Source organism: Pseudomonas sp. Mn2068 (assembly GCF_049319725.1).
Classification (GTDB): domain Bacteria; phylum Pseudomonadota; class Gammaproteobacteria; order Pseudomonadales; family Pseudomonadaceae; genus Aquipseudomonas; species Aquipseudomonas gingeri.
In genome coordinates, this window is record NZ_JBMOUG010000004.1 from 115344 (window position 1) to 172518 (window position 57175).

Genomic DNA, 57175 nt, shown 5'->3' on the forward strand with positions numbered 1-57175 from the left:
TTTTCGCGCCATGCTCACCTCACCGTACATTATGCCTACTACCTCGGTTTCCTCCAGGCAACTCACCGCCTGAACGAACTTGTCCATTTGCAAAAGTAGCCTTTAAAGGCTACTTTCAAAAATGTAGCCTTCAGAGGCTACTCTCTTATCCCTTCTGCACAGAGATACTCCATGGCGATCAAGGCGGTATTGACGGGCGACCTGATCCACTCCCAGGCAGCGGATAGCACGCGGGCCTATATCGACGGCCTGAAGGCGGTGCTCGACGAACTCGGCAAGCACTATGACTTCCAGGTGGAAATCTTTCGTGGTGATGGTTTCCAGTTGGTCCCCGTATCACCGGAACAGGCTTTTCATTGTGCATTAGCCCTACGCGCCGGTCTGATCGCCAAAAGCCCGCCAGGGGAGCGATGGGATGCCCGGATCGCCGTCGGGGTCGGTTCGGCAAACTCAAACCCAGGATATGGCGAAGCCTATGTGTTGTCCGGCCAAGGCTTGGACAGCATGAAGAGGACGACGCTCATGTTGTTCAGCCATGACCTGAACCTGCAAGAGCGCACCGAGTTGTTGACGGAATTTGTCGGTACGACCCTCGATGAATGGACAATCGTGGAGGCCCGGACCTATTTCCTCCACATGACCGAAAACCTTGATCAACAAGGCACCGCACGCATGCTCGGCAAGTCCAGGGTCACTGTGAACAAAGCACTGCAACGCGCACATGCACGCTTGCTGGATCGTTATCTCGATTGCACCGGTGAATGGATCAAGGGATTGAACCATGCTTGATTCAACGGTTTTTTTACTGATCCTGCTGCTTGCTTACGTCACCGTCGAATTCATGCTGTTACCGCACAATGTCGAAAACACGCCTAACAAGGGCCTGGAACTGACCATAGAAATGCTGCTCCATGCCCTCCTCCTGGGGACGCTGCTGTACTTTCTGCGCGATAACGTCGAATTGGCCCTCGGGGGCTCGGCGATGACGCTCCTGGTGCGGCTGTTGGCCGGTACGGTATTACCCCGCCTAGGGCTGACATCGACATTCCTGTTTATTACTCGACAGGGGATGTTCCTTGCCCTGTTGATCGGGGTATGGCTCATCAGCGAGCAGTTTCTTTCCAGGATTTGCGACTACCTGTCCACTCAAGCCAATACGCGTAATCTGCTCGTCATACTGGCCTATCTGCTGGTACTTTCCCCGGCATCAGTCCTGATTGGCTCAATACTCAGTCCCATGCTGAAAGATATTGCCATCGGTGGGTCATTGAAGAATGCGGGGAGGCTTATCGGTTATCTGGAAAGGTCATTGATTCTAACCTTCGTCTTACTCGGTCAATGGGAGGCGGTAGGTTTCCTGCTCACGGCCAAAAGCATCTTACGCTTCAATGAAATACAAGGCGCCGAACACAGGCCCCTCAGCGAGTACGTACTGGTAGGCACTTTGCTGAGCTTTTCCATCAGCATTGGCATAGGTCTGATCGTCGTCCTGATACTGGATCTCTGACAGATACCCTCGCACAACACGCGTATCCTCCAGAAGCTACTTGTTGAAATGTAGCCCCTATAGGCTACTTCAGACAGACCGCATACTGGCTTCACTGCCACAACCTCAACCTGTACAGTATCACCGCGCCATAGGACATCGTGCCCTGTTGTTGGCCTGCAAAGCCCAAGATCAACAACGCCAAGGGAGTGAGCGATGATGGCCAATGCACCCAAGAACGGCCCCTGGAATATCAATCTCAGCGATATCAGTGAAGAAGTGGTGCACGCGATCCTCGAGCTGATCAGCGATGGCATCTGGGACTGGAATGCCAATACCGGTTTCGTCTACCGCAATCCCGGCTGGTACGAAATGCTCGGCTACACGCCCCATGCACTGCCCAACACTGTCTTTACCTGGGAAAACCTGGTCCACCCCGACGACTACCCCCAGGTCATGACCCACTTCGACAACCATATCCACGGTCATACCCAGGGTTACCTGGCCGAGTATCGCCTCAAGAACCGTCATGGCGACTACATCCTCATCGAGGATCGTGGCTACGTGATCTCCCGCAATGACGACGGCTCCGTGGCCCGCATGATCGGCGCGCACCGCAGTATCGAAGACAAGCGACGCCTGCTCGAACAACTCGAAGTGCGCACCCATTCCCTTGAAGCCCTGATCAACGAGCGGACCGCCGAGTTGTCGCGGGTCAATCATCAGTTGCAATTGCAGCTCGAGGAAAACCGCAAGCTGGCGCACAGCGACTCATTGACCGGCGTCGCCAATCGCTACCGGCTGGAACAGGTGCTGCGCAAGGAATGTGAGCGCGCCCAGCGCTTTCGCCAACCCTTGGCGCTGATCGCCATGGATATCGACGACTTCAAGCTGATCAACGACCAGCATGGCCATCTCGGCGGCGATGCGGTGCTGATGGAAGTCGCCCGGGGTATCCAGAGCTGCCTGCGCGATGTCGACGTATTGGCGCGCTGGGGTGGCGACGAATTCATGGTGGTTGTCCCCCACGGCACCCGGGCGACCTCGACGACCCTGGCCGGGCGGATACGCCGGATGATCCTGAAACTGCGGCCCAGGGGCACGATTTCCCTGAGCATGAGTTTTGGCGTGGTCGAACGCCTCGACGGTGAACAGATGGCGGCCCTGATGGGACGGGCCGACCAGGCGTTGTACCGGTCCAAGGCCGCAGGCAAGAACATGATCTCGGGTTGATCGCCGCGGCATTCCGCTATTTCCGCGCGCACAAAAAAACCCGCCGAAGCGGGTTTTTCCTTTGACCTTCCGACATCCTGTCAGCGGCCATCCTGGCCAGGTCGATCGTCCCTGATCCTGTACGCATCCTTGCGCAGCAGAAGTAGGTTCAGATTAGGCCAGTCGCCGTGGCCGACCAAGACGTGATCACCGGCATGTCGTGTAAGCCTTTAGCCATAGGCCAAGGCTTTTTCCACCGGCGCGCCAGCCAGTACACCGCAGACGGCTGCCACGATCATCTCCACCTCGGCCTCGTCAATCGTCAATGGCGGCAGCAGCCGGATGGTCTTGCCCCGCGTGACATTGATCAGCACGCCATGGTCACGGGCAGCGATCAATGCCAGGTCGCGGACCGGCTGCCTGAGTTCGATGCCGATCATCAACCCGCGGCCACGAATCTCCACGACCTGCGGATGCCCGCCCAGCTCGCTACGCAAACGCGCCAGCAGGCGCTCGCCCTGTTTCCGGGCGTTACCGACCAGGTCCTGTTCCTCGATGATATCGAGCACCGTGCAACCCACCCGACAGGCCAGCGGATTACCTCCGAAGGTACTGCCGTGGCTACCCGGCGTGAACAGTTCCGCCGCCCTGCCCCGCGCCAGGCAGGCGCCGATGGGAATGCCGTTGCCCAGGCCCTTGGCCAGGGTCATCACGTCCGGGACGATGCCTTCATGCTGGAAGGCGAACCACTGGCCGGTGCGGCCGATACCGGTCTGGATTTCGTCGAGCATCAGCAACCAGGAGCGGCGCTTGCACAAGTCCCCTACGGCTTTGAGATAGCCCGGCGGTGGCAGTTGCACGCCGCTTTCGCCCTGGATCGGCTCCATCAATACCGCGCAGATACGCTGGCCATGGCTGCGGGCGAGGCTGTGCAACAGCGGCAGGTCGCCGAACGGCACCTTGACGAAGTCCCCCGGCAGCGCGTGATAGCCCAGGCGCACTGCCGGACCGTCGCTGGCCGACAGGGTACCCAGGGTGCGCCCGTGAAAGGCGTTCTCCATGACCACCACCAGCGGCTGCTCGATGCCTTTGTGCCAGGCATGCAGGCGCGCCAGCTTCAACGCGCTTTCATTGGCCTCGGCCCCCGAATTGTTGAAGAACACCCGGTCCATGCCGGACAACTGGGTCAACTGCCGCGCCAGCCGTTGTTGCCAGTCGATGCTGTAGAGGTTCGAGGTGTGCAGCAGCAGGCCTGCCTGCTCGCTGATCGCACTGACCAGCCGTGGATGGGAATGGCCGACATTGGTCACCGCCACGCCCGCCACGGCATCCAGGTACTCGCGGCCGCCCTGGTCCCAGAGTCGCGTGCCCAAGCCTTTGACAAATCCCAGATCGAGCGGTTGATAGGTGGTCATCAGGCAGGCGGCGGTCATGGCATCGAGCTCCAGGCATCAGGGTGGTGCTGGCAGTATCGTTAGCCACCTGAGCTGGATAAACTCTTCACCACTTCAATAATTTTAAACCAGGGATTGATAATGGATCTGTTCCAGGCGATGCAGGTGTATGTGAAGGTGGTGGAGAGCGGCAGCATGACCGCGGCCGCCCTGGAGTGCGGTATTTCCACCACCATGGTCGGCAATCACCTGCGCGCGCTGGAGCAACGCCTCGGGGTCAGCCTGCTCAGCCGCACGACCCGGCGCCAGCGCCTGACCGAGTTCGGCGCGACCTACTACCAGCGCTGCCTCGAGGTACTCGGGCTGCTGGCCGATTCCGAGCGGTTGGCGGAACAGGTCCAGGGCGAGCCGAGCGGCACCCTGCGGATCACCGCGCCGCTGACCTTCGGCTCCGAACGCCTGGCGCCGGCCCTCAGCGAATTCGTGGCGCGGTATCCGCGGATCAAGCTCGACGTGATGCTCAGCAACCAGCGCGAGGACCTGATCGACAGCGGTTTCGACGTGGCGATCCGCCTGGGCGTGCCCGAGCCTTCGGCACTGATTGCCCGGCCCCTGGAAAACTACGCGCTGACGGTCTGTGCGGCGCCGGCGTACCTGCAAAGGCGCGGGACACCGCTGATCCCCCAGGATCTCGAACATCACGATTGCCTGGCCTTCACCTACCCGGCGGGAGACGACTGGCGGACGGTGGAAAAACAATGGAGCCTGAGTGGCCCGGAAGGAGAAATCCTGGTGCCGGTCAGTGGCCCGATGACCGTCAACAGCTCGTCGGCGCTGTATCAGGCGGCGCTCGCCGGCATGGGTATCGTGATGCTGCCGGATGCGCTGTTGCGCGACGACCTGCGCGAGGGTCGGCTGGTGCCGATCCTGGGAACCTACAAACTGCCCTGTCGGCCGATGAACCTGCTCTATGCGCAGGACCGCTACCGGCTGCCCAAGCTGCGCAGTTTCGTGGAGTTCGCGCTGGAGAAGTGGGCCAAGCCCTGAGAGAGGTCGTGGCGAGCGAATACACCCGCTCGCCACCCGCGGCCGCTTACTGGGCAGTGGCCTTGGCCGCATCCTCGATGATCGCCGCGACCTTGTCCGGATGGGACACCATCACCACATGGGACGCGCCCTTGATATCCACGGTTTCCTTGGAGCCGGCACGATCGGCCATGAACTTCAGGGCAGCCTCGGGAATGTTCTTGTCCGCCGAACCGTAGATGAACCAGGACGGCAGGTTTTTCCATGCCGGATCACCCGACGGCTCCTTCAGCGCCGCCTCGGCGATCGGACGCTGGGTCGCGGCCATCAGCGCGGCCTCTTTGGCCGGGACGTCAGCGGCAAACTGGGCGGGGAATTTGTCCTGCTGGATAAACAGGTCGACGGTGCCGTTTTTCAGTTGGACCGGCGGTGCCAGGGTCGGGCCGAGGGTACCACCCGGGTAGCGACCGGAGAGCTCGACGGCGGTCTCGCCTTTTTCCGGGGCGAAGGCCGCGACATAGACCAGGGCCTTGACGTTGGACTGGCCATGGACCGCGTTGGAAATCACCGAACCACCGTAGGAATGGCCGACCAGGATCACCGGGCCCGCTGTGTGTTCGACGATATCGGCCACGTAGTCCGAATCGCTCTTCACACTGTGCAGCGGGTTGGCGACAGCGATGACCGGATACCCCTTGGCCTGCAGGCGGGCAATCACCCCGTTCCAGCTGGACGACTCGGCAAAGGCGCCGTGCACCAGGACCACGGTGGCTTTCTTGCCGGGTTCCGTGGCAGCCGAGGCTGAAGCCGCCCAGCCCAGCGACAGGGCGCCGGCAGCGATGGCAACAGCGGCGAACAGTTTCGAGACAGCAGAGAGACGGGACGTTTGCATCGGTGTTTCCTCGTGCTTGAAGTGGATGATCCGCCGGAAGCGGCGGCGTCCAGGTCGCTGAACGTGGTGCCATGATGGGCAAAACCGATTTACGAATGGCGCCTTTTTGTCGATGATATGCGCCAGATCGTCTAAACCTGTCTTGAAAGAGATTGAATCCATGGATCGCCTGTCGACCTTGCTCACCCACTTCGGCATCGCCGCCGACACCTTTCACAGCGGCTTCCTGCGGGGCAAGGCCGAGCTCGACGGCGCACAACCGCGCGGGCATGTGCATTTGCTCAAAAGCGGACGCGTCAGCCTGGAGGCCGGAGGCAAGGTGCTGCGGATCGAAGAGCCCAGCCTGATCCTGATTCCCCGTCCACTGCCTCATCGCCTGATCGCCAGCGAGGCCGATGCCGCCGAGCTGGTGTGCGCCTCGTTGCGTTTCGACGGCGGTATCGACAATCCCTTGTCCGTGGCCTTGTCCGACACCATCGTGATGCCGCTCGCGGCGGTGCCCATGCTCGAAGGCACGCTGGAGTGGCTGTTCGACGAGGCCTTCGCCGAGCACTGTGGCCGGGAAGCGGTGATGAACCGCCTGTTCGAGCTGATGGTGATCCAGTTCCTGCGGCACATGATGGCCTACCACAGCATGACCACCGGGATGATGTCGGGCCTGGCCGACCTGCGCCTGGCACGAGCCATGACCATGATGCACAACCGGCCCGAGCGGCCCTGGACCGTGGCCGAACTGGCGCTGGAGTCGAACATGTCACGGGCCAGTTTCGCCGCGCATTTTCACAAGGTGGTCGGTCAGACTCCGGCGGACTATGTCCTGAGCTGGCGCGTGAGCCTGGCGCAGAAGCGCCTGCGCGAAGGCCGGCCGATTGCGCTGATCGCCGATGAGGTCGGTTACGAAAGCCCGTCGGCGCTGGCCCGGGCGTTTCGTCGCAAGATCGGCGAAAGCCCGCGGGAATGGCTGGCACGTCAGTCAGCCTGAATAAAAACCGCCGCCAGGGCATTCCGGCAGGCACTTTCGCCCACCTGGTCGATCAGACCCAACAGGCGCCTCGCCCCCGGCAAGGCAAACCAGCGACCGCGACAAGGATCAACAGCCGCCCATGTTCGAACACATCGACTTCACCTACCTGCTCGCCACCTACGGCTACTGGGCCATCTTCATCGGTTGCCTGCTGGAGGGTGAAAGCATCCTGATCCTCGGTGGCATGGCGGCCCATCAACAGGTATTGCAGCTGATGCCGGTGATCTTCTGGGCCAGCCTGGGCGGCATGCTCGGCGATCAGTTGCTGTTCTGGACCGGGCGTTATTTCGGCGCCCGCCTGTTGCCGCACCTGCATCGCCAGCAGGCGGCAATCGACCGGGTCACCGGGCTGATCGCGCGCTACCCGCTGGCCTCGGTGTTTTCCGTGCGTTTCCTGTATGGCATGCGCCTGGTGGGCCCGCTGGTGATCGGCGCCAGCGGCCTGTCGCCGCTGCGCTTCAGTCTGATCAACCTGCTCGGCGCGGTGGTCTGGGCCAGCCTCTTCGCCTCCGGCGGCTACTGGGCCGGCGAATTCCTGGAACAGATGCTCGGCAACCTCAAGCCCTACCGCCTGCCCATCGTCATCGGCGTGGTGCTGCTGATGGCGGGCATCGCGCTGATCCGGCACCTGCGGAGCCAGCGCAAGGCCCGCCAGTCAGACGCGAAACTGCCCCACCATCCCCCGCAGTGAATTGGCCAACTGCGACAGCTCGTGGCTGGAGGCGCTGGTCTGGTCGGCGCCGGTAGCCGAACGCAGCGACAGGTCGCGGATATTCACCAGGTTGCGGTCCACTTCACGGGCGACCTGGGCCTGCTCCTCGGCGGCACTGGCGATCACCAGGTTGCGCTCATGGATCTGGTGCACCGAGCTGGTAATGGTCTGCAAGGCGTCACCCGCCCGTTCGGCCAGGGCCTGGGTACTGGCGGCGCGGCGGGAACTGGCCTGCATCGAATCCAGGGCCTGGGTCGAGCCGTTGCGCATCCCCTGGACCATCTGCTCGATTTCCTGGGTCGATTGCTGGGTGCGATGGGCCAGGGCACGCACCTCGTCCGCCACCACGGCAAAGCCGCGTCCGCTCTCGCCGGCACGGGCGGCCTCGATGGCGGCGTTGAGCGCCAGCAGGTTGGTCTGTTCGGCAATCGCCCGGATCACATCGAGCACCTTGCCGATGTCCTGGGACCGTGCGGCCAGTGACTGCACCAGTTCCCCGGTATGCGCCACTTCACCGGCCAGGGCGTTGATCGCCTCGACCGTTTCGCTGACCCGCTCCTGGCCCAGCCGCGCCGAGTCGCTGGACTCACGGGTGGCCTCGGAAGTGGACACGGCGTTGCGCGCGACCTCCTCCACGGCGGTGGTCATTTCGGTGACGGCGGTGGCCGCCTGCTCGATTTCGTTGTTCTGCTGCTGCATATCGCGGGTGCTGCCGAGGGTCACCGCGTTCAACTCGTCTGCCGCCGTCGCCAGTTGCGCCGCGGAACCGCTGATACCCTGCAAGGTGTTGCGCAGGGTCTGTTGCATGGTCGCCAGGGCTTCGAGCAGGCGGCTCACTTCATCGTTGCCACGGGCTTCGATGGTCTGGGTCAGGTCGCCGCGCGCCACGTTCTGCGCGGCACTCAGGGCTTCGCCCAACGGCTTGACGATACTGCGGGTCAGCAGCATCGCCAGGACCACGGTGGCCAGGGCCGCCAGCACGATAAACAGGCTGACGATCATCCGCGACCCCGTGTAATACGCCTCGGATTTCAGGCTCTCGGCCGCAACCTGCTTGCTGAACAGGTCTGCCAGGTCGGTGAGCTGCTTGCCCGAACCATCGACCACGGTTTTCATGTCCACCAGCAGCAGCTTGATCAACTCATCCCGTCGCCCCTGTTCCGCCAGGGTGAACGACTGGGCGATACCGGAACGGTAAGCGGCGAAGGTCGACTTGAACTGGTCATACAACACCTTGGCTTCCGGCGTGGTGACCAGCTTGTCGTAGGCATTGATCTTGTCGCTCAGTTCCTTGTCCCGCGTGTCCATCTGGCCGCGGTACACGGCAACGTTCTTCGGGTCCGGATCAAGGGCCATGCGCAGGGAGATGGTGCGGATGCGCAGCATGATCTCGCGAATCTCGTCACCGCCTCGAATACTCGGCAGCCATTGGGTTTCAACCGCCACTTCGCTGTCGCGGATACTCGACATCTTCTCCAGAGCGAACACCCCGAGCAAGGCCACCAGCAAGGCAATCAGGGCAAACCCGAGCGCTGCGCGGGGCGCGATATTCAATTGACGAAGAAACATGACGGCAGCCTTTTCTTGTAGGGATCCGAAGAGGAACGGCGTCGGCACAGGCACCGACGACTGGCAGGCTATCGGCAAGTTGTATGACAACTTGAACACACTGTCGGGAAAAACAAGGCCGTGTGCCATCAATGAGCTATTGTGCTGCAAAGCCAACTCGATCTTGGGGCCAGGCTCTTGAGACCAGGGTGCGCGGGGATTAAGTGAAACATTGCTTTTCCATCGGCCACAAAAAACCCGCCGAAGCGGGTTTTTTGTTGACCATTACGACATCCTGTCGTCGACCGTCCTGGCCTGGGCCAATCTTCCATGACTCTGTGCACATCCTTGCGCAGCAGCGATGGGTAAAGATTAAGCCCCGCGGCAAAGGCGCAACAGAGGAGATCTCGGTGTCCGTCTGTAAGCCTTTCGCCATATCCCCACCGGCCCGCGCACAAGCCACGGCCAACCGGCTGACGCCCATCCCCCGCTCGGCCCAACAACAGGTGATCATCGGGTCGGAGACGGGCCATCACGCCTGATGGCCTGCCAGCTTGTAAAGTCCCCGGAGACTGCGACGCCACGCGGCCCCGCAGAAACTCCCCGCGTACCTGACCAGGAGGGTAGCCCCATGGATAGGTGATGCCCCACGGTTGTGTGCCAAGAACCTCCCCCCACCTTCCTGCATCACGGGTCCGCCTGCAAATACGCCGTTCGCCTTACAGTCATGACTTCAGTGATGCGATTTCGATGGTCAATATGAACTCGCCTCCTCTCTACCGCCAACTCGCCAATCACTACCTCAACGCGATTCAGGCAGGAACCCTGAAAACCGGTGAGCGTTTCCCATCCATTCGCCTGATGATGGAAAAACACGCCATCAGTCTCTCCACCGCCGTCCAGATCTGTCGCCAGCTGGAAGACTACGGTGTCCTGGAAGCCCGTCCCCGCTCCGGAAACTTCATTCGCCAGCCCGCCAGGCCCATTGCGCTGGCCGCCGACAGCGAACCGCTGCTGCCCCTGGATACCAGCCACTATGTCGGTATCCACGAACAGGTCTCGGCAGTCGTCAAGGCCAGCCAGCAGGCTTCGATCCAGGTCAACCTCGCCAGTGCCTACTGCGGTGCGCAGATCTACCCGCTCAAGGTACTCCAGGACCATATGATCAAGGCCCTGCGCCAGGACCCGCAATTGATCGGCAGTCCGTCCCCGGCCTGTGGCGCCCGCCCGTTGCGCGACTTGCTGGCCCGCCGGGCGCTGGGCTCGAAGATCAGCGTCACCGCCGACAAGATCGTCATCACCAACGGGGCCACGGAAGCCATCAACCTGGCCCTGCGTGCCGTGACCCAGCCGGGGGATATCGTCGCGGTGGAGTCACCGACGTTCTACGGACTCCTGCAGATTCTCGAAAGCCTGAGCCTGCGGGTACTGGAAGTGCCCACCACGGCCAAGACCGGGATAAACCTGTTCGCCCTCGAACAGTTGCTCCAGGGTTCGGAACGGATCAAGGCGCTGATCGTCATTCCCAACCTGCACAATCCCCTGGGCAGCGTGATGCCCGATGCGCACAAGGCGTTGCTGGTGCAACTGTGCTCGGACTACGACACGGTGCTGATCGAGGACGATACCTACTCCGACCTGGCGGATACCGAGCAGCCGTTGTCGGCCCTGAAAAGCTGGGACCGCAACGACAACCTGATCTATTGCGCGTCCCTGAACAAGACGCTCGCTCCCGGCCTGCGCCTGGGCTGGATCGCCGCCGGCAAATGGCACGACCGGGTCGAGATGCTCAAGCACACCCAGTCGCGCAACTGCGAAATGCTGCCGCAGCTGGCGGTGGATGCCTTTATGAAAACACCGTCCTATGAGCGTTACCTGCGCAGGCTGCGCGGGCAGTTGACGATGCAGAGAAAACAGATGAGCGCGGCGATCGCGCAATACTTCCCGGCGGGCACGCATATCACCAACCCCAAGGGCGGCACCCTGCTGTGGGTGGAGTTGCCCCAGGGCCATTCGTCCCTGGAGCTGTTCCACCAGGCGTTGCAGCAAGGGATCTACATATCGCCTGGAATGATCTTCTCCAACTCGCGAAGCTTCGACCACTTCATCCGCATCGGCTGTGGAACGCCTTATTCACCGCGCATTGAAAATGCAGTGGCCACCCTGGGGCGCCTGATTGCGCGACAAGGCTGAACGCAGCGTGCCGGAGAGGTCTCCCGGTCACCCGCGGACCTTCCCGGCATCCCTTACATCCGGTCTACCGGATGCTCGTGCAGGCAGATGATGTGCGGGTCGTTCTGCCAATGGGGGAAGCGTTGGGCAATCAGCGGGTCGTGTCCCGGAATGACATGGTCCTCGCCATCCACCAGGCCGTCGATGGTCGCGAAGGCTTCGAGGGTCTGGGCCATGTCATCGAGAATCGGGAACGGGCTGCGCAAACGGATATTGGCCCACAGGTGCGCCGCGTCGGAAGCCAGTACCACCCAGCCACGCTGGGTCCGCACGCGCACCACCTGGCTGCCCGGCGTGTGACCACCCACCGCGTGGATCGTGACGCCCGGCACGATCTCCACGGTACCGCGATGCAGGCGCAGGCGCCCTTCGAACAGCGGCGGGATCGCCGACATCACATCGTCCACTTCGTAGGTCTTGTTGATCGTATGGTGGGTCATCTTCGGCCCTGTGCAGAAGCGCAGCTCTTCCTCCTGCAGGTGAATCACGGCCTTGGGAAACAACCCCAGGTTGCCGGCATGATCCCAGTGCAGATGCGTCAGGATCAGCGTTTCGACCCGGGCCGGATCGATACCCAGTTGCTGCAACGACTCCTCCGGCAAACGGTACATCTCACGATTGCGGCGATCGGCCGTGGCCGGCTGGAAACAGGTGTCCACGACCACCACGTGCTGGTCGTTGCGGATCACCCAGAAGTAGTAATCCAGCGGCATCGGCGCATTGGGATCACCGCAGCAGGCGTCGTAGAGAAAGTTCTCCCGCGCGGTACGCTGGGAGTTGGCGCCGACGCGGATGGCGAAGACTTCATAGACCGGGGACAGCGATGGATTCGACATGCGACTGCTCTCCTCAGGCCGGTTGCGCGGCAGGCGCCGCCTTGACGGTGGAACTGAAGTCGAAGTCCATGTCGGCGGTGATGCCCAGGTCCTCGGCCAGTCGATACAGGCCGCTATAGTCACGCATGATCGCGCTGCCACGGCTGGCCTCGCGGGTGTCGCCGATGATCACGTCGACATCGGCCACGCCGAGCTGCGTCAGGATCGCCTCCCACATCGAATAGTCCTGGGCGACAAAGGCATTGAGCGCCTCGGGCAAGGTCTGTACGAAGAAACGGCGCTTCTCGGCGTCCATATGTTCGTACATCACTTTCGCCACCTCGGCGAGCACCTTGCTGTGGGCGTATTCGTCACGGTTGTGCAGCTCGGCGACCCGGCGGTTCTGCGGCTGGATGCTCTGGTCGTCGGCGAGCATGTCCAGGTAGGCGTTGACGCTGATCTCGGCGACCACCGCAAAGGTGATCGCGGCCAGGTCCCGTTGCCAGGCATGGGGCAGTTGCGCGCACAGCGCCTGCAGGCGCAGGTAGGTGACGGAAGGCGGCAGGTCGAGGTCCTGTTCGAGGTTGCGGTCGGCCTTGCTGCGCTGGATCGCCCGCAGGTGCATGAGCGTGTGGTAGTGCTCGTCGATCAGGGTCTGCTGCATGGCTTCGCGAAAGTGCCAGTCGTCCTTGCCCAGGTACTGGTTGGCGATGACGCTCAGGGCCGGATTGACCACGCACTCCTCGGCGGTGACGGTACGCAGGTTGTAGCCGATCCAGCCCCAGGTCAGCACGGCACTTTTCAGTTCCTCGCTCAGCGCCTGGAACTTCGGATGGTGGAAGAACGGGACCATGGCAATCGGATAATCCGGCTTGCTCGGGTCGAACTCATCGGTCAGCGGGAATTTGTCGCCGGCGCAGACGGTCGCCCGCTTGGTCCAGGCCTTGTTGAGTTGCACGACCAGCTTGTGGTCGACCTTGGCGATGACAATGGCTTGTTGCATGACGTGATACCTGTAGGACGCGCACGGAGTCCGTGCGCGGGTGCAAAGGGGGAAGCCGCGGGACGCATTCGGGCGTCAGGCGAGCCAGTAGCGGGTCAGATGCCGCTGGGGGTCGCGGTACTGGCTGCGGGCATGCATCAGGCGCCAGTTGTCCCAGATCAGCACGCAGCCATCGGGGATCAGCAACGGCGTGCAGTGCTCCAGGAAGAACTGCTCGCCCAATGCCGCGATACGGCCCAGGGGCGTGCCGCTGTTACGGCCTTCGGGCGCGCCCAGGTCCTCCACGGACGGATTCACATCGCCGTAGTGGAACTGGTTGTAGCTGAAGCGGAAGATGTCGCCGTCGGCAGCGGGCTTGAAGATGTACTCCTCCAGCACGCGGCGGGTGGTTTCACCGGGCTTGGCCGTGGCGTTGAACGCGACGGGATTGTCCTCGATCCACGCCCGCAGGTCCGCCGGCAGGGTCTTGAGGAAGGCCAGGCCGTCGGCCAGTTGCGTATGCCCGCCACCGCAGGTCGCCTGGCGATGGCAGTGCAGCACCAGGTAGCGCGGCGGCGGGTCATAGACCGGCGCCTCGGTGTGGGGACCGATGCCGTTCATGCTCTGGGAGTACGGCAGGTCGTCGAAGCCCGGCTTCAGGGTGACGTCGAAGGTATCCAGGCCATTGAACTGCGGGATCACCCGGCCGAACGGCGCCAGTGTCTCGTACAGGTCAGTACTGAGTTCGCCCGGCTGCAACAGGGTCCAGCCCTGTTCGGCCAGCTCGCGATGGTGGTGGCTCAGGCCGTGCCGCGCAACCACGGCAGGGTCGTTTACAGCGGTTTCTTCCAACATGACGAAAGTCCTTTTGTCTGGTCAGGCGATGACGGCCGCGGCGTAGGCGTCGATCAGGTCACGACAGGCCTGGCCGGGCTCATACTGGAGGTCGTCGATGCTGCGCACCGGAGTGATTTCGGCGGCCGTGCCGGTCAGGAAGCACTCGTCGAAATCGCCGAGGTCATCGGGCAACAAGGTCCGCTCGATCACCTCGTAGTCCAGCGCCCGGGCCAGCCTGATCACGGTCTGGCGAGTGATGCCGTTGAGAAAGCAATCCGGCACCGGCGTGTGCAGTTGCCGGCCCTTGACGAAGAAAATATTCGCGCTGGTGGCCTCGGCCACATGGCCGCGCCAGTCGAGCATCAGGGCATCGTGATAACCGCTGTTTTCCGCATCGTGCTTGCTCAGGGTGGCGATCATGTATTGCCCCGAGGCCTTGGCCTCGAACGGGCTGCTGCTCGGTGGCGGACGCCGCCAGGCCGCGGTCTTGAGCTTGATCCCGGCCATGCGGGCCGCCGGGTCGAAGTAGCTCGGCCATTGCCAGCAGGCGATCGCCAAGTGCACGCTGTTGAAACGCGCCGAGGTCGAGATCATCTCGCTGCCGCGCCAGGCCACCGGACGCAGGTAGCCATCGGTCACGCCGTTGCGTTCGAGCAGGGCATGGCTCGCGGCTTCCAGGGTTTGCAGGTCGTAGGGAATGGAGAAGTCCATCAACTGCGCGGAGCGGTACAAGCGCTCGGAGTGCGCCCGCAGCTGGAAGATCTTCCCACCGTAGACCCGCTCGCCCTCGTAGACCGTGCTGGCGTAGTGCAACCCGTGGGTCAGGACATGGATCTTCGCTTCCTTCCACTCGACGAACTCGCCGTCGAGCCAGATGTAGCCGTCGCGCTGATCGAAAGGGACTGCTGTCGGGCCGCTCATACACTCACCTCCGCGGTGTTCATCAAGACACTGGCCACATTCAGGCCACAGAGCCGGGCTTCGGCCATCAGCACACCGGCCTCTTCTTCCGAGGCCGGGATACCGGCAATCAGGCGATTGCGCCGGGTATGGGCCTGGGGATCGCCGGCCACGCTGATACGCTCGCCGGCCTGGGCCGGGGCGGTGCGAATGGTTTCCATCAGGCCGGCAAGACTGCTCTGGAAACCGCGCAGGTCGGTGAAGGCGGCAATATCCAGGGCAATCATGAAGTGACCGATCTGCCGGCCCTTGCTGAAGGAGCCGGTGTCCAGATGATCCAACTGGTGATCCAGCGGCATGCCGGTCAGCAGGCAACTGAGCACCTGGACCATCATGGCCAGGCCCTGCCCCTTGTAGCCACCCAGCGGGGACAGCGAAACCACCTCATCCGGTTCGGCGGTGTCGTTGCCGTCCTTGTCCAGCGCCCAGCCCAGGGGCAGCGACAGGCCGAGCTTGCGGTAGTGCTTGACCTGGGAATAGGAGATCTGGCTGGTCGCCATGTCGAGTACGAAGGGTTGCTCGTCCGCCGGAGCGGTGAAGCAGATCGGGTTGGTCCCGAACATCGGCTGCTTGCCCTTGAACGGCGCCATGCGCGCCGCGGCGCTGGTGGTGACGATGCCGATCATGCCGCTGTTGGCGATTTCCAGGCCATACACCGAGGCCGCGCCGAAGTGGTTGGAGTTGCCGACCCCGACGGCCGCGATACCACTGTTGCGGGCTTCCTGCACCGCCAGCTTGGCCGCATACATGCCGGCCACGGTGCCGAGTGCCTGGTCGGCGTCGAGGATAATCACGTTGCCGTTGCGGCGCTGCACATTGATGTCCGGCATCGCATGGCTGCGGCCTTCGTCCAGTTCCCGCAGGTACAGCGGCAGCAGGCGCAGGCCATGGGTGTCGACGCCCATCAGCGAGGTGTCGACCAGGGCGTTGGCGAACCAGTGGGCGTGTTCGGTCGACACGCCACGGCGTTTGACCGCCTGCGCGCAGACCTGGCGAGCGGTGTGCGGATTCAGATAGAGCATGGTGTTCATTCCATCGAATTAGGTTGGGATCAAACGGCTTCCAGCACGACCGGAATCAGTTTCGGCGGCGCGACGCTTTCGTTCTGGAAGAAGAAAAACTCCTCGCCAAAGGCCGGGACCAACTCGTCGAACCAGGTCGCCTGCGGGTCGAACTTGGCGTAGAAAGTGCGCAATACCCACTGCGGATCGCGGGCCTGGAGAAACTGCAGGACGAAGACTTTCTCGCCAGCGACGGTCTCGATGCCGTTGATCACCACCTTGCCGTAGAAAGTACTCATCGACGGCCCGCGTACCGTGCGCGCCAGCCCGGAGACCGTGCGATAGGCCGACTGGTAGATCTCGAAGGCACGGTGCAGCGGCATCGCGAAGTAATGGCTGGGGCCGGTATCGCGCTCGACGAAGAAGTAGTACGGGATGGCCCCGAGGCGTACGCCTTCGGTCCAGAGCGCCGCCCAGTCGGCCGGATCTTCGTTGATGTGGCGAATCAGCGGCGCCTGGATCCGCAAGGTCGCCCCGGACGAGCGGATCCGCTGGATCGCCTGACGGGCCATGTCCTGCTTGATCTCCACCGGATGGTTGTAGTGGCCCATCACCGAGAGGTTCTTGCCGGTCGCCACCACACGCCTGAACAGGTCGATCAGGGCATCGGCGTCCTTGTCCGTGACAAAGCGCTGCGGCCAGTACGCCACCGACTTGGTCCCCAGGCGGATGCTCTTGATATGCGCCATGTCCGGCGCCAGCAAGGGCTCGATGTACTCGGCCAGGGAACGGGTGTTCATGATCAGCGGGTCGCCGCCGGTGATCAGCACATCGGTCACTTCGGTGTGTACCCGCAGGTAAGCCGCCAGTTCCTGGGATTCACGGGCGTTGAACTTGAGTTCTTCCTCGCCGATGAACTGGGCCCAGCGGAAGCAGAAGGTGCAGTAGGCATGACAGGTCTGGCCCGCGCCGGGAAAGAACAGCACGGTCTCCCGGTACTTGTGCTGGATACCCGACAGCGGCTTGCCATCCAGGGTCACGGTGTTGTGGGTCAACTGGCCGGCCGGGTGCGGGTTCATCCGCTGCCAGACCTGCTCGACCTGGCGCTTGACCGCCGCACTGTCATCGCCGTCGATCAGCGCCTTCAGGGCCTCGTACTCATGCGGGTGCAGCATGTCGCGGTGAGGGAAGGTCATGCGGAAGATCGGATCGTCCGGAATGTTGTTCCAGTCGATCAAGGTACTGAGCACATAATCGTTGGTACGAAACGGCATGACCTTGGACACTACCGTCATTGCTTCCTGCAACTCCGGGGTCAACTTCTGCCAATACACCGTATCGCGAATAGTGCGTGAATTATAAGGCTTGTATTTCTGTGGTTCGGACATTCCCTGCATGACAGCGCTCCTGACGATTCTGTTATGAGTTCACCTTGCATATCGCTTTGAATCGAACCGTTGCGAACTCCGCCCATTCAGCAATTACAGGCAAACAGATGCCCGTTGCCTTTAACGCTTGTTCAACGCGGCAAGTTCGATCTTGTTCAATAGCGGTTATCAACCACTGACAGCGATACAGTGCTTATTCGAATCTTTTCAATCATTCATCACGGTCAATCGATCATTGTCCCCAACGGACCGATCGCGGCTGTGCTCACTTCGCTGGCAGCGGCGCCACACGTTCCTGGTTGACCCAGGCCTGGACGCTGTCACGGCTCCATTGTCGACGGACATAGGCCGCCAGGTGCTCGGGCATCTCGTCGCCATTGGCCAGCAGGCGATTGAGCATGATTGCCAGGTCCGTGTCGGCAATGCTCCAGTCACCGAACAAGTGCCCGCCACTGTCACCGAGGAAGGTGCTGGCGACCCGATACAGCCGCTCTACGGCAGCCTTCGCCGTATCGGACAGGGGCTGGTCTTTCTTGCCGAAATAGATCAGGTCGGCCGGGCGTTCCTGGCGGATCACCAGCAGGTCGCTGCGCAGCCAGGCCTGCAACTGACGAGCCCGGGCGCGCTCCTTGAGCCCACGGGGCAGAACCTGCTTGTGGCCGGCATGGGCAAAAGCCTCGTCCAGGTATTCGGCGATGGCCGAGGACTCGGTCAGGGCGAAACCGTCATGGACCAGGGTCGGCACCTTGCAGGTCAGCGACAGATCGCGATAAGCCGGCAAGTAATTGTCCCGTTGCTTGAGATCAACGGTGACAATATCAAACGGCAGTTCCTTTTCTTTCAAGGCAACAAATGCCGACAACGCAAAGGCACTGACAAAGTCCGCACCGACATACAGGGTTAATGATTGATCAGCCACAGGACGCTCCCTTCCAGATTCAAATACATGAATAGTTTCAATCGAATTGTTCGACTGCAAAAACTGCCTGACAGATAGATAACGGGACAACGCGCGGTAATACGCCGATTTGCCCATCACTCAAATTGATTCAGAGGTGTTATCTACGGATAAGGATCGTAGATAACTGGAGACTCCTTCGATAGATACAGAAAATGCCTGTTTGTATCGATACAGATGGCCTACGGACAAACGCCTGCAGCGGGACGATCGGACAGCCGATTACCCGGGGAAGGAGCGGAGGCAAGGGGTAGCGAGGGCGCGGCAGAGTACCGGGCAGAAAAGCCGGGCGCGCAAATGCAATCAGGGAGCCAACGAACGTTGGCTCCCTGACGGGAACAGCGGCGGGGAGGAATCGCGACGGGTTACTTCACCACGCCGATCCGTCCGTTCTGATCGGCGAAATTCGACAGTGCCGCCACCTGCGGCATGTTGCTGATATTGAGCATCACCAGCGGCTCTTCCGCGGAGCCGTTGACAAATCCGTGCTTGTTCCACGCCGGCACGACGATCACGTCACCGCTGCTGACCGGTACCGCCTCGGCATCGCCCAGGGTCAGCTCGCCCCGGCCCGACTGGATAATGAACAGATGCCACCAGGTGTGGGCGTGTCCATTGAGGGTGGTGCCCGGGTTCAACCACTGCATCGAGATCACGGTGCCGGGCAGGATTTCGCAACCGCCGATACTCGACTCGCTCGACAGCGCGACGATATCGGTATCGCTGGGCTGCATGTCGCGTTGCAGGCTCGCCAGGTCCGTGCCCTTCCAGACCTGGGGCCGAGGTGACGATCCTTGCAGGCTGTCGCGGAAATCCTGATAGGTGAAAAAGCTGCCCTTGAAGGTATCCATGTGTCGTTCCATTTTTTCGTGCGGCGAATCGTTCCCGCCGCACAGACATTGAATTTATAGCTGGCGCAACGCCCCTTCGCTAACTGCGGCAATGATATCGACTTCGATGGCGGCATTCTTCGGCAATTGGTACACGCCGATGGTCGTCCGGGTATGCCGGCCGGCATCGCCCAGCACCCGATGGAAAACGTCCGAGGCACCATTGGCGACTTCGCTGAGTTCGGGGAAGTCTTCCGTCGACTTGACGTAGACCGTCACCCGCACCAGGGTCTTGATGCGATCCAGCGAACCGATGGTCTGCAGGATCAGCGCCAGCCCGCGCATGGCACTGATGCGGGCGGCTTTCTGGCCCTCGGACAGGCTCAGGTTGGCGCCGACGCGGCCGGGCAGGACCACGCGGCCGCTCATCATCGGCACCAGGCCGCTGACGTAGACCTGATCATGCAGGCGGATCACCGGCGAGTAATGACCTCCGGCGGTGTTTTCACCGTAGATGTCATAACCCAGTTCCTGGGCAATGGCGATAAAACGTTCATCACACGACATCAACATGACTTCCTTCTGTGGATGGGCAAGCACCGGGATCGAGGCGTCGGGCCAGGGGGGTTCTCGGTTCACGGCAGTGCCTCTTCGAGTTGCCGTACCGGTTCGGACTGCGACACCACGATCGCCGACTCGATGGCCCGGGTCAGTTGCAGAAGCTGCCGGCTGAGCGTCGGATAGTCGGGATTGAAAAGAATGACGTGGCCGATGAACGAGGTGTTGTCGGTCACCAGGGAGGAAACCCGGTCACCCACGCCCTTGCTGTAGCAGCCTTCGATCACCTCGATCCCCAGGCTGGCGGCCAGTGCCTGGATATCCGGAAGGTGCTGCAGGGTGCCGTGGGCAGGTGCGCTCACCAGGCGGATACCGCAGTAGCCTTGCGCGACCGGCTCGGCCTGCGCCATGCGTCCTTCGACCGCCCAGCGCACCCAACTCTCCCAGGGGTCGAATGCGTCGAGGGCAGCAAAGGCTTTACGGGCCAGGTCCCAGATATGCATGCCCGCCGGGCGCATATTGGTTTCCACGGCCGAGGTCGTGCCGTCCTGCCTGAAGAAAACCTCGTTGTGATAGGCGCCATTGTCCACGGAGACCAACTGACGCATGTGCTCGCCAGCCGCGGCGATGGCGGTCAGCGCCGCGCCCGTCAATGGCGCGGGAACGACCTGCTGGATCTCGGCACGATAAGCCCCTTCGGTGGTCGTCTTCTCGGTAACCCAGGAACGCCCCGCCACACAATCCCAGCTGTATTCCCGGGCCTCCTGCACCAGCTCTTCGACGATGATTCCGCCCGCCCGGTACTGCTCCAGGGCCGCCCAGGCTTCCTCGCACTCGGCGGGCGAGTGGATCACCCGGCAACCCCGGCTGGCCCCTTCGCAGGCCGGCTTGATAAAGGCCTTGCCGCCGAGTGCCGCGACCCGTTGGCGCAGTTCGTCGAGGTCCGCGACCCGGCAGGAAAACACGGGTCGGTAACTCGCCGGGGAAGTCGGTGCCGCCGCCTCCAACTGGCGGAAGATTTCCTTGTCCAGGCCGGCCCGGGCCTGCTCGGGCGTGATGCCCGGCAAACCGTGACGCGTCGCCAGACCCGCACCGAGCAACACCCCACGGTCGGAAAACGGCAGGACACCGAGCAGATTCCACTCATCGACCGCCAGGCAACTGGACACCGCGTCCAGCGCCGCATCGAGGTTTTCGATGGCCAAGGAGGTGGTCCAGACGTAGTCCGCCACCTCGTAGTCTTCCAGCTGGACCTTTTCCACCAGCAGGATCAGCGTCGCCTGGTAGAACGACCGGCACAGCTCGCGCAGCTTGCCGATGTCACGTACGCGGTTGCCGTTGTAGCCGACCACGATCACACAGGGTTTTGCACTCATTTCGGATCTCCCCTTCCTGTTACGGGCTCTTGCTACGGTTCAGTCATGCAGCGGCGCGTTGAGTCTGCGATTGAGGTAGTACCAGGCCAGGATCCCCAAGGCACCGATCAGCGCCAGGACATAGGCGTTATAGGGGTCGGGCAGCGCGCGCATGAGCAGCACGGTCAGACCGGCACCGACGCCCAGGGACACTTCCTTGGCGAACATGCTGTTCTGCTTGACGGAGAAGTAGTCGAGGTAGCTGAACGCGCATTCGGCGATGGACAACAGGGTGACCCAGATGAACGCACCGATCAGGGTTTCCACATGGAAGGCGGCCGGCGAGGACAGGACGAGGAATCCGGCGAAGATGATGCCGATCACGGTGAACACCTTGAACCGGCCGGTCACTTCGATCACGCGCATGACCGGGACTTGCAGGAACACCACCACGGCACTGTTGAGAATCAGCATCAGGCCGTACCAGGACGGCAGCTCGCCGGTTTCCCGCAGGATCGCCTGGGGCAGGATCGAGAACACCCCGAACAGCTTGATGCCCATGATGATGCCGGCGATCACCCACGGCAGCTTGCCCAGCCAGCCGGAACCGCCCTGGGCCTTCGACGGCGAGGAAATGGTCGGCAGTTGCAGGGTCGCGCCCATGGCGACCGGCAGGCACATCAGGACAAAGCCGGCGGCGCCGAGGAAGAACAGGGTCGGGGTCAGTTGCGGCGACAGCAGGATCAGGCCGGCGATCAGGCTGCCCATGTTCATGGCCACGCGGTTGTAGGCCGCGCCTTCCTTGGTCTGCGCCGCCTCGCTCTTGATCAGGTAACCGGCGATGGCGATCCCGTAGGCGAACAGCGCCGCGCCGAACATGACGATGCCCTGGTCCTTGGTCAGGGCCAGCAGGACCAGGCCGGTCGTGGCACACAGCAGCGTGACGCTGAGGGAGCGGCGTCCGAGGAACAGCAGCGTCAGGGGCAGCAGCAGCAGCAACGCGCGGTAGCCCAGGGCGAGAATACTGTTGGTGGCGGTGTCGAGCCAGACGTTGGCCTTGCCCAGGACCGCGAACAGCGACACGGCGGTAATGATCCGGATGACGAACAGCCGGACATTAACGGCCGGCTTGGCGATACCGGCAGTTGTTTCAACACTCATGGAGAACCTCTTCGATCAGAACGACATCTAGGACAATGAAGTCGATACTAGTGAGCGAAGTCCTTCTTGATCAGAGCAAGTTGGACTAGAATCCTCCGAACTTTATTGCTCGGATGACCAGTAAAATGCAGGCGCAAAGAGCCGTGATCGCCGCTATCGAGTTCGAGCCCGGCGCGCCACTGGTACAGCAGATCGTCGAGCGCTTCACCGCGGCCATCAGCCAGGGTGGCCTGCAGCACGGGGCCAAGCTGCCGCCGATCCGTGAACTGTCGGAGCTGATGGGGGTGGGCAAGTCGACCGTGGTCGAGGCCCTGGACCGCTTGCGGGCCAAGGGCCTGGTCGCCTCGCGCCAGGGCTCGGGGCACTATGTCACCCGCCTCAGCGCAGCGGCGCATGCCGGTGTCGGCCGCGATCTGCTGCCGCAGGACACCCTCAGCGTGGTGCGTCGCGCCCTGCTGCTGGACAACGGTGCCCTGCGGCCCGGCTGCGGTTTCCTGCCCTCTTCCTGGTTGCCCGGCGAAGAACTGCTCAAGGCCGCCCGCGGCACCCTGCGCTCCACCACCCTGCGCATGGGCGAGGCCGGGGTACCCGCCGGCTATCTGCCGCTGCGCCAGGCCCTGCGGGTGAAACTGGCGACCTTCGGCATCGAAGTACCGGTGGAGCAGATCGTGACCACCGCCAACACCGTGCAGGCCATCGACATGCTCATGCGCCTGCTGATCAAGCCCGGCGATACGGTACTGCTCGACGATCCGTGCTATTTCAACCTGCGTTCGAACCTGTTGCTCCACGGCGCCAAGGTGATCAGCATCGCCCGCGATTGCGATGGCGTGGATTTCACCCGGCTCGAACAGTTGCTCGACAGCCACCGGCCGGTGCTCTACCTGACCAACACCACCTTGCATAATCCCACCGGGCATTCGTTCTCGCCGGCCCAGGTGTATCGCTTGCTGGAGTTGAGCCACCGCTACGGCTTCCATATCGTGGAAGACGACCTGTACTGCGATATCCAGCAGAAGCGCACGCCGCGGCTGGCGGCGGCCGGCGGGCTGGAGAACATCAGCTATGTCTCGGGTTTCACCAAGACCCTGAGCGCCAACAGCCGGGTCAGTTATGCCGTGCTGACGCCGGAACTGGCGGCGCGGATGATCGCCCTGAAGATGATGAGCGGCGGCGTGACTTCGGAGCTGGCCGAGCAGATGACCTACCGGATGCTCAGCGACGGCAGCTACACCAAGCATGCGCGGCGGCTGGTCGACCGTTTGTACGAGTCGAACGACCGGGTCGCGCAATGGCTGGCAGAAGCGGGCTGCGCGTTGTCATCCTGTCCGGGAGAGGGGCTGTTTCTCTGGACCCGCCTGCCCGCCGGGATGAACGCCGAGACGCTGGCGCGCAAGGGCCTGGAGAATGACATCGTGCTGGCCCCGGGAACCCTGTTGAGCACGGCCGACGACGCGGTGAGCTTCCTGCGCTTCAACGTCGCCCATAGCGATGACATGCGCGTACGGGAGCGGTTCATGCGCCTGCTGGACAGCTAGGCGAAAAAAAGCCCCGCGCTTCTTCCGAAGGCGGGGCTTTTTTCGTCATGCGGGTCACTCAGTGCGCGTAAGTCAGCAACAACTCGGTCGGCACCTTGAAGTCCAGGGACATCATCACGCTCAGGGCGGTAATGGTGAAGATCGAGAACACGAACAGCTTGCGTGCCCAGACCGTGTCATCCACCGCCTTGTAGCCGGTCCAGGCCATGTACAACCAGTACATGCCCATGGCCGCGGCCACCGCGAGGTAGCTCATGCCGGCATAACCGCTGAACGTCAGCATCAACGTCGCGCCGAGGAAGGCCAGGATGTAGAGCAGGATGTGCTTCTTGGCCACCAGGATCCCGCGCTTCACCGGCAACACCGGAATCGATGCGGCCAGGTAGTCGTTGAAGCGGAAGATCGCGATCGCGTAGGAATGCGGCATCTGCCACAGGCTGAACATCACCAGCAGCGTCAGCGCCGCCATGTCGAAGCTGTTGCTCACCGCCACGTAGCCGATCACCGGTGGCATCGCCCCCGACAGACTGCCGATCAGCGTGCCGTGAACCGACTTGCGCTTGAAGTACAGGCTGTAGAAGCCGACGTAGATGACGAAGCCGATCACCGCGAACAGCGCCGCCAACGGGTTGGCGACGCGGTACAGCAAGGCCACGCCGGCAACGCCGAGGACGGTCGCGTAGACCAGTGCCAGTTTCAGGGAGATAAGCCCCTGGACCAGCACCCGGTTCTTGGTGCGTTCCATCTTCAGGTCGATGTCGCGGTCGATGCAGTTGTTGAACACGCAACCGGACGCCACCACCAGCGAGGTGCCGATCATGGCCGCCAGGAAGATGGCCAGATCGACATGCCCCTTGGAGGCCAGGAAGAAGCCACCCGCCACAGAAAGCACGTTACCGAAAATGATCCCCGGTTTGGTGATTTGGATAAAGTGCTTGAGCGACATCGGGTCTACCTCACTTCGCCATCATGACGGCGTGGATGCTGAACATGATCCACAGTGACAGACCTACCAGCAGGACAATCACCAGCGCCGCGAAGATAAACGCAACCACGTTGTTGCGCTGCGCGGCGGAACGGTCCAGGTGCAGGAAGTACACCAGGTGCACCAGCACCTGGATCACGGCGAAGATCAACACGATCCACAGGGTCGCGGCCTTCGGCAGCGACGGGTACATCACCAGGCCGAACGGGATGGCAGTCAGGATGATCGACAGGACAAAGCCGATCATGTACGACTTCACGCTGCCGTGGTTGGCATCACTGGAATGGTGTGCATTAGCCATTTACAGAGTCCCCATCAGGTAAACAACGGTGAATACGCAGATCCACACGACGTCCAGGAAGTGCCAGAACAGGCTCAGGCAGCTCAGGCGAGTGATGTTGGTCGGCGTCAGGCCGTTTTTCCAGACCTGGTACATCATCACGGCCATCCAGATCAGGCCGCTGGTGACGTGTACACCGTGGGTCCCGACCAGGGTGAAGAACCCGGACAGGAAGCCGCTGCGGTTAGGACCGTAGCCTTCTTCGATCAGCTTGTGGAATTCGTTGATTTCCATGCCGATGAAGCCCAGGCCGAACAGGAAGGTGATCGCCAACCAGCCCAGTACCTGGCTTTTCTTGCCCTTGAACAACGCCAGCATGGCGAAGCCGTAGGTGATCGAGCTGAGCAACAGGCAGGCGGTTTCGCCCAGCACGTAAGGCAGTTCGAAGATGTCGTGGCCCGACGGGCCACCCGCTACGTTGTTAACCAGTACCGCGTACGCTGCGAAGATCGACGCAAAAAGGATGCAGTCGGTCATCAGGTAGAGCCAGAAACCGAATACGGTCATCTCGCCCGAGTCGTGGTGATGGTCATCGTGCCCATGGTCATGACCATGGGCGTGTCCAGCATGAGTCACTGCATTCGACATGGTTTAAGCCTTTTCCAACGAGGTTTCAACACGAGCATTGGCCGCAATCGCCTTGGCCTCTACCAGCACCTTGTGCTGCTCGGCTTCGATGCGTTCGATGGTCTCTACCGGCACCATGTAGCCCTGGTCGTCACGGGCGGCATGGATGATGAAATAGATCACGGTACCGGCCAGGCCGAAGATGGCCATCCACCAGATGTGCCAGATCATCGCGAAACCGAAGACGGTCAGCAGAGCACCCATGACCAGGCCGGTCGCGGTGTTGTTCGGCATGTGGATCGGCTGGTAGCGCTTTGGAACCGAGTACGCGGTACCGTTTTCCTTGGCTTCGGTGAATGCGTCGACCACATCGGCTTTCGGCAGTTCGGCGAAGTTGTAGAACGGTGGTGGCGAAGAGGTCGACCATTCCAGGGTATGGCCGTTCCATGGGTCGCCGGTCACGTCCAGGTTCTCCTTGCGATCACGCACGCTGACGTAGATCTGGATCAGTTGCGAAGCGATACCGAAGGCGATCAGGACCGCACCGAACAGAGCGACGTACAGGTACGGTACCCACTCAGGGTTGGTGCTGGCGTTCAGGCGACGGGTCATGCCCATGAAGCCCAGTGCATAGAGCGGCATGAACGCAACGAAGAAGCCCGAGATCCAGAACCAGAACGCTGCCTTGCCCCAGCCTTCGTGCAGCTTGAAGCCGAACGCTTTCGGGAACCAGAAGCTGAAGCCGGCGATGTAGCCGAATACCGCGCCGCCGATGATCACGTTGTGGAAGTGCGCGATCACGAACAGGCTGTTGTGCAGGACGAAGTCAGCACCCGGGATGGCCAGCAGTACGCCGGTCATGCCGCCGATGGCGAAGGTCACCATGAAGCCCAGGGTCCAGAGGACCTGGCTGGTGAAGCGAAGGCGACCGCGGTAGATGGTGAACAGCCAGTTGAACAGCTTCACCCCCGTCGGGATCGAGATCAGCATGGTCGCCAGGCCGAAGAAGGCGTTGACGTTGGCACCCGAGCCCATGGTGAAGAAGTGGTGCAGCCAGACCATGAAGCCCAGCACCGAGATCGCGCCACTGGCGTAGATCATCGAGTGGTGGCCGAACAGTTTCTTGCCGGAGAAGGTCGAGATGACTTCGGAGAAAACCCCGAACGCCGGCAGGATCAGGATGTACACCTCGGGGTGACCCCAGGCCCAGAACAGGTTGACGTACATCATCGGATTTCCACCCAGTTCATTGGTGAAAATGTGGAAATCCATGTAGCGGTCAAGCGTCAGCAAAGCGAGTGTGGCGGTGAGGATCGGGAACGAAGCAACGATCAGCACGTTGGCCCAGGTGCAGGTCCAGGTGAAGATCGGCATGTCCATCAGCTTCATGCCAGGGGTACGCATTTTCAGCACGGTGGCCAGGAAGTTCACCCCGGTCAGCGTCGTACCCAACCCTGATAGCTGTAGCGCCCAGATATAGTAGTCGACCCCCACGCCCGGACTGTATTGCAGTCCCGACAGCGGCGGATACGCAACCCAACCGGTCTTGGCGAATTCGCCGACACCCAGGGAAACGTTGATCAGCACCACGCCGGATACCAGCAGCCAGAAGCTCAGGGAGTTCAGGAACGGGTAGGCAACGTCACGCGCACCGATCTGCAGCGGCACGACGATGTTCATCAGGCCGGTGAAGAAAGGCATCGCCATGAAGATGATCATGATCACACCGTGTGCGGTGAAGATCTGGTCATAGTGATGGGGAGGCAGGTAGCCAGGCGAACCCTCGGTGGCCATGGCCAGCTGGGTACGCATCATGATGGCGTCGGAGAAGCCGCGCAGCAGCATGACCATGGCCACGACGATGTACATGACACCGATTTTCTTGTGGTCGACGGAAGTCAGCCACTCGGTCCACAGGTAGGTCCACTTCTTGAAGTAGGTGATCGCCGCGAACAACGCCAGACCACCGAGCGCGATCATGGCAAGGGTCACCATGACAATCGGTTCGTGGAACGGGACCGCTTCCCAACTTAATTTACCAAACATCGTTTACTCCTCTGCCCCGGCAGCTGAATGCGAACCTTCCGTTGCGGCGACTTCTTTCTTCTCGTGCTCGACCGGCTTGCCTGGTTTCATACCTTCGTACTTGTCGACGATGATCTGAAACAGGTTCGGCGTAACGCTGGAATAAAGCTCGACCGGGTTGTCCTGGCTCGGCTTGGAAAGGTCTGCGTATTCAGCTTGTTCAAGCTGTTTAGGTGCCTTCTTGACCTCAGCTACCCAGGCATCGAAATCCGCCTGGCTGGTTGCGGTCGCTTTGAATTTCATACCGGTGAAGCCGGCGCCGCTGTAGTTGGCGGAAATCCCTTCGTACTCATGATTCTCGTTGGAGATCAGGTGCAGCTTGGTCTGCATGCCGGCCATCGCGTAGATCTGACCGCCCAGGCCCGGGATGAAGAACGAGTTCATCACGCTGTCGGAGGTGATCTTGAAGTTCACCGGGGTCTTGGCCGGGAACACCAGCTTGTTGACGGTGGCGATGCCTTGTTCCGGATAGATGAACAGCCACTTCCAGTCCAGCGCGACGACTTGTACTTCAATCGGCTTGACGTCGGATTCCAGCGGACGATACGGGTCCAGGGCGTGGGTCGACTTGTAGGTCACGATGCCCAGGAACAGGATGATGATCGCCGGAACGGCCCAGACCACGATTTCGATCTTGGTCGAGTGATTCCACTTCGGCGCATAGGTGGCGTCCTTGTTCGACGCGCGGTATTTCCAGGCGAAGGCAAAGGTCATCAGGATGACCGGCACCACGACCAACAGCATCAGCAGCGTGGCAGTGATGATCAGGTTACGTTCGTCCAGTGCCACCTGACCCTTCGGGTCGAGCAAGGTCATGTTGCACCCTCCCAGCAACAACGTGCCGAGCAGCGGCAATAAGCCTAGGAATCTGGGGTACCTTGTTTTACTCATCTCACGACCTCTAAAGCAGCTTGCGCAATGCAGTTGGGTTTTGATCGCCAACACTTCACCCTGCCAAGGGTTGGCATTTTTTCTTCAATTGAATAAGGGCCTGCCCTTCGCGCTAATCGCTGATCGGCACATCTGGAGCTGGCAGTGAGTTCTTATTCGATTTTGTCGGTCAAAGGCCTTGTTACAGACCAATTCCATTTGGTGCGGATACTTGGAGGTTGCCAGCACCCGGGATCGCATGGCACCTTTCAGCCCCTCGATCGCCCTCGTGCGCTCAGGGATGAGCAGCGCCGGACATTCAGTGCGGGCGATTGTAGATATGTCGCGTTTTATAAACCATGTCTCATCCTGAAATATTTTTTATCCGTCCGCGCAACAATCATTCACCGATTTTGCAATGATCCTTAATCGTATCGCTTTTCATTCTCAACAAAAAGCTCTGATACGCGCTTCTACCGGACAACCTGATATGCCCCCCGCGCCGGCCGGACGGCCTCCCGAGGAACGTCTTCCCCCGGTAAAACGGGGTCCATAGCAGGTATTTGGTCCCTTGCAAGGTACTCCCTTCGTGGCCTCCGGCGAAAAAGCCGGCCAGGGAACTTTCCTGAGAATTGTTGTCGATTGGAGGGCTGCACCATCGTCGCAAACGCCCCCTGCGACACCTGCGACGTGACAATATGTCGCACTTTTCCCGGGCCTTTCGTTGCCCTCGATCACCGCCTCTTCACGAGCCCCACGGACACAAAAACGCCCCGGCCTCCCTCGGGAAGACCGGGGCGTCCCGGACTGGATCAGCGGTTTTGCCGACGGTTGCGATAAATGCCCAGCGGCACCAGCACGACAGTCAGGACAAAGGCTACCAGCGCCCATTGCGCCAGGGACAAGCCCAGGACCGGAGGGTACGGGGTCTCGCAGAAACCGTCGACCTGGAACCCCAGCGGGAAAAGCTTCGCCAGTGGCAGGCCGTCGACAATCGGCTGCAACACATCGATCCCGCAACTGACCTGCGGAAAGGCCTGGATATAGACATGCCGGCCTGCCACGGCCACCCCGGCGACCGCGCTCAACCACGCCAGCACCTCCAGCACCGTGAGACTGCGCGGGGTACGCATGCCGGCGCCGATGAAGGCGAAGATGGCGATGAACAGCAAGGCATAGCGCTGCAGGATACACAGCGGGCAAGGCGCCTCACCCAGTACCACCTGCATATAGAGTGCACCGCCGATCAAGGCCAGGCAGATCACCCCGAGCAGGACGAGAAAGCGCCGCTCCCGTCCCAGCCGCATCATTTCGTCATTCATCCCGTTTTCCTTTGACTCGTTATTGGATCGGCCGGAAGGCAGCGCTGGCAGCGGCCGCATCAAGCCGAGGTTGTCTTCGACAGGCCGCTCTGGGCGCCATCCGAACGTGGTCGATCCGATCAATATCCGTGGCCCGGAAGTCTACACGCAGGTCATGACCTTTGAATGTATTGAGCACGTGGAAAAGTGCTCCCGCAAGTGCGGGAAGCCACAGAACCTGTTGTTGGAATCAGCCCTGGGGAATTAACGACAGGCTGATTAAAGGCGGATTAACCGCTGAGGGATTTTTCGGATTGCGCAAACAATGCCGGTCGAGTGATCGTTCCCACGCGCGGCAAAGGAATGCAGCCGTGACGCTCTGCGTTACAAGAGCGGAGGCAGAGCGTCCCGAGAGGTATTCCCACGCTGGAGCGTGGGAATGCTCATCATCGTTATTCCAGGGCCGCTGCCGGGCCGAAGAACTCATACCGGCTCTGTGTTTCCGGTACGCCCAGCGCCTTCAGGTGACGCTTGATCGCGCCCATGAAGCCCTTGGGCCCGAGGAAGTAGGCATCCAGGTCACGCTGCTCCGGCAGCCATTCGGCCAGCAACTCCTGGCTCAACAGGCCGACCTTGTGCGCCGCCGGGCTCACGCCGTCATCTTCGGCATAGCAGTAGAAGCGCTTGAGCTGCGGATGCCGTTCGGCGAGGCCATCGACCCAGTCGCGGAACGCATGCACGCCACCGTTGCGCGCGCAGTGGATGAAGTGCACCGGCCGCTCGGTCGCCAGTGCCGCTTCGAGCATCGGCAAGGTCGGGGTGATGCCGACACCGCCGCTGATCAGAACCAGCGGCTTATCGCTGGCGGTCAGGATGAACTCGCCCGAGGGCGGGAACAGCTCCAGGGTCTGGCCGACCGCCAGTTGATCATGCAGGTAGTTCGAGGCCCGGCCACCGGCCTCGCGCTTGACGCTGATGCGGTACTGCCCGGCCTTCGCCAGGGCCGACAGGGAGTAATTGCGGCGCAGCTCCTCGCCGTCGACGACCAGCTTCAGGCCAATGTACTGCCCCGGTTCGAAGGCGAGGATGGCCTGGCCATCCACCGGTTCGAAATAGAACGAGGTGATTTCCGCGCTCTCCTCGACCCTGGCCGCCACCTTGAACGACCGGGCACCACGCCAGCCGCCTGGCGCCTGGGCCTTTTCGTCGTAGATCGCGGTCTCGGCACCGATGAGGATATCGGCCAACTGGTTGTAGGCCGCGCCCCAGGCACTCATCACCTCGGGAGTGGCGATCTCCTCGCCAAGCACTTCGTGGATGGCCCGCAGCAGGCAGGTGCCGACGATCGGGTAATGCTCCGGGAGAATCTGCAGCGCGACATGCTTGTTGATGATCTTCGCCACCAGGTCGCCCAACTGGTCGAGCTGGTCGATATGCCGGGCGTACATCAGCACACCGTTGGCCAGTGCCCGCGGCTGGTCGCCACTGGACTGGTGGGCCTGGTTGAACAGCGGACGCACCTGCGGGTACTCGGACAGCATCATCCGGTAGAAGTGGGTGATCAGCGCTTCCCCGCCGCTTTCCAGCAGCGGGACAGTCGACTTGACGATGGCACGGTCTTGAACGCTCAGCATGGGATCAACTCCTGGAGTTTAGGCTTCGCCTGAATTGACCTTGACTATTCACACACCATGCCAGAATAAAAATCCTTTAAAATCAATTAATTAAAATATTATTAGTCACAAGGACTACAGCCACCTTATAGTCAGTCTGACACCACAGGAGTCAATATGACTGCAAAATCCCTGCTGACCACCCTGCTGCCGCTGGTATCGGATCTTTCCCGGGAACTGCCCGAAAGCGAACGTTACCGGCGCCTGCTCGAAGCCATGCGCGCCCTGCTGCCTTGTGACGCCGCGGCGCTGCTGCGCCTGGACGGCGAGTGGCTGGTGCCGCTGGCCGTCGACGGGCTGAGCACCGACACCCTCGGCCGGCGCTTCAAGGTCAGCGAGCATCCGCGCTTCCAGATCCTGCTCGGCAGCCATGGGCCAACCCGTTTCGACAGCGACAGTGAATTGCCCGACCCTTATGACGGCCTGGTGGATGGCCTGACCGAGCACCTGGAGGTCCATGACTGCCTGGGTTGCCCGCTGTTTATCGACGAACGCCCCTGGGGCCTGCTGACCCTCGATGCCCTCGACCCGGAACGCTTCGAGCGGATCGAACTGGATGCCCTGCAAGCCTTCGCCAGCCTGGCGGCGGCCACGGTCAGTGCCGCCGAACGCATCGAGCGCCTGGCCTTGCGCGCCGAGGACGAACATCAGCGCGCCGAACTCTATCGCCAGGCCAGTAACCCGCAGAATCGCGAAATGATCGGCCAGAGCAAAGCCCACAAGCGCCTGGTGGAAGAGATCAATCTGGTCGGTGGCAGCGACCTGACGGTGCTGATCACCGGTGAAACCGGGGTCGGCAAGGAACTGGTGGCCCAGGCGATCCATGCCGCCTCCCCGCGTTCGGAAAAACCCATTATCAGCCTCAACTGTGCCGCCCTGCCGGATACCCTGGTGGAGAGCGAGCTGTTCGGTCACGTACGCGGCGCCTTCACCGGGGCGGTCAACGACCGGCGCGGCAAGTTCGAGCTGGCCAATGGCGGCACCCTGTTTCTCGACGAGGTCGGCGAACTGTCGCTGAGCGTCCAGGCCAAGCTGCTGCGAGTGCTGCAAAGCGGCCAGTTGCAGCGACTGGGCTCGGACCGCGAGCATCAGGTGGACGTGCGGCTGATCGCCGCCACCAACCGCGACCTGGCCGAAGAAGTGCGCAGCGGACGCTATCGGGCCGACTTCTATCACCGCCTGAGCGTCTATCCGCTGCAAGTACCGGCCTTGCGTGAGCGCGGGCGCGACGTCCTGCTGCTGAGCGGCTTTTTCCTCGAACAGAACCGCTCGCGCATGGGCCTGGGCAGCTTGCGCCTGAGCCTCGACGCCCAGGCGGCGCTGCTGGCCTACAACTGGCCGGGCAATGTCCGCGAGCTGGAACACCTGATCGGCCGCAGTGCCCTGAAAGCCCTGGGCAATTGCCGCGAACGGCCGAAGATCCTCAGCCTGGGCGCCGCCGATCTCGATCTGCCAGCGGTGACAGCCGAAGCCCCGACGGCACCTGCCATCGCCCCGTCGGGCCTGGAAAGCGGAGTCGACCTGCGCCAGGCCACGGAGCACTACCAGCGGCAACTGATCGGCAACTGCCTGGAAAGACACCAGAACAACTGGGCCAGTGCCGCCCGGGAGCTGGGCCTGGACCGGGCGAACCTGGGACGGATGGCCAAGCGCCTGGGCTTGAAATGAGCCAAGGCAACCCGGGAGCCCGCCGGAGCCGGGGTGGCCCGCGAAGAACGATAACGCGGCGGACCTGAAAAACCGCGCCGCCCTCTTCGCGAGCCAGCACCGCTCCCATGAGATATTCACCTAAAGCCCGCCCGGCTCAGGTCGATAACCCGTCATCGATACCTGTTCCGGGCTAACCTGCCCTGAAGCAGCTTTTCCCACAGAAGGTTTTTATGTCTTCCAACAAAGCCCGCGCAGACTCACTGTCACTTCTGCTCTTTACCTTGCGCAGCGGCAAGCTGATGGCGATCAACCTGCTGAAAGTCAGCGAAATCATTCCCTGCCCGCCGCTGACCAAGCTGCCGGAGTCCCACCCCCACGTCAAAGGCATCGCCACCCTGCGCGGCGCCTCGCTGTCGGTGATCGACCTGAGCCGGGCCATCGGCGAGCGCCCCCTGGTGGACCCCGATGGCGGCTGCCTGATCGTCACCGATGTCAGCCGGTCCAAGCAGGGCCTGCATGTCCAGGCCGTGAGCAAGATCGTCCATTGCCTGACCACCGACATCCGCCCACCGCCCTTCGGCTCCGGCGGGGTACGTTCCTTCATCACCGGGGTGACCCAGGTCGACGGCACGCTGGTGCAGGTGCTCGATATCGAAAAAGTCATCCATGTCATCGCCCCGGCGCAGATCGAAGTCGCCCCGACCGAATTGACCATGGAAGAAGCGGAAATCCTCGGTCACGCGCGCATCCTGGTGGTCGATGACAGCCAGGTGGCCCTGCAGCAATCGGTGCACACCCTGCGCAACCTCGGCCTGACCTGCCATACCGCGCGCAGCGCCAAGGACGCCATCGGCTGCCTGCTGGACCTGCAAGGCACCGCCGAACAGATCAACGTGGTGGTCTCGGATATCGAGATGTCGGAAATGGACGGCTACGCCTTCACCCGCACCGTTCGCGAGACCCCGGATTTCCAGGACCTCTACATTCTCCTGCACACCTCCCTGGACAGTGCCATGAACAGCGAGAAGGCGCGCCTGGCCGGGGCCAACGCGGTGCTGACCAAGTTCTCTTCGCCGGAACTGACCAAATGCCTGATCCAGGCGGCCAGGACCGTGGCCGCCCAAGGTATCTGAGATGCCCCACCGTCATTGCCTGTTGCTGCGCAAGGACCTCGACGACCTGCTGGAGGTGCCGCAATGGCCGTCCGGAATTCGCCTCGGTGTGCTGCGACCGGAACTGATGCAGGCCGTGCACGACCTGCTGGTGCTGGGCTACCGCGACGGCAGCGTGCCTGTCGCGGACTTCGCCAGCTGGCGCGAGCATTTCACCACGGATGCCGAGTACGATCCGACGCTGTGCCTGATCGCCATGGACGAGCAGGGTCTCGCCGGTGTCGCCCAATGCTGGACCAGTGCCTATATCAAGGACCTGGTCGTGCATCCACGCCGCCGTGGCCAGGGCCTGGGCCTGGCGTTGCTGCGCCATGCCTTCCAGGTCTTCGCTTCGCGGGGCGAAGCCTTCGTCGACCTCAAGGTGATGGAAAACAACCTGCCCGCCCGGCGCCTGTACGACAGCGCCGGCATGCGCTTTATCCAGCGCTATGAAGTCAGCCCGGCTCAGGCATAATCCGGTTTTTGCCGGATGCACCTTCAGGAGACCTGCCATGAAAGCCTCTACCCTGATCTTCATCAGCCTCGCCGCGTTGGCGACCCAGGCCCAGGCCTCCAGCCCCGACGCCTGGATTGCCTACAACAAGGCCGTGCTGGCCAGTTGCACCAAGGCCAGCAGCCTCAAGAACGTGAAGCCGGTGGGCAATCCGGCACAATTCGATGACAAGATCGGCTACACCGCCGTGCTGCTGCATGGCCGCTACCCGCAGGCCCACATGAAAAACCAGCCGGGCACCGAACTGTGCCTGTACAACAAGAAGAGCAAGACCGCCGCCGTGACCGAGTGGGACTCGGTGATGCCGGCGCGCAGCAACTGAGGGACTGGCGCACAACTTGCTTCGACCCAGGTTCACGCGGTGACGGCGTGCCGGATTTGTGTCACCGCCCCAGCCTTTCCCTTGCCGTCGGTCGGTCCATGAACACCCATTTTTCCTGCGTAGGGTGCGGCAAATGCTGCACCGATCACCATGTCCCGCTGACCTTGGCCGAAGCCCGCCAGTGGGCGGCGGACGGCGGCCAGGTGATCGTCCTGGTGGAAGCTTTCCTGCCGAACGGCCTCGGCTTGCCGCAGGCCCAGCGCGAGCACGCGCAACGCCGTTCCTGGGGCGTTCCCAGCGGCAGCACCGAGGCCCGCGTGGCGATCACCTTCGCCGCCTACAACGTCGGCCCCTGCCGGAATCTTGACGAAGAGCAGCGCTGCCGGATCTACGAGCGCCGACCGCTGGTGTGCCGCATCTACCCGATGGAAATCAATCCGCATATCCCGCTGCGCCCCGAGGCCAAGGACTGCCCGCCGGAATCATGGCAGGCGGCCCAGCCGCTGCTGATCAGCGGCGGGCAACTGGTGGACGCCGATCTGGCGCGGATGATCGAGGACTCGCGCCAGGCCGACCGTGAGGATATCCAGGCCAAGGAGCTGATCTGCGAACAGCTGGGCATCCGCACCACGGCGCTCAAGGGCGACGGCTTCACCGCCTACCTCCCGCACATGCCGGCATTCGCGGCCGCCATTGACCAGGTACGGCAACTGACGTCCTGGCCGGCGGCGAGCGAATGGAGCTTTCATGTCTCCGGCCCGGCCATCACCGAGCAGTTGCAGGCGGCCGGGGCGCGGGTGGTGACTGAAGCGGCAACCACCTACGCGTTCATCGCCTTGCAGGCGGCCTGAGCCGTCAGCAACGCTTGCGCCAGAACTCCTGGGCCAGCGAGCGCAAGTCGTTCGCCAGCCCCGCTAAATCCCCCGAGTTGAGATGGCTCTGCTGGCCGACACTGACCAGCGCCTCGCAGGCATTGCGGATGCTGACGATATTGCGACTGATGTCCTCGCTGACGGAACTCTGTTCTTCCACCGCCGAAGCGATCTGCTGACTCATCGCGGTAATCCGGCTGACCCGCTGGCTGATCCCGGCCAGGGCATCGGCCGCCTGCTGGACCTGCTGCACACTGTCTTCGGCCTGCTGGCTGCTGTGTTGCATCACTTCCACCGCATTGCGCGCACCGTCCTGCAGATTGCTGATCATCCGCTGGATTTCGTTGGTCGACTGCTGCGTGCGCTGGGCCAGCCCGCGCACTTCGTCGGCCACCACCGCGAAGCCCCGGCCCTGTTCCCCGGCGCGAGCGGCTTCGATGGCGGCGTTGAGCGCCAGCAGGTTGGTCTGGTCGGCAATCCCGCGGATCACCTCCAGGACCGTGGAAATCTCGGTGCTATGGCTTTCCAGGTGCAGGATCACCTCGGTGGCGCGTGCCAGCTCGTTGGCCAGGCGCAGCACCGCGCTGCGGCTTTCGCCCACCAGTTGATGCCCCTCGCGGGTTTCGCTGCCGACCTGGTCGGCCGCCTCGGAGGCCTGCTGGGCATTGCTGGCGACCTGGGCGACGCTGGCGCTCATCTGCTGAATGGCGGCCGCCACCTGGTCGGTCTCGGCCTGCTGATCCAGGGTGCTGCCATGACTGCTCTGGATATGCCGGGCCAGCGCCTGGGCATGCCCGGACAGGCGCAGCGAGGCATCGTCGATGCGCCCCACCACGGCCCCGACCTGCGCCTCCAGCATGCTCAGGGCAAAACCGATCTGGCCGATCTCATCGCTGCGGCCGGTGTAGATCGCCTGGCTCAAGGGGTTGTCGGCGATCTCCCGGCCGCGTGCCGCCAGCCGGGAAAACGGGCGCAAGGACAGGTGGGTCAGCACCCCGACCAGCGCGCTCCCCAACACCCAGAGTCCCAGTTCAACCTCCAGCGACTGCCCACCGGCCCCGTGCCCCAGCGCCAGGACCAGCGCAAACGCGGCGCTGGCCTGCGCCCAGAGCCGGGTCTGCAGGCGCAGGCCGGGCAGGCGCTGGCGCCAGGGCAGACGCCCGCTACGCAACCAGCCGTACCAGCGCTCGGCGGCCTCGACCTGCGCGGCGTCGGGCCGGGTTCTCACCGACTGGTATTCGACGGTCTGACCATCGCGGGTCACCGGCGTGGCATAGGCACTGACCCAGTAGTGATCGCCATTCTTGCAGCGGTTCTTCACCAGGCCCATCCATGAGCGCCCACCCTTGAGGGTTTGCCACATGTGCGCGAAGGCCTCGCCAGGCATGTCCGGATGACGCAGCAGGTTATGCGGCGAGCCCAGCAGTTCCTCGCGGCTGTAGCCGCTGATCCTGATGAAATCGGCATTGGCGTAGGTAATCGTGCTGTCCAGATCGGTGGTCGAAAGAATGTTGGCATCAAAGGCGACGTCGACATTTCGCCCGGTAATCGGGAGATTGATCTTCATGGAAGCGCGCTCGGAGGGTTGAGAGGAGTCGGCAGCGCGTCGACTCTAAGCGCACGGAAAAGCAAAACACTGATCCAGCTCAGGTTCTTGGCATTTAGCCATGAACCTGATGAGGGGCCCTGTCAGCCGATGGACGCGCTGACAGGGAGGACAGGCGGGGAACTCAGCGCTTGCCCATGGAGCGACGCGTGCCGTTGGGTGCGCGACCCGGTCTCTCGTGGTGGCCGTCCTTGCCGTTTTTCTGGTGCCAGGCCTGGCCGGTCTTTTTCGCCGCGGCGAACTCGGCGGGCTTGAACGGAAAACTGAAGGCCGGGATCACCGGCTTGTCGCTGACCGCCAGCTCAGCCTCGACCACAGGCTCTTCATCCGGGTGGGTGGAAACGGACGGTTGTTCAGGGGAAGTCATGGAAGCTCCGAAAAGGCGGGACGGATCAGGTCGAACCGAAAGACCGCAGTATACCTGCGAGCGCCCTGCCCGCGCCGCCGCCAGCGGTCATTTATAGAACAAATCGACCACCACCCCGGCCGAGAACGGCCCGGCCTTGGGCTGGGCGCTGTGCCACAACAGTTCGGCGTCGAACTGGGTCATGGCGGCCTGGGTGTCGCCCAACAGCTCGGCCAGGTGGAAGGAGCGGTTGTATGGAATCACCCCGCCGCCCGCCCTGACGATGCGGATGCCGACACCGTCGTTGCCGCTGGGGATCAGCAACTCGCCGGCCAGGGTGCCCGATACCGGCTTCAGCCGTGCGTCCAGGCTGAAGGCGCTGTCGCAGGTGCGGCTGGTATGCAGGGCGAACGGTCGCCGTTCGGCCACCTGCCCCACGACCACGTTCTGGATGGCGATCCGCCCGAAATCGACGGTGTCCGGGATCACCTGCAATTGCGCGTCACAGGCCACGAAGCGCAGGCCGCCGAGGTTGTTGATCACATAGTTGAGCGAGTCGCCAAGGGGACCCGGCCCGCTGCCGCCGTCGAGCTGGAACAGGCGGTAATCCTGCAAGCGGCTGGCCACTCCCGACGGCGGCGTCGGCCCGAACTTCTCGATAAACACCGAAAAGCCCAGGTTGAAACTCAAGGCGCCACAGGCCTGCACGTCGACACAGGCCGGCACGCTACGGCCGGTGGCGATACGCCCGTTGCTCTGGCGATGATCGACCCCTTCGTGGCTCAGGCCGACACGAATCCCCTGGCCGACCACCTGATGGGCCGGGTTCAGATGGATATAGATCTCTTCCTGGGGCCCCGGCTGGCCGCCCCTGGCACAGTCCACCGCCAGGTTGACCGGCTCGGAACGCCAGACCACCGTGCCGTTGGGCGCCGACGCGGGAATCGCCACGGTGCTGCCGAGATCGGCACTGGCCACCAGCGAACCGCTGCCTTGCAAGGTACAACTGAGGGCAAAACAGCTGGCCGGGCTCAGCAGCCCGAGCAGCAACAAGGCACGCGGCCAGGTGAGATGAAGCGTCTTGGTCATGGGGAGGTCCGTTCTGCAAGGGAGGAAGCGTCGCCCAGCAGCGACGCACTGAAAGGGATGCCGACATCGAAGCGGGCGCTGTAGGCGCGCTGGCCGCCGTAGTCGGTCAGGGCGTTGAACCGCAGCAGGCGCTGCTGGCTGGCCATGGCACGGGTTGCCAGCAGCACTTCCCGGTGTTCTCCCGGCGGCACCAGCAGGTCGTCGCCCAGCGGATGAGTGCCTTGCTCGCCGGCCAGTTCAAGGCTCAATAGCGCGGCATGAAAGGCCGTCGGGTTCTCCACTTTCAACCGCGGCACGCCGCTGGCATCCGGTTCCAGGACCCAGCGCAGCCGCTCCGGCGTGAGCGCCGGATCGCCGGCCAGCCCCGGCGGCCGGAACAGCACATTGATCCGCTGGCGGATGGCAATGCTCAACTGGCTGTCGCCGGGACGCACCCGGGGGATTTCCATCACATAGAGGTGCAGCAGCGACTCATGCTCCGTCGGCATCCCGCGCCCTTCATACATCAGTCGCAAGGCTTGCCGACCATCGGGCGCCAACCGCGAAATCGGCGGGGTCAGCACAAAGGGCAGGTCTTTCGCCCCACCGGCGTCTTCCCGCGACTCCAGCCAGGCTTGCAGCAGCACCTCCTGGCGCCCGCGGTTGCGGGCCTCGATGCTCACGTCGGTAAAGCGCCCGTCGAACACCAGCCGCGTACCGCTCAGGGACACCGTGGCCTGGGCCGGCGCCGCCGAAACCAGGCTCAACGCCAGGAGCAACGCCTGTACAGGTTTCATTGGCAGACCCCCTTGACCCGGTCATAGGCCAGTTGCGGATCCCGTGGCGGCAGGCGGAAATGGAACTGGCAGCCTTGCCCCGACCATTTCACCTGCAATGTCCCCTCCTCCCGGTCGCTGAGCACCAATGCGCGGCTGGTCGGGTCGACCACCGCCAGCGACTTGCCCTCGGCATCCTGGACGCTGGCCCCCAGCGGTAACGCGCTGCCATCGGCCAGGCTCAGCTCGAACTGCACCCGGCGACCGGCACTGGCGTTGAAACGCACCAGGGTCGACGAACCCCGACGCGGCACCACCTGGGCGATGGCGTTCTCGACCTCGACGTCCGCGCCCAGGTCACGGGTATCCAGGCTGATCCAGTTGGCGCGGTAAGGCTGGGCATACGGCAGCACCGCATAACCATTGCCTGCGGTCTCGACGCCGCTGAAGTTGTTGAAACGCGCGCCGCGCACACCCGGCACCTCGACCAGTGCGAAGGTGTCGCCCAGCGATTGCCCGAGGTTCACGCCTCCGCCGTGGGCGACCAGCGAGCCACGGGCACCGATGTTCCAGCTGTTGAAATCCTGGCCGTGGCTGTAGCCGGCCTCGAAGCGCCCGACCGAGGTCGTCGCGTTGACACTGGCGGAGCCGGCGCGGGCCCCGGAACCGTCATTGCCGGCCAGCACCGAGTAGAACGCATTCTGCTCCAGCACGCGCCCGGTCAGGCCGGCCATGACACTGGAGTCGCCCTGGTTGTCGCGTACCGCCGTCAGCGAGGCACGGGTCGAGCTTTCATGACGTCCCAGCGGCAGCGACAGCGTCAGGGTGAACTGATGATCGGTGTCGACCTTGCCATTGATATCCATCGCCTGGGTCCGATCCACGGAGAGACTGTAGCTGAGGTCGCGCCAGTAGCCGCCATAGGTCGCGTTGAACTGGCGGGACTTGCCCGGCAGGTTCCAGAAGCGCTGTTCAAGGGCGGTGAAGCTGAAGGTACCGTTCGCCACGGGCTGGCTGAGGGTGATATCGAAACGGTCGCGGGCCCGGCCGATCTGGTTCTGCGCCAGATGGCTGCGCTCGTCCACATGCTGGTCGAAACTGCGGTAGTGCTCGCTGGAGTAGCGATAGCCGGCCAGGGCAAAGGTCGTCCGCGTGGCATTCAGGGTATTGGCATAACGCAGGCGCACGCTCTGCCCGCCGATATCGGTAGTGGCCTGGCGGCTGACCGAGTGGGTCAGGTCCGCCGACACCGCGCCCAGTCCCGTGTTGACCCCCAGGCCCAGGTTGCTGGCCTGGAAATCCTCGGCCAGTTGCACGCCGCCGAAGCCGGTGATCAGCTCGCTCAGCCCGTAGATCAGCGTGGTGCTGGCAAACCCCGGGTTCTCGTCCCGATCGTCGTTGCTGTCATATTGCCCGGCCTCGACGCTGTAGCTGAAGGTGCCCTTGGGCAGCATCAGGGGCAGCGACGCGAACGCCTGGATAAAGGTGCGACGGCGACCGTCCGCCTCGATCACCGTCACCAGCAGGTCGCCATTGGAACCGCTGGGGTAGAAGTCACTGATCTCGAACGGTCCGGGTGGCACGTTCGAGCTGTACAGCAGGTAGCCGTTCTGGCGAATCTCCACCGTCGCATTGCTTTCCGCCACGCCACGGATGGTCGGCGCATAGACCCGCTCGCTGTCGGGCAGCATGCCGTCGTCCGAGGCTACCTGGGCACCGCGAAACCGTATGCTGTCGAAGACCCGCGAGTCGCTGTAGGTCTCGCCGAGGGTCAGTTGGCCTTTCCAGGCGGTCAGGTCGCGCTGGGCATAGGTCTGGTTGCTGGTGAAATGCGAGGATTGCCGGTCCGAGTGCACCAGCGAGGACTCGTTGCGCAAACGCCAGGCGCCGAGGTTCAGGCCATTGCGCAGGCCCAGGTAATAGCTGTCGCTTTTCTGTCGATCGAGTTCGCGGCGATTGCCGCTGAAGCTGTAGCTGATGAAACCGCTGTTGACCCCCTCGTCCCACAGCTCCGGCGACAGGTAGCCCCTGGCGCTGCGGCGCAGTGCGATCTGCGGGACGCTGAGGTTGAGCGCCAGGGTATTGGGTTGGTAGTCGACACTGGCCTGGTCCAGTTTGCCGAGATCGAAACAGTGCTCGGGGGCAGCCTGGGAGGGCAGTTCGACCAAGGCCTTGAGGCGCTCGGCGTCGAGCCCCAGATCCTCCAGCAGGGCCAGGGTCAGGCAGGGTTCCACGCGCCCGCTGAGCGTATCGCGGCTGAAGCGCACATCCCGGCGGGCACTGAGTACACGGTTCAGGTAGATGTCCACCCGATAGAGGCCGGGCAAGACGCTGTTGCCCTCCAGGAACGCCTTGATATCCGCCGGCTGCTCGCCGCCATGGATAAAGGCGGTATTGAACCTGACAGATTCGCCGGCCGACTCCACAACGGCCGGATCCGCAAAAGCCAGGTCCGGCACCAGCAGGCACAAGCCCAGAGGTATGACGGCCTGGCGATTCACGCTCTGCAACAGGGGGCGTGTCGCGGCCTCCCTTTTCCCACGACACGATGACACCAGAACTTCCTTTGTTCTTCGATAAAGCCAGTCCATTTGCAACCTTCACTCAATGTCTCGAGATGTTTGTTAAAGGCGAACGCCTACGCGCACGGACTCTTGCGAGGGTGCGACGCACTTGAAATTGAAAGAGATGCCCGGTGCGAGTGCGCTAATTCTCGACCCACAGGGCCTGGCCGCTTTTCCAGTCGCGACTGGAAAGCTGATAAGGCACGACGGCCCCATGGTCATTGATGCTCTTGAAGCTCAGTCGCGCCTGTTGCTCCGTCACGGGAGCGGGTAGCTCGAACACCTGCGCCTGTCCGGGAGCCAGCATCGCGTTCTTGCGGTGCAGCAGGCGGGCCGTGGTGCCGAACAGTTCGATATCCACCAGGCTGACATGGAACGGTCCGGGATTGCTCACCGCCAGCGTGCCGTCGGGCTTCAGGCGCCAGCGCAATTGCCGGGGCGCCTGCTCCGGATCGGCCATCAGCTGACGGGGACGATAGAGCACCTTGATCCGCTGGCGAATGCCGATCTGCAGCACATTCTCCTGCTCGCTTGCCTGCGGTATTTCCTGGACATTCAACCAGAACAGCGATTCGCGGTCGGTAGGCATCTCGACGCCCGAATGGATGACCCGCACCGTTTGCCGCCCGCCTCCGGACAGCGGCACCAGGGGGGGGACAACGGCAAAGGGCAACTCTCCCGCCGCGGGATCCTCGGCCTCCAGCCAGGACTGCAACAGGATCGTCGAGCGGTTCTTGTTCAAGACACTGAGCACGGCTTCCTTGTGCTGCGCCGGGTACACCAGACGCGTGGCATTAAGCACGATCCCGGCCTGCGCATGGACTCCTGTCCACACGACCAGGGCCATGCCGATCATCGACGTCATCAACTTGCACATGTTGCGACCCATCTATAGCCAATAAAAAAACGGAGCTTTGCAGCTCCGTTCGAGACAACCACTCAGTTGTAGGTCAGTACGAAGGGCACTGTACCGGTGGCCGCACCTGGCACCGTCGCCACGCCGTTCTTCACGAACACCGCCCGCAGGGACAGGGTGCCGCTGGAACCGCTGCCGCTGGGCTGGAGAATGCCGTCGATGGTGTCGGTGGGGTCCTGGATATTCAGGAAGTTATCGTTGTCCCGGCGTATCAGGCCGATGCCCACGCCCTTGGCCGCACCGGCCGTGGTCAGCAGGTAGGGATCGTTCTGATCGACCTGGGCCGGACGGAATGACATGTGCACGCTGTTTTCCGCCGCCGGTTGCAGGCAGGTCACCAGCAGATCGATGTCCTTGGCCGTGCCCAGGCGGGATTCGGTACGGTTGCCGATATCGGCGAAGGAAACACGCCCGAGGTCGACCGGAATGTTGTCAGCGGACCCGCCGCCGGACGACACATCGCAACTGGTATTGGTCAGTGCACCGGTAAAGTTCAGCGTGCCACCGTTGGCGGCGAGGGCGGAGCCAGTCACGCCCAGGGCGGCACCCAATAAAGCCAACGTCAGGGAAATCTTTTTCATGCGAACACAATCCTTCGAGTTAATCGTTTGTACCCATCACTTGGGTGGCGGCCAATATAGTCGTCGATCGTGAATCGAACTATCAGACCCGGCCTGATTCAGGGTGCCGATTTAACGCGAAAACAGGACATCTGCCTCTGTCAGAGAAACATGTCATTCGACGGACACAGAAAAATGACCCGGAGAGTGTTTAAGATTAAAAACAGAAAGATGAAAATCGTCGAATTTAAACACTCGCAAGCCAACTCCCTGAAACTTTCCAGGGAAATTTTAATTATATCGATCAGACAGTTGCTTGTACTGATCACCAGCGCCGTGGCGCAGAGTCAACTTGACGCCGGATATTTCAGGGGACGCCGCCCGACTCTATACAGTCCAGGCAGCGCTTATGCTTCGCCACACGTACAGTTCTACAGGTACGTGATCACCACAATGCCCTTGGGCGAGACCGTGGTGATGCTGGAAGCCCCGTTCGACAAGGGTTGGTAACTTGCATTGAAGGGCCGGGCGCCACCGCTGCAGGCATTGTCAGCGGTGTCGACCGACACCACGACACCCGGCGCTACCTGGATATGTTGTGAAGCACCACGGGCATTTGCCGAACCCGCGGACGACACTTCGCATGCGGCCTCGACGATCTGCCCGGTAAAACGAATCTGCCCGCTGTTGGGCGTGGCCGCCTGTACAGTGGAACAAACTCCCATCAACAACAAGACACCCAACACCGATAGTGTGTATTTCATATCAAGTACTCCCAAACCAGGGGAACCCCTTATCAAGTAAAGCCCACTTGCAAGCATTCCACTGAAAAACGGGGAATATCCGTAGGACTTTTTATATTCGATTAAACACGCCACTATCCTGATAGCACTTCTGCGCGAAGCACATATCTTTGAAAAACAAGCCATTGAACAAACAGTGGTACTTACCGGGTTATCGTCCCTTATGGCGGTTCCTTTAATGGCCGCCCCGCCCTTTCGTTTCTGGCCTCGCCCCGGCCCTGGCTGACAGCCCTGTCAGTTAGCTGTCACCGTGCTGACCGGGTCGCGGGGTTATAAAGAGGCTACTGTTCTGCCAGCATTCACCTTCCCATTCCTTGTCCCGGCGTTTTGACAGCATGCACATCCAGAAAAAAACCGTGTTGGGCCTTGTCGTGATCCTGGTGGTGGCCGCCGGGGCGACCTGGGCGCTGACCCGTCCCGCCCATACCAAGCAGGCCGGCAACGTGGCGATACCGGTCAAGGTGGTCAACGTCGCGCAACGGGATGTGCCGCGCTACGCCAGCGGTATCGGTACGGTGCTGTCGCTGCACAGCGTGGTGATCCGGCCACAGATCGACGGCATCCTGACCCGGCTGCTGGTCAAGGAAGGCCAACTGGTCAAGGAAGGTGACCTGCTGGCGACCCTCGACGATCGTTCGATCCAGGCCAGCCTGTCCCAGGCCAGGGCCCAACTGGCGCAGAGCCAGGCACAGTTGCAGGTGGCGGAAATCGACCTCAAGCGCTACAAGCTGCTGACCGTCGACAACGGTATTTCAAAACAGACCTACGATCAGCAACAGGCACTGGTCAATCAGCTCAGGGCCACCGCCCAGGGCAACCAGGCGGCGATTGCCGCCGCCCAGGTGCAACTCTCTTACACCCAGATCCATTCGCCGGTCACCGGCCGGGTCGGTATCCGCGCCGTGGACGAAGGCAACTTCCTGCGCATGAGCGATGCCCAGGGCCTGTTCTCCGTGACCCAGATCGACCCGATCGCTGTGGAGTTCTCCCTCCCCCAGCAGATGCTGCCGACCCTGCAAGGGTTGCTCGGTGCCGCCAAACCGGCCACGGTGGATGCCTACCTGGGTGACGACGGACATACCGGCACCCTGCTCGGCGCCGGCCACCTGACGCTGATCGACAACCAGGTCGCGGCCACCACCGGCACGATCAAGGCCAAGGCCGAATTCAGCAACCCGACCCAGAAGCTCTGGCCGGGCCAACTGGTGAATATCAAGATCCAGACCGCCCTCGACCAGGATGCCCTGGTCGTGCCGCCGTCGGTGGTGCAACGCGGGCTGGACGGTTACTTCGTCTATCGGATCAAGGACAAGGGCGTGGAAATCGTCCCGGTGCAAATGCCCTACCAGGACAGCGACCTGAACATCATCACGGGCGTGCGGGCCGGCGATGTATTGGTCAGCGATGGCCAGTCGCGGCTCAAGCCCAGCTCGCAGGTCGAAATACTCGGCGAACCCAAGCTGGCTGAACAGGCCGTGGCGGTGGAGCCCAAGCCATGATCAAGGAAAGTCGCGGTGTCTCCGCCTGGTGCATCGATCACCCGGTGGCGACCATCCTGCTCACCTTCGCCCTGGTCCTGCTCGGGTTGATCGCTTTCCCGCGCCTGCCCCTGGCGCCCTTGCCGGAAGCTGAATTCCCGACCATCCAGGTCTCCGCCCAACTGCCCGGTGCCAGCCCGCAAACCATGGCGTCCTCGGTGGCGACACCGCTGGAAGTGCAGTTCAGTGCCATCCCAGGCATGACCCAGATGACCTCCAGCAGCGCCCTCGGCTCGACCACGCTGACGCTGCAGTTCACCCTCAGCAAGAGCATCGATACCGCCGCCCAGGAAGTCCAGGCGGCGATCAACACCGCCTCGGGCAAGCTGCCCAAGGACATGCCGACCCTGCCGACCTGGCGCAAGGTCAACCCGGCCGACAGCCCGGTGCTGATCCTCAGCATCAGCTCGAGCCGGATGCCTGGCACCGAATTGAGCGACTACGCCGAAACCCTGCTGGCACGCCAGCTCAGCCAGATCGACGGCGTCGGCCAGATCAACATCACCGGCCAGCAGCGCCCGGCGATTCGCGTCCAGGCCTCGGCCGACAAGCTGGCGGCCATCGGCCTGACCCTGGCGGACATCCGCCTGGCGATCCAGCAGACCAGCCTCAACCTGGCCAAGGGCGCGCTCTACGGCAAGTCGAGCATTTCCACCCTGTCGACCAACGACCAGCTGTTCCAGCCGGAGGAGTACGGCCAGCTGATCGTCTCCTACAAGAACGGCGCGCCCGTCCAGCTCAAGGACGTGGCCCGGGTGATCCGTGGTTCCGAGGACGCCTATGTGCAAGCCTGGTCCGGCGACGAGCCGGGCGTGAACCTGGTGATTTCCCGTCAGCCGGGGGCCAACATCGTCGAGACCGTGGACCGCATCCAGGCCGCCCTGCCGGGCCTGGAAGCCATGCTCCCGGCCTCGGTGCAGGTCAAGGTGCTGATCGACCGCACCCAGACCATCCGCGCCTCGCTGCATGAAGTGGAAATGACCCTGCTGATCGCCATCCTGCTGGTGGTGGCGGTGATGGCGCTGTTCCTGCGCCAGCTGTCGGCGACCCTGATCGTCTCCGCCGTGCTCGGCGTCTCGCTGGTGGCCAGCTTCGCCCTGATGTACGTGATGGGCTTCAGCCTGAACAACCTGACCCTGGTGGCGATCGTCATCGCCGTGGGCTTCGTGGTGGACGACGCCATCGTCGTCGTGGAAAACATCCACCGTCACCTCGAGGCCGGCGACGGCATGCGCGAGGCGGCGATCAAGGGCGCCGGCGAGATCGGCTTTACCGTGGTGTCCATCAGCTTCTCGCTGATCGCCGCGTTCATTCCGCTGCTGTTCATGGGCGGCGTGGTCGGCCGGCTGTTCAAGGAATTCGCCCTGACCGCCACCTCGACCATCCTGATTTCGGTGGTGGTTTCGCTGACCCTGGCCCCCACCCTAGCCGCGCTGTTCATGCGTGCCCCGGTGCATCACGAACATTCGAAAGCGACCTTCGGCGAACGCCTGCTGGCCGTCTACGAGCGCAACCTGCGCCGCGCCCTGGCACGCCAGAAAACCATGTTCGGGCTGTTCTGCGTGACCCTGTGCCTGGCCATCGCCGGTTATGTGTTCATTCCCAAGGGCTTCTTCCCGGTCCAGGACACCGGCTTCGTCCTCGGCACCACCGAGGCCGCCGCCGATGTGTCCTTCACCGATATGGTCGCCAAGCACAAGGCGCTCGCCGAGATCGTCGCGGCCGACCCGGCGGTGCAGGCGTTCTCCCATTCGGTGGGCGTCTCGGGCAGCAACCAGACCATCGCCAACGGCCGTTTCTGGATCGCCCTCAAGCCACAGGACCAGCGGGACGTGTCCGCCAGTGCCTTTATCGATCGCATCCGTCCGCAACTGATGAAGATCCCCGGCATCGTCCTCTACCTGCGGGCGGGCCAGGACATCAACCTCAGTTCCGGGCCGAGCCGGGCCCAGTACCAGTACGTGCTCAAGAGCAACGACGGTGACACGCTCAACACCTGGACCCAGCGCCTGACCGAGAAACTGCGGGCCAATCCGGCGTTTCGCGACCTGTCCAACGACCTGCAGCTGGGCGGCAGCATCACCCACATCAACATCGACCGCAGCGCCGCCGCGCGTTTCGGCCTGACCGCCAGCGATGTCGACGAAGCCCTCTACGACGCCTTCGGCCAGCGCCAGATCAACGAGTACCAGACCGAGACCAACCAGTACAACGTGATCCTCGAACTGGACGCCGCCCAGCGCGGCAAGGCCGAAAGCCTGAACTACTTCTACCTGCGCTCGCCCCTGACCGGCGAAATGGTCCCGCTGTCGGCCCTGGCGCGCTTCGACGTCCCCACCAGCGGCCCGCTGTCCATCGCCCATGACGGTATGTTCCCGGCCGCCAACCTGTCGTTCAACCTGTCACCCGGCGTGGCCCTGGGCGACGCGGTGCTGATGCTCAACCAGGCGAAGAACGAAATCGGCATGCCGGCGTCCATCAGCGGCAGTTTCCAGGGCGCGGCCCAGGCCTTCCAGAGTTCCCTGGCCAGCCAGCCGTGGCTGATCCTCGCCGCGCTGGTGGCGGTCTACATCATCCTCGGGGTGCTCTACGAGAGCTTCGTGCACCCGCTGACGATCATCTCCACCCTGCCGTCCGCCGGCCTCGGTGCACTGATCATGCTGTGGCTGCTGGGCCAGGACTTCTCGATCATGGCGCTGATCGGCCTGGTGCTGCTGATCGGTATCGTGAAGAAGAACGGCATCCTGATGATCGACTTCGCCCTGGAAGCCCAGCGTGGCGGGCTCACACCGGAGGAAGCGATCTACAAGGCCTGTATCACCCGGTTCCGCCCGATCATCATGACCACCCTGGCCGCCCTGCTCGGCGCCCTGCCGCTGATGCTCGGCCACGGCACCGGCGCCGAGTTGCGCCAGCCCCTGGGTATCGCCGTGGTCGGCGGCCTGCTGGTGAGCCAGGCGCTGACGCTGTTCACCACACCCGTCATATACTTGTGGCTCGAGCGGCTATTCCATCGGCCCCAACCGGCAAGCGTGCCGGCGATCACTCATTGAGGCTGGTTCATGCGTGTCCTGATTATCGAAGATGAAGAGAAGACCGCCGACTACCTGCATCGTGGCCTGACGGAACAGGGTTACACCGTCGACCTCGCGCGCGACGGTGTCGGTGGGCTGCACCTGGCGCTGGAAAGCGACTACGCGGTGATTATCCTCGACGTGATGTTGCCGGAGCTGGACGGCTTCGGTGTGCTCAAGGCGCTGCGGGCGCGCAAGCAGACGCCGGTGATCATGCTCACCGCCCGCGAGCGCGTCGAGGATCGCATCCGCGGCCTGCGCGACGGCGCCGACGACTACCTGGGCAAGCCCTTTTCCTTTCTCGAACTGGTAGCGCGCCTGCAGGCGCTGACCCGACGCAGCGGCGGCGGCCACGAGCCGGTACAGATCAGCGTCGCCGACCTGTGGGTCGACCTGATCAGCCGCAAGGCCAGCCGTGCCGGCACCCGCCTGGACCTGACCGCCAAGGAGTTCTCGCTGCTCAGCGTGCTGGCCCGGCGCCAGGGCGAAATCCTGTCGAAGACGGCGATTGCCGAGATGGTCTGGGACATCAACTTCGACAGCGACGCGAATGTCGTCGAGGTGGCGATCAAGCGCCTGCGCGCCAAGCTCGATGGGCCGTTCGAACAGAAACTGCTGCACACCATCCGCGGCATGGGCTATGTGCTGGAGAGCCGTGGTGTCGAGTAACTCCATCGCCCTGCGCCTGAGCGGGATGTTCAGCCTGGTGGCGATGCTGGTGTTCCTGCTGATCGGCGGGGCCCTGTACCAGCAGGTCGACAAGGGCCTCGGCCTGCTGCCCGAGGCCGAACTGGATGCGCGCTACAGCGTGCTCGAGTCCTCGCTCAATCGCTTCGGCACCCCGGACCACTGGGTGAAGATCAACGCCAAGCTCAAGCAACTGGGCGAGGAAGACAAGCGCATCCGCTTCTGGGTGGTCAGCAGCGATCCCAACTATGAGTACGGCAACCCCGACGCGCAGATCCGCGCCTTCGCCGCCGGCCCCAAGGGCATGCGCGACCTGCGCCTGCCGGGACACGCCTATCCGTTCAAGGTCCTGCTCAACACCATGCCGGCCAAGGACCAGCGGCCGCCGCTGCAGTTCCTGATCGCCATCGATACCGAGACGTTCTGGCAGACCCAGCATCAGTTGCTGATCGCCCTGATCAGCCTGGCCATCGTCGGCGTGCTGCTGGCTTCGGCCCTGGGCTACTGGGTCGCACGAATCGGCCTCAAGCCGCTGATCAAGCTGTCCCAGGAAGCCCGCAAACTGGCGCCGCCGCGGCTGACCGGACGCCTGCAACTGTCGCCGCTGCCGCCGGAACTGAGCCAGTTCGTCAACTCCTTCAACTCGACCCTGGAACGGGTGGAGCAGGCCTATTCGCGGCTGGAGTCGTTCAATGCCGATGTGGCCCACGAACTGCGCTCGCCACTGACCAACCTGATCGGCCAGACCCAGGTGGCCCTGACCCGCGGGCGTTCCGCCGAGCATTATTTCGAGGTGCTGCAATCGAACCTCGAAGAGCTGGAGCGCCTGCGTTCGATCATCAACGACATGCTCTTCCTCGCCAGCGCCGACCAGGGCAGCAAGGCCACCAAGCTGATCAGCACCTCGCTGGCGGCGGAGGTCGCAACGACCCTGGACTACCTGGATTTCATTCTCGAGGACGCTCAGGTACGGGTCGAAGTCAGCGGCGATGCCCAGGTGCGGATCGAGATCGCCCACCTGCGCCGGGCCCTGATCAACCTGCTGAGCAACGCAGTGCAACACACCGCGCCCGGCCAGGCGATCACCGTGCGCATCGAGCAGGAGGGCGGACGGGTGGCGATCGCCGTATCCAACCCCGGGGAAACCATCGCCAGCGAACACCTCTCGCGCCTCTTCGAACGCTTCTATCGCGTCGACGCCTCGCGCAGCAACAGCGGCGCCAACCACGGCCTGGGCCTGGCCATCGTCAAGGCAATCGCACTGATGCATGGCGGCGACGTGTTCGTGCGCAGCGGCGACGGCAGCAATACCTTCGGTATCTACCTGCCGGCCTGAGCGATGCTCCCCGAAAATCCCGAGGGCCGGCCCCCAGCCCCCTGAAACTGGCCTTTTTCTTGCCTGGGATCTGTATATGCGTCAATAAACCTCGCAATCGAGAACGCCACCATCAATCACCGCCCGGCAAAACCCTCCAACCCGCAGATGTTGCTGATACTGGGTAGCACGCTGACGGTCATTGCCATGACGGCTATCGTCACCTACCTGCTGGTACGGGAACGCGCCGATGCCGCTCAGGCCGCCGCCCGGGCGGCGAGCAATATCGTGCAACTGATCGATGCCGATGTGCTGCGCAACGTGGAACTCTACGACCAGGCGGTCCAGGGCCTGATCGCGGCTTCGCAACGCCCGGACCTGGTGGGGATCCCCCCCGAGGTCCGCCATCTCGCGCTTTTCGACCGGGCCTCGAGCGCCTCCCACAGAGGAGATGTCCTGCTGCTCGATCGCCAGGGCGATGTCATTGCCGACTCGCTATCGGTCACGCCGAGGGTCGCCAATTTCTCCGACCGTGAGTACTTCCAGATTCACAAGGACAATCCGGACCCGAAACTGACGATCACCGGCCCCTTCAAGGCCCGTCGAGCACCGCATTTCTGGCTCCTGGGTTTCAGCCGCCGGCTCTCCACGCCAGACGGGGAATTTCTCGGCGTTGCCACTGCCGCGTTGCGCCTCAGTTATTTCGACGAGTTGTTCAAGTCGCTGGACATCGACAAGGGTAGTTCAGTCAACCTGATCAGCGCGCAAGGTATTCTCCTCGCCCAGCAGCCACACATGGGCGAAGATCTGATCGGCAAGGACTTCAGCAAACGCCCCAACTTTCTCCGTATCATGAAAGAGGGCGAAGGCAGTTTTACCGGCATATCCAGCCTTGATGGTACCGAGCGGCTCTATACCTTTGCCAAAGTGGGCAAGTTGCCGCTGATCGTGGTCGTCGCGCTTTCCACCGATGGTGTCTACGCGGCCTGGAGACACACCGCCTCCCTGACCGGCCTCGCCACAGGCATTCTCTGTTTCATCCTGCTCTGGCTGACATGGCTGCTGTCACGGGAGTTGCGCCTGCGCCGGCGCGCCGAAAAGGCACTCGCCAAACTGGCGACGACCGACCCGTTGACCGGCCTGGCCAATCGTCGGGCGCTGGATGATGCGCTGCTACGTGAATGGGCCAGGGCGCGACGCTCGGGTAAACCGTTGTCGCTGCTGATGATCGATGCCGACCATTTCAAGGCCTTCAACGATCGCCATGGTCACCCGGTCGGTGATGAAGCGCTGAAGCGCCTGGCGAGGGTGATCAGCGACAGCATTCGCCGTCCTGGCGACATCGCGGCGCGTTATGGCGGCGAAGAGTTTTCCGTGATCCTGCCTGAAACCGACGCGCAAGGTGCCTTGAGCCAGGCGCAAAAGATCAGGACAGCCATGGCCGCGCTCCCCCCCTTCGGGGACGACAGCCAGACAATCACCGTCAGCATTGGCGTCAGCACCACTTCCCAGCCTTGCGAAGGCAGCGTGGAACAGCTGCTGCACACAGCCGATCGGGCGTTGTACCAGGCCAAGCACGATGGGCGCGACCGGGCGTTGCATATCCCTGTCGGCGGCTAAAAAAAACCGCCCGAAGGCGGCTTTTAAAAACAACAAAAGGAGAGAGTCGTTACACGGCCGCAACAGGACGCATGTAAGAGATCGGCGCGGTGCTGGCGTCTTCGAAGGTCACGACTTCCCAGGCATCGGTCTGCTCAATCAACTTGCGCAGGAGCTGGTTGTTCAGTGCATGGCCCGACTTGAAGCCCTTGAACTCACCAATCAGGCTATTGCCCAGCAGGTAGAGGTCACCAATGGCGTCCAGGATCTTGTGCTTCACGAATTCGTCTTCATAACGAAGGCCGTCTTCGTTCAGAACACCGTCTGCATCGACCACGATGGCGTTTTCCACGCTACCGCCGAGTGCGAGGTTGTGCTTGCGCAGGTACTCGATATCACTCATGAAACCAAAGGTCCGGGCGCGGCTGACTTCTTTTACGAACGAAGTGCTGGAAAAATCCACGCTGGCACTCTGGGTGCGGTCACGGAACACCGGGTGATCGAAATCGATCTCGAAGCTCACCTTGAAACCTTCGAAAGGCACGAAAGTGGCGCGCTTGTCGCCGTCTTCCACTGTGACTTCACGCAGGATGCGGATGAACTTCTTGGCTGCGTCCTGTTCTTCCAGGCCGGCAGATTGAATCAGGAATACGAAGGGTCCGGCGCTACCATCCATGATCGGGACTTCGGACGCGGAGAGCTCGACGTAGGCGTTATCGATGCCCAGGCCGGCCATGGCCGAGAGCAGGTGCTCCACCGTGTCCACCTTGACGTCACCATTGACCAACGTGGTCGACATGGTGGTTTCGCCAACGTTTTCCGCGCGCGCAGGAATCTGTACCACAGGGTCGAGGTCGGCGCGGCAAAACACGATGCCGGTGTCCACAGGCGCTGGCTTGAGGGTCAGGTAGACCTTCTCGCCGGAGTGCAGGCCGACACCTGTAGCACGGATAATATTTTTCAGGGTGCGTTGTTTAATCATGGCATGGGCCGCTTCAGCGCAAATTGCGAACAGGTATCAACAAAGGCTGGCGATGATAGCAGACCAGGCCTTTGCTGAACACCAATCACCCTAATACTCCTGATACATTCCATCAATCGGCCTGGCGACGCAGGAAAGCCGGGATATCCAGATAGTCCAGGTCGTCTTGCGGGTTCATCTTCGCGGCAGTCGCAGCACCGGCCTGGGCCTGGTTGCGCATGACGGTCGGACGGTCCAGGTCACGGTAGTTCACCGACGGCAGTTCCTGACGGGCAGGTGCTGGTGCGGCGGCGGACTGGGTGGTCTGCAGGGTATTGTCGATCACCTTGACCGGCTTCTCGATTTTCGCGCCCAGGCCGGTGGCGACCACGGTCACGTGCAGCTCGTCGCGCATGTCCGGATCGATAACGGTACCGACCTTGACCATCGCATGCTCGGAAGCGAAGGCTTCGATGATGCTACCCACGTCGGAGTACTCACCCAGGGACAGGTCAGGACCGGCGGTGATATTCACCAGGATGCCACGTGCGCCTTGCAGGTTCACGTCTTCGAGCAACGGGTTGCGGATCGCCGCCTCGGTGGCTTCGCGAGCACGGTTCGGACCGCTGGCGCAGCCGGTGCCCATCATCGCCATGCCCATTTCGCTCATCACGGTACGGACGTCGGCGAAGTCGACGTTGATCATGCCCGGACGCTTGATGATGTCGGAGATACCGCGAACGGCACCGGCCAGTACATCGTCGGCCTTGGCGAATGCCGACAGCAGGCTCGCGTCCTTGCCCAGGATGGTCAGCAGCTTCTCGTTGGGAATGGTGATCAACGAGTCGACGCTTTCACTCAGCGCGCGGATGCCTTCATCGGCGATCTGCATGCGCTTGCGGCCTTCGAACGGGAACGGACGGGTCACCACCGCAACGGTGAGGATGCCCATTTCCTTGGCCACTTCGGCGATGATCGGGGCTGCACCGGTACCGGTACCGCCACCCATGCCGGTGGTGATGAAGACCATGTTGGTGCCTTGCAGCACTTCAGCGATACGCTCGCGGTCTTCCAGGGCGGCCTGACGACCGACTTCCGGGTTGGCGCCAGCGCCAAGGCCCTTGGTCACGCCGGTGCCCAGTTGCAGGATGGTCCGCGCGCCGATGTTCTTCAGCGCCTGGGCATCGGTGTTGGCGCAGATGAACTCGACGCCTTCAATGTTGCTCTTGACCATATGGTTGACAGCGTTGCCGCCGCCACCGCCGACGCCGATAACCTTGATTACCGGACTTTGTGGGACGTTGTCTACGAGTTCGAACATGTTCCCTCTCCTTTCATTCTCTAGTTTTTTCGCCTACTTCTACTGCTTTGAAACTTTAAAAGTTGCCCTGGACCCAGCGCTTCAAACGCTCCAGCACAGGTGCTTTCTGTTCTTCATCGCGATAGTCGTTTCTGTTGCCGCCGTTGTAGCCGGACAGGGAAATGCCGTCCGACTGCTTTTGCAGCCCGTACAGCAACAGCCCCACCCCAGTTGAATAGATCGGGTTGCGGACCACGTCCGACAGCCCCTTGACCGTGTGCGGCACGCCCAGGCGCACCGGCATGTGGAAGATTTCCTCGGCCAGCTCGACCGCGCCTTCCATCTTCGAGGTGCCACCGGTCAGCACGATGCCGGCCGGGATCAGGTCTTCGTAGCCGCTGCGGCGCAGCTCGGCCTGGATCAGCGTGAACAGTTCGTCGTAGCGCGGCTCGACCACCTCGGCCAAGGCCTGGCGGGACAGCTCGCGCGGTGGACGATCGCCGACGCTCGGGACCTTGATGGTTTCACCGGCACCGGCCAGCTTGGCCAGGGCGCAGGCGTAGCGGATCTTGATCTCTTCGGCGTACTGGGTCGGGGTGCGCAACGCCATGGCGATGTCGTTGGTCACCTGGTCGCCGGCAATCGGGATCACCGCGGTGTGGCGGATCGCGCCTTCGGTGAAGATCGCGATGTCGGTGGTACCGCCGCCGATGTCCACCAGGCAGACGCCCAGCTCTTTCTCGTCGTCGGTCAGCACCGAGTAGGCGGAGGCCAGTTGCTCGAGGATGATGTCGTCGATTTCGAGGCCGCAGCGGCGCACGCACTTCTCGATGTTCTGGGCCGCGTTCACCGCACAGGTGACCACGTGGACCTTGGCTTCGAGGCGCACGCCGGACATGCCCAGGGGCTCGCGCACGCCTTCCTGGTTGTCGATCACGTAGTCCTGCGGCAGGGTGTGCAGGACCCGCTGGTCAGCCGGGATCGCCACGGCCTGGGCCGCGTCGAGGACGCGCTCGAGATCCGCCGAACTGACTTCGCGATCGCGGATCGCGACGATGCCGTGGGAATTCAGGCTGCGGATGTGATTGCCCGCCACGCCGACGAATGCCGAGTGGATCCGGCAACCGGCCATCAGTTGCGCTTCTTCTACCGCGCGCTGGATCGACTGCACGGTGGACTCGATATTCACCACCACGCCCTTCTTCAGGCCACGCGAAGGATGAGTACCGATACCGACGATTTCCAGCGTGCCATCGGCCGCGACCTCGCCCACCAGCGCCACCACCTTGGAGGTGCCGATATCCAGTCCGACGATCATTTTGCCGCTTTGCACGTTTGCCATGGTCCTGCCTCTTCTTAATTCTTCGCAACGGCGGGTTTGGCCGTCACGGGCGCCACAGGTTCCCGCCATCCGACGGCCAGGCCGTTGGAGTAACGCAGATCGATGCTGGCAATGTTCGTAATCTGTTCTTTCAACGTTTTTTCATAAATGGCAATGAAACGGCGCATCTTCTCGACCAGATGGTCGCGGCCCAACAACAACTGGATACCCGGCCCCGCGCTTCCTGCGCCGGTGGTCAGGAACCAGCTGCCCCGCTCACGCAGTTCCAGCCGGGCGATGGAGAAGCCCAGCGGGCGCAACATCTGACTCAGGACCTGGTACTGCTGCATCACCTGCTGCTGAGCCCGCTGCGGGCCGAACAGCTGCGGCAGATGTTCGTAGTTCGCCAGTTCCCGTGGCGCGAACGCCTGGCCCTGGTTGTTCAACAACGCCTCGTCGCCCCAGCGGGCCACCGGCAATTGCTCTTCCAGGCGGATCACCA

General features: G+C 62.5%; 51 protein-coding genes and 2 pseudogenes (1 of these 53 running past the window's edge). 18 read left to right on the top strand and 35 right to left on the bottom strand.

Translation table 11 applies throughout. From position 1 onward, the window contains the following. Window positions 1–171 precede the first annotated feature (171 nt). From ACL9RJ_RS11225 to ACL9RJ_RS11235, 3 genes are all read left to right on the top strand, one after another. Complete coding sequence (locus ACL9RJ_RS11225; protein WP_178991856.1) at window positions 172–789, top strand: hypothetical protein; 618 nt, start codon at window positions 172–174, stop codon at window positions 787–789. Continuing rightward, window positions 782–1507, top strand: a complete 726-nt coding sequence (locus ACL9RJ_RS11230) for a hypothetical protein (protein WP_017123656.1) — start codon at window positions 782–784, stop codon at window positions 1505–1507. The genes ACL9RJ_RS11225 and ACL9RJ_RS11230 overlap by 8 nt, the downstream gene beginning before the upstream one ends. Before the next feature lie 198 nt (window positions 1508–1705). Then, window positions 1706–2719 carry a sensor domain-containing diguanylate cyclase gene (locus tag ACL9RJ_RS11235; protein ID WP_177084583.1) on the top strand — a complete coding sequence of 338 codons (1014 nt, stop codon included), beginning with the start codon at window positions 1706–1708 and terminating at the stop codon, window positions 2717–2719. Between the two features lie 209 nt (window positions 2720–2928). Here ACL9RJ_RS11235 and ACL9RJ_RS11240 read toward each other — a convergent pair whose 3' ends face one another. Further along, window positions 2929–4131 (bottom strand): aspartate aminotransferase family protein, encoded by a 1203-nt coding sequence (locus tag ACL9RJ_RS11240; RefSeq protein WP_422765255.1) that lies wholly within the window; start codon window positions 4129–4131, stop codon window positions 2929–2931. A gap of 102 nt (window positions 4132–4233) precedes the next feature. On the opposite strand from ACL9RJ_RS11240, the gene ACL9RJ_RS11245 reads away from it, so the two are divergent. Further along, complete coding sequence (locus tag ACL9RJ_RS11245; protein ID WP_017123653.1) at window positions 4234–5139, top strand: LysR family transcriptional regulator; 906 nt, start codon at window positions 4234–4236, stop codon at window positions 5137–5139. A gap of 46 nt (window positions 5140–5185) precedes the next feature. On the opposite strand, the gene ACL9RJ_RS11250 is transcribed toward ACL9RJ_RS11245, so the two are convergent. After that, window positions 5186–6010 carry an alpha/beta fold hydrolase gene (locus ACL9RJ_RS11250; protein ID WP_177084193.1) on the bottom strand — a complete coding sequence of 275 codons (825 nt, stop codon included), beginning with the start codon at window positions 6008–6010 and terminating at the stop codon, window positions 5186–5188. A 160-nt stretch (window positions 6011–6170) separates the two neighbouring features. On the opposite strand from ACL9RJ_RS11250, the gene ACL9RJ_RS11255 reads away from it, so the two are divergent. Next, on the top strand, window positions 6171–6992 hold the full coding sequence (locus ACL9RJ_RS11255) for an AraC family transcriptional regulator (protein ID WP_017123652.1): 822 nt from the start codon (window positions 6171–6173) through the stop codon (window positions 6990–6992). A gap of 121 nt (window positions 6993–7113) precedes the next feature. Beyond that, a complete protein-coding gene (locus ACL9RJ_RS11260; protein WP_017123651.1) occupies window positions 7114–7725 on the top strand; it encodes a DedA family protein in 612 nt (203 codons plus the stop codon). On the opposite strand, the gene ACL9RJ_RS11265 is transcribed toward ACL9RJ_RS11260, so the two are convergent. Next, window positions 7690–8553: a methyl-accepting chemotaxis protein gene (locus ACL9RJ_RS11265; RefSeq protein ID WP_422765316.1), complete on the bottom strand. Its 864-nt coding sequence runs from the start codon at window positions 8551–8553 to the stop codon at window positions 7690–7692. The two genes, ACL9RJ_RS11260 and ACL9RJ_RS11265, sit on opposite strands and share 36 nt — an antisense overlap. Then, window positions 8548–9444, bottom strand: a pseudogene (locus ACL9RJ_RS11270) (MCP four helix bundle domain-containing protein); the annotation flags it as partial. The gene ACL9RJ_RS11265 and the pseudogene ACL9RJ_RS11270, both read right to left, overlap by 6 nt. A gap of 609 nt (window positions 9445–10053) precedes the next feature. On the opposite strand from ACL9RJ_RS11270, the gene ACL9RJ_RS11275 reads away from it, so the two are divergent. After that, window positions 10054–11487 carry a PLP-dependent aminotransferase family protein gene (locus ACL9RJ_RS11275; protein WP_422765256.1) on the top strand — a complete coding sequence of 478 codons (1434 nt, stop codon included), beginning with the start codon at window positions 10054–10056 and terminating at the stop codon, window positions 11485–11487. Between the two features lie 53 nt (window positions 11488–11540). Here the strand turns inward: ACL9RJ_RS11275 and ACL9RJ_RS11280 are convergent, their stop codons facing one another. The 11 genes from ACL9RJ_RS11280 to ACL9RJ_RS11330 all read right to left on the bottom strand — a co-directional run bounded on the left by ACL9RJ_RS11280 (window position 11541) and on the right by ACL9RJ_RS11330 (window position 22371). Continuing rightward, complete coding sequence (locus tag ACL9RJ_RS11280; protein WP_017123648.1) at window positions 11541–12362, bottom strand: N-acyl homoserine lactonase family protein; 822 nt, start codon at window positions 12360–12362, stop codon at window positions 11541–11543. A 13-nt stretch (window positions 12363–12375) separates the two neighbouring features. Then, window positions 12376–13344, bottom strand: a complete 969-nt coding sequence (locus tag ACL9RJ_RS11285; protein WP_017123647.1) for a diiron oxygenase — start codon at window positions 13342–13344, stop codon at window positions 12376–12378. 75 nt (window positions 13345–13419) lie between these two features. Next, entirely contained in the window at window positions 13420–14178 is a 759-nt protein-coding gene (locus tag ACL9RJ_RS11290) for a TauD/TfdA family dioxygenase (RefSeq protein ID WP_017123646.1), read from the bottom strand. 21 nt (window positions 14179–14199) lie between these two features. Next, the gene (locus ACL9RJ_RS11295; protein WP_017123645.1) at window positions 14200–15081 is read right to left on the bottom strand and encodes a branched-chain amino acid aminotransferase; all 882 of its coding nucleotides are present in this window, start codon (window positions 15079–15081) and stop codon (window positions 14200–14202) included. After that, entirely contained in the window at window positions 15078–16142 is a 1065-nt protein-coding gene (locus tag ACL9RJ_RS11300) for an Ldh family oxidoreductase (protein ID WP_256351450.1), read from the bottom strand. The genes ACL9RJ_RS11295 and ACL9RJ_RS11300 overlap by 4 nt, the downstream gene beginning before the upstream one ends. Window positions 16143–16171: 29 nt before the next feature. Beyond that, window positions 16172–17518: a KamA family radical SAM protein gene (locus ACL9RJ_RS11305; protein WP_017123643.1), complete on the bottom strand. Its 1347-nt coding sequence runs from the start codon at window positions 17516–17518 to the stop codon at window positions 16172–16174. A gap of 256 nt (window positions 17519–17774) precedes the next feature. Beyond that, on the bottom strand, window positions 17775–18428 hold the full coding sequence (yfcF, locus tag ACL9RJ_RS11310; protein WP_177117745.1) for a glutathione transferase: 654 nt from the start codon (window positions 18426–18428) through the stop codon (window positions 17775–17777). Between the two features lie 404 nt (window positions 18429–18832). Next, window positions 18833–19318, bottom strand: coding sequence for a cupin domain-containing protein (locus ACL9RJ_RS11315; RefSeq protein ID WP_017123641.1), 486 nt, complete (start codon window positions 19316–19318; stop codon window positions 18833–18835). 54 nt (window positions 19319–19372) lie between these two features. After that, window positions 19373–19864, bottom strand: a complete 492-nt coding sequence (locus ACL9RJ_RS11320; RefSeq protein ID WP_042934406.1) for a RidA family protein — start codon at window positions 19862–19864, stop codon at window positions 19373–19375. Between the two features lie 68 nt (window positions 19865–19932). Then, window positions 19933–21231 (bottom strand): ATP-grasp domain-containing protein, encoded by a 1299-nt coding sequence (locus ACL9RJ_RS11325; RefSeq protein ID WP_177117746.1) that lies wholly within the window; start codon window positions 21229–21231, stop codon window positions 19933–19935. A 39-nt stretch (window positions 21232–21270) separates the two neighbouring features. Beyond that, window positions 21271–22371 carry a hypothetical protein gene (locus tag ACL9RJ_RS11330; protein WP_177084171.1) on the bottom strand — a complete coding sequence of 367 codons (1101 nt, stop codon included), beginning with the start codon at window positions 22369–22371 and terminating at the stop codon, window positions 21271–21273. 125 nt (window positions 22372–22496) lie between these two features. On the opposite strand from ACL9RJ_RS11330, the gene ACL9RJ_RS11335 reads away from it, so the two are divergent. After that, window positions 22497–23909 carry a PLP-dependent aminotransferase family protein gene (locus ACL9RJ_RS11335; RefSeq protein ID WP_017123637.1) on the top strand — a complete coding sequence of 471 codons (1413 nt, stop codon included), beginning with the start codon at window positions 22497–22499 and terminating at the stop codon, window positions 23907–23909. A gap of 58 nt (window positions 23910–23967) precedes the next feature. On the opposite strand, the gene cyoE is transcribed toward ACL9RJ_RS11335, so the two are convergent. The 7 genes from cyoE to hmpA all read right to left on the bottom strand — a co-directional run bounded on the left by cyoE (window position 23968) and on the right by hmpA (window position 31691). Then, entirely contained in the window at window positions 23968–24855 is an 888-nt protein-coding gene (gene cyoE, locus ACL9RJ_RS11340) for a heme o synthase (protein WP_017123636.1), read from the bottom strand. 10 nt (window positions 24856–24865) lie between these two features. Further along, window positions 24866–25195, bottom strand: a complete 330-nt coding sequence (gene cyoD, locus ACL9RJ_RS11345; protein WP_017123635.1) for a cytochrome o ubiquinol oxidase subunit IV — start codon at window positions 25193–25195, stop codon at window positions 24866–24868. Further along, window positions 25196–25822: a cytochrome o ubiquinol oxidase subunit III gene (locus ACL9RJ_RS11350; protein ID WP_042934322.1), complete on the bottom strand. Its 627-nt coding sequence runs from the start codon at window positions 25820–25822 to the stop codon at window positions 25196–25198. A gap of 3 nt (window positions 25823–25825) precedes the next feature. Beyond that, window positions 25826–27847 carry a cytochrome o ubiquinol oxidase subunit I gene (gene cyoB / locus ACL9RJ_RS11355; RefSeq protein ID WP_042934320.1) on the bottom strand — a complete coding sequence of 674 codons (2022 nt, stop codon included), beginning with the start codon at window positions 27845–27847 and terminating at the stop codon, window positions 25826–25828. A gap of 3 nt (window positions 27848–27850) precedes the next feature. Beyond that, window positions 27851–28777 carry a ubiquinol oxidase subunit II gene (gene cyoA, locus ACL9RJ_RS11360; RefSeq protein WP_042934318.1) on the bottom strand — a complete coding sequence of 309 codons (927 nt, stop codon included), beginning with the start codon at window positions 28775–28777 and terminating at the stop codon, window positions 27851–27853. Between the two features lie 791 nt (window positions 28778–29568). Then, window positions 29569–30078 (bottom strand): disulfide bond formation protein B, encoded by a 510-nt coding sequence (locus ACL9RJ_RS11365; protein WP_017123631.1) that lies wholly within the window; start codon window positions 30076–30078, stop codon window positions 29569–29571. A gap of 431 nt (window positions 30079–30509) precedes the next feature. Continuing rightward, complete coding sequence (gene hmpA, locus ACL9RJ_RS11370; protein WP_017123630.1) at window positions 30510–31691, bottom strand: NO-inducible flavohemoprotein; 1182 nt, start codon at window positions 31689–31691, stop codon at window positions 30510–30512. A gap of 156 nt (window positions 31692–31847) precedes the next feature. Between hmpA and norR the strand changes: the two genes are divergently transcribed. The 5 genes from norR to ACL9RJ_RS11395 all read left to right on the top strand — a co-directional run bounded on the left by norR (window position 31848) and on the right by ACL9RJ_RS11395 (window position 36218). Beyond that, complete coding sequence (gene norR, locus ACL9RJ_RS11375; protein ID WP_017123629.1) at window positions 31848–33398, top strand: nitric oxide reductase transcriptional regulator NorR; 1551 nt, start codon at window positions 31848–31850, stop codon at window positions 33396–33398. A gap of 212 nt (window positions 33399–33610) precedes the next feature. Further along, window positions 33611–34513, top strand: coding sequence for a chemotaxis protein CheV (locus tag ACL9RJ_RS11380; protein ID WP_017123628.1), 903 nt, complete (start codon window positions 33611–33613; stop codon window positions 34511–34513). Between the two features lies 1 nt (window position 34514). Further along, window positions 34515–35006, top strand: coding sequence for a GNAT family N-acetyltransferase (locus tag ACL9RJ_RS11385; RefSeq protein WP_177084164.1), 492 nt, complete (start codon window positions 34515–34517; stop codon window positions 35004–35006). 37 nt (window positions 35007–35043) lie between these two features. After that, window positions 35044–35367, top strand: coding sequence for a hypothetical protein (locus tag ACL9RJ_RS11390; protein ID WP_103032745.1), 324 nt, complete (start codon window positions 35044–35046; stop codon window positions 35365–35367). Window positions 35368–35465: 98 nt separating this feature from the next. Beyond that, window positions 35466–36218, top strand: a complete 753-nt coding sequence (locus ACL9RJ_RS11395; RefSeq protein WP_042934315.1) for a YkgJ family cysteine cluster protein — start codon at window positions 35466–35468, stop codon at window positions 36216–36218. A gap of 4 nt (window positions 36219–36222) precedes the next feature. Here ACL9RJ_RS11395 and ACL9RJ_RS11400 read toward each other — a convergent pair whose 3' ends face one another. From ACL9RJ_RS11400 to ACL9RJ_RS11440, 9 genes and pseudogenes are all read right to left on the bottom strand, one after another. Further along, window positions 36223–37269 carry a methyl-accepting chemotaxis protein gene (locus ACL9RJ_RS11400; RefSeq protein ID WP_377651041.1) on the bottom strand — a complete coding sequence of 349 codons (1047 nt, stop codon included), beginning with the start codon at window positions 37267–37269 and terminating at the stop codon, window positions 36223–36225. A 255-nt stretch (window positions 37270–37524) separates the two neighbouring features. Further along, window positions 37525–37806 (bottom strand): annotated as a pseudogene (locus tag ACL9RJ_RS11405) (PAS domain-containing protein); the annotation flags it as partial. A 163-nt stretch (window positions 37807–37969) separates the two neighbouring features. Continuing rightward, window positions 37970–38212, bottom strand: a complete 243-nt coding sequence (locus ACL9RJ_RS11410; protein ID WP_042934308.1) for a hypothetical protein — start codon at window positions 38210–38212, stop codon at window positions 37970–37972. Between the two features lie 87 nt (window positions 38213–38299). Then, window positions 38300–39280 (bottom strand): fimbrial protein, encoded by a 981-nt coding sequence (locus ACL9RJ_RS11415; protein ID WP_017123624.1) that lies wholly within the window; start codon window positions 39278–39280, stop codon window positions 38300–38302. Then, on the bottom strand, window positions 39277–40056 hold the full coding sequence (locus ACL9RJ_RS11420) for a fimbrial biogenesis chaperone (protein ID WP_212810101.1): 780 nt from the start codon (window positions 40054–40056) through the stop codon (window positions 39277–39279). Before ACL9RJ_RS11420 ends, ACL9RJ_RS11415 begins: the two co-directional genes overlap by 4 nt. Then, on the bottom strand, window positions 40053–42626 hold the full coding sequence (locus ACL9RJ_RS11425) for a fimbria/pilus outer membrane usher protein (RefSeq protein ID WP_370590985.1): 2574 nt from the start codon (window positions 42624–42626) through the stop codon (window positions 40053–40055). Before ACL9RJ_RS11425 ends, ACL9RJ_RS11420 begins: the two co-directional genes overlap by 4 nt. A gap of 115 nt (window positions 42627–42741) precedes the next feature. Further along, window positions 42742–43476 carry a fimbrial biogenesis chaperone gene (locus ACL9RJ_RS11430; RefSeq protein WP_422765258.1) on the bottom strand — a complete coding sequence of 245 codons (735 nt, stop codon included), beginning with the start codon at window positions 43474–43476 and terminating at the stop codon, window positions 42742–42744. Window positions 43477–43538: 62 nt separating this feature from the next. Then, window positions 43539–44096 (bottom strand): fimbrial protein, encoded by a 558-nt coding sequence (locus tag ACL9RJ_RS11435; RefSeq protein WP_017123620.1) that lies wholly within the window; start codon window positions 44094–44096, stop codon window positions 43539–43541. Window positions 44097–44506: 410 nt separating this feature from the next. Beyond that, window positions 44507–44839, bottom strand: coding sequence for a type 1 fimbrial protein (locus ACL9RJ_RS11440; protein WP_212810102.1), 333 nt, complete (start codon window positions 44837–44839; stop codon window positions 44507–44509). 374 nt (window positions 44840–45213) lie between these two features. Between ACL9RJ_RS11440 and ACL9RJ_RS11445 the strand changes: the two genes are divergently transcribed. From ACL9RJ_RS11445 to ACL9RJ_RS11465, 5 genes are all read left to right on the top strand, one after another. Continuing rightward, window positions 45214–46377 carry an efflux RND transporter periplasmic adaptor subunit gene (locus ACL9RJ_RS11445; RefSeq protein ID WP_177084158.1) on the top strand — a complete coding sequence of 388 codons (1164 nt, stop codon included), beginning with the start codon at window positions 45214–45216 and terminating at the stop codon, window positions 46375–46377. Continuing rightward, window positions 46374–49469, top strand: a complete 3096-nt coding sequence (locus tag ACL9RJ_RS11450; RefSeq protein WP_177117750.1) for a multidrug efflux RND transporter permease subunit — start codon at window positions 46374–46376, stop codon at window positions 49467–49469. Before ACL9RJ_RS11445 ends, ACL9RJ_RS11450 begins: the two co-directional genes overlap by 4 nt. 9 nt (window positions 49470–49478) lie before the next feature. Then, window positions 49479–50159, top strand: coding sequence for a heavy metal response regulator transcription factor (locus ACL9RJ_RS11455; RefSeq protein ID WP_017123616.1), 681 nt, complete (start codon window positions 49479–49481; stop codon window positions 50157–50159). Beyond that, window positions 50149–51513 (top strand): heavy metal sensor histidine kinase, encoded by a 1365-nt coding sequence (locus tag ACL9RJ_RS11460; protein WP_212810104.1) that lies wholly within the window; start codon window positions 50149–50151, stop codon window positions 51511–51513. The genes ACL9RJ_RS11455 and ACL9RJ_RS11460 overlap by 11 nt, the downstream gene beginning before the upstream one ends. A gap of 147 nt (window positions 51514–51660) precedes the next feature. Continuing rightward, window positions 51661–53112, top strand: a complete 1452-nt coding sequence (locus ACL9RJ_RS11465) for a diguanylate cyclase (protein ID WP_178991238.1) — start codon at window positions 51661–51663, stop codon at window positions 53110–53112. 49 nt (window positions 53113–53161) lie between these two features. Here the strand turns inward: ACL9RJ_RS11465 and lpxC are convergent, their stop codons facing one another. The 4 genes from lpxC to ACL9RJ_RS11485 form a co-directional block, all read right to left on the bottom strand. Beyond that, entirely contained in the window at window positions 53162–54073 is a 912-nt protein-coding gene (gene lpxC, locus ACL9RJ_RS11470; RefSeq protein ID WP_007939852.1) for a UDP-3-O-acyl-N-acetylglucosamine deacetylase, read from the bottom strand. Window positions 54074–54185: 112 nt separating this feature from the next. Beyond that, window positions 54186–55373, bottom strand: a complete 1188-nt coding sequence (gene ftsZ / locus ACL9RJ_RS11475; protein ID WP_017123613.1) for a cell division protein FtsZ — start codon at window positions 55371–55373, stop codon at window positions 54186–54188. A gap of 55 nt (window positions 55374–55428) precedes the next feature. Beyond that, entirely contained in the window at window positions 55429–56694 is a 1266-nt protein-coding gene (gene ftsA / locus ACL9RJ_RS11480) for a cell division protein FtsA (RefSeq protein ID WP_017123612.1), read from the bottom strand. Between the two features lie 14 nt (window positions 56695–56708). Then, window positions 56709–57175, bottom strand: the 3' portion of a protein-coding gene (locus tag ACL9RJ_RS11485; RefSeq protein ID WP_042934305.1) for a cell division protein FtsQ/DivIB. Its footprint extends 403 nt past the window's final position; the window shows 467 of its 870 coding nt (coding positions 404–870); its start codon lies beyond the right edge, outside the window; it ends in the stop codon at window positions 56709–56711.

Excerpts from the sequence above, each read along its gene's own strand:
- ACL9RJ_RS11300 (WP_256351450.1), bottom strand. The coding sequence starts at position 16,142 with ATGCTCTATCTGAATCCGCACACCGCTCGCCAGGTCTGCGCGCAGGCG.
- ACL9RJ_RS11240 (WP_422765255.1), bottom strand. The coding sequence starts at position 4,131 with ATGACCGCCGCCTGCCTGATGACCACCTATCAACCGCTCGATCTGGGA.
- ACL9RJ_RS11425 (WP_370590985.1), bottom strand. The coding sequence starts at position 42,626 with ATGGACTGGCTTTATCGAAGAACAAAGGAAGTTCTGGTGTCATCGTGT.
- ACL9RJ_RS11450 (WP_177117750.1), top strand. The coding sequence starts at position 46,374 with ATGATCAAGGAAAGTCGCGGTGTCTCCGCCTGGTGCATCGATCACCCG.
- ACL9RJ_RS11420 (WP_212810101.1), bottom strand. The coding sequence starts at position 40,056 with ATGAAACCTGTACAGGCGTTGCTCCTGGCGTTGAGCCTGGTTTCGGCG.
- ACL9RJ_RS11335 (WP_017123637.1), top strand. The coding sequence starts at position 22,497 with ATGCAGGCGCAAAGAGCCGTGATCGCCGCTATCGAGTTCGAGCCCGGC.
- ACL9RJ_RS11295 (WP_017123645.1), bottom strand. The coding sequence starts at position 15,081 with ATGAGCGGCCCGACAGCAGTCCCTTTCGATCAGCGCGACGGCTACATC.
- ACL9RJ_RS11455 (WP_017123616.1), top strand. The coding sequence starts at position 49,479 with ATGCGTGTCCTGATTATCGAAGATGAAGAGAAGACCGCCGACTACCTG.
- ACL9RJ_RS11445 (WP_177084158.1), top strand. The coding sequence starts at position 45,214 with ATGCACATCCAGAAAAAAACCGTGTTGGGCCTTGTCGTGATCCTGGTG.
- ACL9RJ_RS11380 (WP_017123628.1), top strand. The coding sequence starts at position 33,611 with ATGTCTTCCAACAAAGCCCGCGCAGACTCACTGTCACTTCTGCTCTTT.
- ACL9RJ_RS11280 (WP_017123648.1), bottom strand. The coding sequence starts at position 12,362 with ATGTCGAATCCATCGCTGTCCCCGGTCTATGAAGTCTTCGCCATCCGC.
- ACL9RJ_RS11245 (WP_017123653.1), top strand. The coding sequence starts at position 4,234 with ATGGATCTGTTCCAGGCGATGCAGGTGTATGTGAAGGTGGTGGAGAGC.
- ACL9RJ_RS11255 (WP_017123652.1), top strand. The coding sequence starts at position 6,171 with ATGGATCGCCTGTCGACCTTGCTCACCCACTTCGGCATCGCCGCCGAC.
- ACL9RJ_RS11225 (WP_178991856.1), top strand. The coding sequence starts at position 172 with ATGGCGATCAAGGCGGTATTGACGGGCGACCTGATCCACTCCCAGGCA.
- ACL9RJ_RS11325 (WP_177117746.1), bottom strand. The coding sequence starts at position 21,231 with ATGAGTGCAAAACCCTGTGTGATCGTGGTCGGCTACAACGGCAACCGC.
- ACL9RJ_RS11385 (WP_177084164.1), top strand. The coding sequence starts at position 34,515 with ATGCCCCACCGTCATTGCCTGTTGCTGCGCAAGGACCTCGACGACCTG.
- ACL9RJ_RS11365 (WP_017123631.1), bottom strand. The coding sequence starts at position 30,078 with ATGAATGACGAAATGATGCGGCTGGGACGGGAGCGGCGCTTTCTCGTC.
- ACL9RJ_RS11305 (WP_017123643.1), bottom strand. The coding sequence starts at position 17,518 with ATGCAGGGAATGTCCGAACCACAGAAATACAAGCCTTATAATTCACGC.
- ACL9RJ_RS11410 (WP_042934308.1), bottom strand. The coding sequence starts at position 38,212 with ATGACTTCCCCTGAACAACCGTCCGTTTCCACCCACCCGGATGAAGAG.
- ACL9RJ_RS11265 (WP_422765316.1), bottom strand. The coding sequence starts at position 8,553 with ATGCAACAGACCCTGCGCAACACCTTGCAGGGTATCAGCGGTTCCGCG.
- ACL9RJ_RS11350 (WP_042934322.1), bottom strand. The coding sequence starts at position 25,822 with ATGTCGAATGCAGTGACTCATGCTGGACACGCCCATGGTCATGACCAT.
- ACL9RJ_RS11230 (WP_017123656.1), top strand. The coding sequence starts at position 782 with ATGCTTGATTCAACGGTTTTTTTACTGATCCTGCTGCTTGCTTACGTC.
- ACL9RJ_RS11395 (WP_042934315.1), top strand. The coding sequence starts at position 35,466 with ATGAACACCCATTTTTCCTGCGTAGGGTGCGGCAAATGCTGCACCGAT.
- ACL9RJ_RS11430 (WP_422765258.1), bottom strand. The coding sequence starts at position 43,476 with ATGTGCAAGTTGATGACGTCGATGATCGGCATGGCCCTGGTCGTGTGG.
- ACL9RJ_RS11285 (WP_017123647.1), bottom strand. The coding sequence starts at position 13,344 with ATGCAACAAGCCATTGTCATCGCCAAGGTCGACCACAAGCTGGTCGTG.
- ACL9RJ_RS11275 (WP_422765256.1), top strand. The coding sequence starts at position 10,054 with ATGAACTCGCCTCCTCTCTACCGCCAACTCGCCAATCACTACCTCAAC.
- ACL9RJ_RS11290 (WP_017123646.1), bottom strand. The coding sequence starts at position 14,178 with ATGTTGGAAGAAACCGCTGTAAACGACCCTGCCGTGGTTGCGCGGCAC.
- ACL9RJ_RS11315 (WP_017123641.1), bottom strand. The coding sequence starts at position 19,318 with ATGGATACCTTCAAGGGCAGCTTTTTCACCTATCAGGATTTCCGCGAC.
- cyoD (WP_017123635.1), bottom strand. The coding sequence starts at position 25,195 with ATGGCTAATGCACACCATTCCAGTGATGCCAACCACGGCAGCGTGAAG.
- norR (WP_017123629.1), top strand. The coding sequence starts at position 31,848 with ATGACTGCAAAATCCCTGCTGACCACCCTGCTGCCGCTGGTATCGGAT.
- cyoE (WP_017123636.1), bottom strand. The coding sequence starts at position 24,855 with ATGTCGCTCAAGCACTTTATCCAAATCACCAAACCGGGGATCATTTTC.
- ACL9RJ_RS11415 (WP_017123624.1), bottom strand. The coding sequence starts at position 39,280 with ATGACCAAGACGCTTCATCTCACCTGGCCGCGTGCCTTGTTGCTGCTC.
- ACL9RJ_RS11435 (WP_017123620.1), bottom strand. The coding sequence starts at position 44,096 with ATGAAAAAGATTTCCCTGACGTTGGCTTTATTGGGTGCCGCCCTGGGC.
- ACL9RJ_RS11330 (WP_177084171.1), bottom strand. The coding sequence starts at position 22,371 with ATGAGTGTTGAAACAACTGCCGGTATCGCCAAGCCGGCCGTTAATGTC.
- cyoB (WP_042934320.1), bottom strand. The coding sequence starts at position 27,847 with ATGTTTGGTAAATTAAGTTGGGAAGCGGTCCCGTTCCACGAACCGATT.
- ACL9RJ_RS11320 (WP_042934406.1), bottom strand. The coding sequence starts at position 19,864 with ATGTCGTGTGATGAACGTTTTATCGCCATTGCCCAGGAACTGGGTTAT.
- cyoA (WP_042934318.1), bottom strand. The coding sequence starts at position 28,777 with ATGAGTAAAACAAGGTACCCCAGATTCCTAGGCTTATTGCCGCTGCTC.
- ACL9RJ_RS11440 (WP_212810102.1), bottom strand. The coding sequence starts at position 44,839 with ATGAAATACACACTATCGGTGTTGGGTGTCTTGTTGTTGATGGGAGTT.
- ACL9RJ_RS11260 (WP_017123651.1), top strand. The coding sequence starts at position 7,114 with ATGTTCGAACACATCGACTTCACCTACCTGCTCGCCACCTACGGCTAC.
- lpxC (WP_007939852.1), bottom strand. The coding sequence starts at position 54,073 with ATGATTAAACAACGCACCCTGAAAAATATTATCCGTGCTACAGGTGTC.
- ftsA (WP_017123612.1), bottom strand. The coding sequence starts at position 56,694 with ATGGCAAACGTGCAAAGCGGCAAAATGATCGTCGGACTGGATATCGGC.
- hmpA (WP_017123630.1), bottom strand. The coding sequence starts at position 31,691 with ATGCTGAGCGTTCAAGACCGTGCCATCGTCAAGTCGACTGTCCCGCTG.
- ACL9RJ_RS11390 (WP_103032745.1), top strand. The coding sequence starts at position 35,044 with ATGAAAGCCTCTACCCTGATCTTCATCAGCCTCGCCGCGTTGGCGACC.
- ACL9RJ_RS11250 (WP_177084193.1), bottom strand. The coding sequence starts at position 6,010 with ATGCAAACGTCCCGTCTCTCTGCTGTCTCGAAACTGTTCGCCGCTGTT.
- ACL9RJ_RS11465 (WP_178991238.1), top strand. The coding sequence starts at position 51,661 with ATGTTGCTGATACTGGGTAGCACGCTGACGGTCATTGCCATGACGGCT.
- ftsZ (WP_017123613.1), bottom strand. The coding sequence starts at position 55,373 with ATGTTCGAACTCGTAGACAACGTCCCACAAAGTCCGGTAATCAAGGTT.
- ACL9RJ_RS11235 (WP_177084583.1), top strand. The coding sequence starts at position 1,706 with ATGGCCAATGCACCCAAGAACGGCCCCTGGAATATCAATCTCAGCGAT.